The sequence below is a fragment of the Gluconobacter cerevisiae genome (assembly GCF_015244675.1).
Taxonomy (GTDB): domain Bacteria; phylum Pseudomonadota; class Alphaproteobacteria; order Acetobacterales; family Acetobacteraceae; genus Gluconobacter; species Gluconobacter cerevisiae.
Genome location: NZ_JABCQO010000014.1, coordinates 1 through 40,721, shown reverse-complemented (window position 1 = coordinate 40,721; position 40,721 = coordinate 1). Strand labels below are relative to the sequence as shown.

Annotated in this window: 32 protein-coding genes; 23 read left to right on the top strand and 9 right to left on the bottom strand. The window is 57.0% G+C overall.

Annotated features, from left to right (window positions below; genetic code table 11):
• The first annotated feature begins 132 nt into the window (after window positions 1-132).
• The 5 genes from HKD21_RS12925 (at window position 133) to HKD21_RS12905 (ending at window position 8,584) form a co-directional block, all read left to right on the top strand.
• Window positions 133-1,815, top strand: a complete 1,683-nt coding sequence (locus HKD21_RS12925; RefSeq protein WP_194256039.1) for a hypothetical protein — start codon at window positions 133-135, stop codon at window positions 1,813-1,815.
• Window positions 1,816-1,917: 102 nt separating this feature from the next.
• Complete coding sequence (locus HKD21_RS12920; RefSeq protein ID WP_194256038.1) at window positions 1,918-2,856, top strand: glycosyltransferase family 2 protein; 939 nt, start codon at window positions 1,918-1,920, stop codon at window positions 2,854-2,856.
• A 441-nt stretch (window positions 2,857-3,297) separates the two neighbouring features.
• Window positions 3,298-4,788: a xylulokinase gene (gene xylB, locus HKD21_RS12915; protein ID WP_194256037.1), complete on the top strand. Its 1,491-nt coding sequence runs from the start codon at window positions 3,298-3,300 to the stop codon at window positions 4,786-4,788.
• A 559-nt stretch (window positions 4,789-5,347) separates the two neighbouring features.
• The gene (locus HKD21_RS12910; protein WP_407646577.1) at window positions 5,348-7,171 is read left to right on the top strand and encodes a hypothetical protein; all 1,824 of its coding nucleotides are present in this window, start codon (window positions 5,348-5,350) and stop codon (window positions 7,169-7,171) included.
• A 120-nt stretch (window positions 7,172-7,291) separates the two neighbouring features.
• Window positions 7,292-8,584 carry an MFS transporter gene (locus tag HKD21_RS12905; protein ID WP_194256035.1) on the top strand — a complete coding sequence of 431 codons (1,293 nt, stop codon included), beginning with the start codon at window positions 7,292-7,294 and terminating at the stop codon, window positions 8,582-8,584.
• Between the two features lie 59 nt (window positions 8,585-8,643).
• Here the strand turns inward: HKD21_RS12905 and HKD21_RS12900 are convergent, their stop codons facing one another.
• A complete protein-coding gene (locus tag HKD21_RS12900) occupies window positions 8,644-9,255 on the bottom strand; it encodes a YceI family protein (protein ID WP_194256034.1) in 612 nt (203 codons plus the stop codon).
• Between the two features lie 37 nt (window positions 9,256-9,292).
• The gene (locus HKD21_RS12895; RefSeq protein ID WP_407646576.1) at window positions 9,293-10,111 is read right to left on the bottom strand and encodes a DODA-type extradiol aromatic ring-opening family dioxygenase; all 819 of its coding nucleotides are present in this window, start codon (window positions 10,109-10,111) and stop codon (window positions 9,293-9,295) included.
• A 100-nt stretch (window positions 10,112-10,211) separates the two neighbouring features.
• On the opposite strand from HKD21_RS12895, the gene HKD21_RS12890 reads away from it, so the two are divergent.
• Window positions 10,212-11,123, top strand: a complete 912-nt coding sequence (locus tag HKD21_RS12890) for a LysR family transcriptional regulator (protein WP_194256033.1) — start codon at window positions 10,212-10,214, stop codon at window positions 11,121-11,123.
• A gap of 19 nt (window positions 11,124-11,142) precedes the next feature.
• On the opposite strand, the gene HKD21_RS12885 is transcribed toward HKD21_RS12890, so the two are convergent.
• From HKD21_RS12885 to HKD21_RS12875, 3 genes are all read right to left on the bottom strand, one after another.
• The gene (locus HKD21_RS12885; RefSeq protein ID WP_194256032.1) at window positions 11,143-12,831 is read right to left on the bottom strand and encodes a M28 family metallopeptidase; all 1,689 of its coding nucleotides are present in this window, start codon (window positions 12,829-12,831) and stop codon (window positions 11,143-11,145) included.
• A 14-nt stretch (window positions 12,832-12,845) separates the two neighbouring features.
• Entirely contained in the window at window positions 12,846-14,405 is a 1,560-nt protein-coding gene (locus tag HKD21_RS14410) for a hypothetical protein (protein ID WP_228121477.1), read from the bottom strand.
• Between the two features lie 69 nt (window positions 14,406-14,474).
• Entirely contained in the window at window positions 14,475-16,601 is a 2,127-nt protein-coding gene (locus HKD21_RS12875) for a M3 family metallopeptidase (protein WP_194256043.1), read from the bottom strand.
• Between the two features lie 214 nt (window positions 16,602-16,815).
• Between HKD21_RS12875 and HKD21_RS12870 the strand changes: the two genes are divergently transcribed.
• The 4 genes from HKD21_RS12870 to HKD21_RS12855 all read left to right on the top strand — a co-directional run bounded on the left by HKD21_RS12870 (window position 16,816) and on the right by HKD21_RS12855 (window position 19,190).
• Window positions 16,816-17,151 (top strand): hypothetical protein, encoded by a 336-nt coding sequence (locus HKD21_RS12870; RefSeq protein WP_194256031.1) that lies wholly within the window; start codon window positions 16,816-16,818, stop codon window positions 17,149-17,151.
• A 65-nt stretch (window positions 17,152-17,216) separates the two neighbouring features.
• Entirely contained in the window at window positions 17,217-17,720 is a 504-nt protein-coding gene (locus tag HKD21_RS12865) for a hypothetical protein (protein WP_194256030.1), read from the top strand.
• 91 nt (window positions 17,721-17,811) lie between these two features.
• Entirely contained in the window at window positions 17,812-18,561 is a 750-nt protein-coding gene (locus HKD21_RS12860; protein WP_194256029.1) for a C1 family peptidase, read from the top strand.
• The gene (locus HKD21_RS12855) at window positions 18,558-19,190 is read left to right on the top strand and encodes a hypothetical protein (RefSeq protein ID WP_194256028.1); all 633 of its coding nucleotides are present in this window, start codon (window positions 18,558-18,560) and stop codon (window positions 19,188-19,190) included. The genes HKD21_RS12860 and HKD21_RS12855 overlap by 4 nt, the downstream gene beginning before the upstream one ends.
• On the opposite strand, the gene HKD21_RS12850 is transcribed toward HKD21_RS12855, so the two are convergent.
• A complete protein-coding gene (locus HKD21_RS12850; RefSeq protein WP_194256027.1) occupies window positions 19,174-20,358 on the bottom strand; it encodes a serine hydrolase domain-containing protein in 1,185 nt (394 codons plus the stop codon). The two genes, HKD21_RS12855 and HKD21_RS12850, sit on opposite strands and share 17 nt — an antisense overlap.
• Before the next feature lie 230 nt (window positions 20,359-20,588).
• Here HKD21_RS12850 and HKD21_RS12845 point away from each other — a divergent pair, with 230 nt between their 5' ends.
• Window positions 20,589-22,613, top strand: a complete 2,025-nt coding sequence (locus HKD21_RS12845; RefSeq protein ID WP_194256026.1) for a DUF6311 domain-containing protein — start codon at window positions 20,589-20,591, stop codon at window positions 22,611-22,613.
• Between the two features lie 42 nt (window positions 22,614-22,655).
• Here the strand turns inward: HKD21_RS12845 and HKD21_RS12840 are convergent, their stop codons facing one another.
• Complete coding sequence (locus tag HKD21_RS12840) at window positions 22,656-23,582, bottom strand: glycosyltransferase family 2 protein (protein ID WP_194256025.1); 927 nt, start codon at window positions 23,580-23,582, stop codon at window positions 22,656-22,658.
• Window positions 23,583-23,884: 302 nt separating this feature from the next.
• Between HKD21_RS12840 and HKD21_RS12835 the strand changes: the two genes are divergently transcribed.
• From HKD21_RS12835 to HKD21_RS12780, 12 genes are all read left to right on the top strand, one after another.
• Window positions 23,885-25,045, top strand: a complete 1,161-nt coding sequence (locus tag HKD21_RS12835) for an MlaE family ABC transporter permease (protein WP_194256024.1) — start codon at window positions 23,885-23,887, stop codon at window positions 25,043-25,045.
• A gap of 5 nt (window positions 25,046-25,050) precedes the next feature.
• The gene (locus HKD21_RS12830) at window positions 25,051-25,818 is read left to right on the top strand and encodes an ABC transporter ATP-binding protein (RefSeq protein ID WP_194256023.1); all 768 of its coding nucleotides are present in this window, start codon (window positions 25,051-25,053) and stop codon (window positions 25,816-25,818) included.
• Window positions 25,818-26,777, top strand: a complete 960-nt coding sequence (locus HKD21_RS12825) for an MlaD family protein (protein WP_194256022.1) — start codon at window positions 25,818-25,820, stop codon at window positions 26,775-26,777. Before HKD21_RS12830 ends, HKD21_RS12825 begins: the two co-directional genes overlap by 1 nt.
• The gene (locus HKD21_RS12820) at window positions 26,774-27,412 is read left to right on the top strand and encodes a PqiC family protein (RefSeq protein WP_322782934.1); all 639 of its coding nucleotides are present in this window, start codon (window positions 26,774-26,776) and stop codon (window positions 27,410-27,412) included. Before HKD21_RS12825 ends, HKD21_RS12820 begins: the two co-directional genes overlap by 4 nt.
• Window positions 27,413-27,495: 83 nt before the next feature.
• Window positions 27,496-28,977 carry an ABC transporter substrate-binding protein gene (locus HKD21_RS12815; protein WP_228121476.1) on the top strand — a complete coding sequence of 494 codons (1,482 nt, stop codon included), beginning with the start codon at window positions 27,496-27,498 and terminating at the stop codon, window positions 28,975-28,977.
• Window positions 28,974-29,927: an ABC transporter permease gene (locus tag HKD21_RS12810; protein ID WP_228121475.1), complete on the top strand. Its 954-nt coding sequence runs from the start codon at window positions 28,974-28,976 to the stop codon at window positions 29,925-29,927. The genes HKD21_RS12815 and HKD21_RS12810 overlap by 4 nt, the downstream gene beginning before the upstream one ends.
• Window positions 29,924-30,739: an ABC transporter permease gene (locus HKD21_RS12805; protein ID WP_194256021.1), complete on the top strand. Its 816-nt coding sequence runs from the start codon at window positions 29,924-29,926 to the stop codon at window positions 30,737-30,739. Before HKD21_RS12810 ends, HKD21_RS12805 begins: the two co-directional genes overlap by 4 nt.
• Window positions 30,736-31,554, top strand: a complete 819-nt coding sequence (locus HKD21_RS12800) for an ATP-binding cassette domain-containing protein (RefSeq protein WP_194256020.1) — start codon at window positions 30,736-30,738, stop codon at window positions 31,552-31,554. Before HKD21_RS12805 ends, HKD21_RS12800 begins: the two co-directional genes overlap by 4 nt.
• The gene (locus tag HKD21_RS12795) at window positions 31,551-32,282 is read left to right on the top strand and encodes an ATP-binding cassette domain-containing protein (protein WP_194256019.1); all 732 of its coding nucleotides are present in this window, start codon (window positions 31,551-31,553) and stop codon (window positions 32,280-32,282) included. The genes HKD21_RS12800 and HKD21_RS12795 overlap by 4 nt, the downstream gene beginning before the upstream one ends.
• Before the next feature lie 13 nt (window positions 32,283-32,295).
• Complete coding sequence (locus HKD21_RS12790) at window positions 32,296-33,324, top strand: P1 family peptidase (RefSeq protein ID WP_194256018.1); 1,029 nt, start codon at window positions 32,296-32,298, stop codon at window positions 33,322-33,324.
• Between the two features lie 90 nt (window positions 33,325-33,414).
• Window positions 33,415-37,023 (top strand): bifunctional proline dehydrogenase/L-glutamate gamma-semialdehyde dehydrogenase PutA, encoded by a 3,609-nt coding sequence (gene putA / locus HKD21_RS12785; RefSeq protein WP_194256017.1) that lies wholly within the window; start codon window positions 33,415-33,417, stop codon window positions 37,021-37,023.
• Window positions 37,024-37,106: 83 nt separating this feature from the next.
• Window positions 37,107-37,799 (top strand): GntR family transcriptional regulator, encoded by a 693-nt coding sequence (locus HKD21_RS12780; protein ID WP_194256016.1) that lies wholly within the window; start codon window positions 37,107-37,109, stop codon window positions 37,797-37,799.
• 3 nt (window positions 37,800-37,802) lie between these two features.
• On the opposite strand, the gene HKD21_RS12775 is transcribed toward HKD21_RS12780, so the two are convergent.
• Window positions 37,803-39,953, bottom strand: coding sequence for an FUSC family protein (locus tag HKD21_RS12775; RefSeq protein WP_228121474.1), 2,151 nt, complete (start codon window positions 39,951-39,953; stop codon window positions 37,803-37,805).
• 35 nt (window positions 39,954-39,988) lie between these two features.
• Window positions 39,989-40,471, bottom strand: a complete 483-nt coding sequence (locus HKD21_RS12770) for a MarR family winged helix-turn-helix transcriptional regulator (RefSeq protein WP_194256014.1) — start codon at window positions 40,469-40,471, stop codon at window positions 39,989-39,991.
• Window positions 40,472-40,721 lie beyond the last annotated feature (250 nt).

Here is a 40,721-nt window from a genome sequence, read left to right as displayed (position 1 = left end):
TATCCTCAATCGCTTCACAGCGCTCGGAATCCCTCTCACACACGCGGTCGCGTAATGGAAAACTCTATAGCGGCCTCGTCACGCCAATAGACCGAATTGTGCAACAGAGCCCCGCTGAACCTGATCTGCCTGATGGCTTCGGTCTGGATTTTCGGTTCGCTGACACGGTTTGTGTTTCCCGAGATTCCCGGCGCCTCCTTTCTTGGAATGGGTGTCTTCCTGCTCTGCGAGATGGGACCGCCCAGCATCAGACAGGTCTGGAGTACACCGTGGACCAGCACGCTTGCCGTTCCTTTTATGCTTCTCGCGATCCTGTTCTGCCTGAAGTGGATCCGAAATCCTAAACCGTTATTCGCATTCGTGACTGGCCTTTCCACGGCCATCGTGGGAGGGGGGCGTCCAGTTGACGGAGCACTTCTTCTGGCTGTCTGTGGCGGCATCGTACTGCTCCATCTCATCCTCCGGCGCGATCCGCGCAGATCCTTCTTTGTCTGCGTCCTCGCCGTTCTGAGTCTTGGAGGAGGTGTCATTGCGGGTGCAATGCCGACGCTGATCCTCTATTTCTCGGTCTGGGGTCCACATCTGGCGCCCTATATCGTCAGCTCGCAGGCCGTAGGCTTCGATCTTGCTCTTCTGCCGCTGCACTGGGTCGAAATCATGGTTGCCCCGGAACCTGCTCTGCCCTCGGGATATGGCGTCATCCAGAGTCTACCTTTCGTCCTGACTGGACTGACGGGACTGATTTTTGCCGGTGCAATCTATCGGCGTCCGGTCGATCTTCTGGTCTTTCTGGCCGTAAGCAGTTCAACCATCCTCTATCTCGCCTACCGCGACCTTCACGCGCCGGGAATCTGGACGTATCATAATATCCACTATTTTAAATGGAGCCTCGGTTTCCTCGGTCTTTACAGCATCATCCTGTTACGGCTTGCAGTGTATAATCCGCGGCTTCTGTTTGCCATCGTGCCTGTTATGATGTTTTTCGTATGCTGGCGAGCTGTGCCCGTATCTTACGGACCGCGCGGCCATGTAGATAATGGCCATACCGCCGTTCTGGACGTTTCCGCCCTGCATGTGATGGATGCCATCATCCTGCCCGCAACGGGCGCGCCCGACCAGATGTATTTCGGTACACATTCCCTTTGGATCGGCCCCCATCAGGTCCTGCCGATTGCTGATTTCAAGGCATTTCCCATTCCGGGTGGCATGATGATCCAACCCCTGCGGACTTGGCCCATCGGCTCGCTATCCATTACGCCTGTGGACGGTATCGCCTTCACCGCGCCGGCACAGACAGGCCGGATTTTTCTGGAGCCGGGTATTCCCTGCTGGGGCAAGCTAGCCCCCTGGCAGTGCTCGGCTCAAACCATGCTGCCTCCCGTGCCGGTTCCCCCAGGTGAGACAATTACCATGACCTCTCCTCTGGGTCAGCAGGTCAGCACGGCGGGGTGGTTCGGGATAGAACCTGAAGGCCGGTGGATCGAGAACCGCAAGGGCACGTTGCGTTTCCATGTTCCCGTTCGATCCACTCTGACATTCATGCTGGATGCAAATGCGCTATGGAATGCTGGTATGCACCCGATGACATTTTCCGTGGCCGGACGTTACGGCACGCTTTGCGAATGGACATGGAAAGACGGCGAGCGACATCATGTGGACTGCACCGTTCCTGTAAAAAACATCGACAGCAGCGGTAGCATCACCCTTCTTCTGACTGTCAGGACCCCGCATTCCCCGGCGAGCGTTTTCCCAGGCTCTGGGGATACGAGGAAACTCGGACTGTTTGTCCATGATTTCGGATGGAAACCACTTTGATGGATGGCGGCTCCGTTCACAGTGTCGTTTTGCCTTTTGTTAGAATATCTGTAGATACAGACCCAATGATCTTTCATTCTGTGTTGCAAAAAATCTGAAACGATGAATTTTCCCGATACCCTACGCGTTGTGGTCCTCATTCCCTGCTATAATGAAGAAACCGCCATACCTCTGGTCGTCAGGGACTTTCAGGCTGCTCTTTCTGGCACTCCCATCTATGTTTACGACAACAATTCGTCGGACAAGACAGCAGAAGTCGCGCGCGCGGCAGGCGCGATCGTGCGAACAGAGACAATGCAGGGCAAGGGTCACGTCATCCGGCGTATGTTCGCGGATATCGAGGCGGATTTCTATATTCTGGTGGACGGTGATGCCACATACGAGGCTGCCGCAGCACCACGCCTTGTAGAACGCGCCTACCAAGACGGACTTGATATGGTGAACGGTGCCCGGATCACGAATCGGGAGGCCGCCTATCGTCGAGGGCATGTTCTGGGTAACCGGGTTCTCACCGGTCTTGTCACGGCCGTTTTTGGACGACGTCTGTCGGACATGCTTTCAGGTTACCGGGTTTTTTCGCGTCGTTTCGTAAAGTCGTTTCCTGCACTGTCCGCAGGCTTCGAGACCGAAACTGAACTGACCGTCCATGCGCTTGAACTGGCCATGCCGATTGCAGAAATCCCAACGACGTATATCGAGCGTCCGCCAGGATCATTTTCCAAACTGCGCACCTACCATGATGGGTTCCGGATTCTCAAAACCATTGTCAATCTTGTGAAGCAGGAACGTCCTTTCCTGTTCTTCAGCCTACTTTGCCTCGTCTTCTTTCTGTCTGGCGTTGCACTCGGTATTCCAGTAGTTCTGGAATTTCTTCACACCGGTATGGTTCCGCGTCTACCGACAGCCGTTCTCGCTACCGGTTTTGTCATGTTGTCAGCTTTGGCAGCAACCTGCGGTCTGATCCTTGATACAGTTGCGCTCGGAAGGCGTGAAATGAAGCGGATGGCCTATCTGAACTATCCTGCGCCTCCTCGTGCCTAGATCATCTCGACAAAAGACCTGATCCAAAGCCTTACGGTTATGTGAATGAGGAAATCTTGGAAAGATAAGGCCGCCATGTCGTAGCAAGCGATCGACGCATTCTTGCCTTAAAATTCCTCAGCACTGCTTGAGAATACTATGGTATTTGAGTTTGCTAGCGTTGTCGTCAAGAAGTTTCTACCTTTATGATTGGACAAGTCAAAATTCAGCATTGAACAACAAACAAATATTTATTTTAGATAATTCCGAATCAGAATAAAAATACTTTGTTACCCTAGAAATATTTTTCGAAAATATTTAATATCTTGCCTTACAAGTCGTCGACAGCACATCCTTACCGACCGTTCAAAAATGAAAAACCTTTCCCCTCACACAAAAGTGGCGCGCCACGACGTGCAAACGGGTCCAGACTTATTGCCCAATGAAATGGCGGGGCGGTAGATGTATATCGGAATCGATCTAGGTACATCGGGAGTAAAGGTGGTGCTCGTGGACGAGGCACAGCGTGTCTTGGCCTCAGAGACAGCAAAACTGGAGGTCTCGCGCCCGCATGAAGGATGGAGCGAACAAAACCCGGAGGACTGGCTCGCAGCTACGCTCGCCGCCATAGACGCGCTGGCAAAGGCGCATCCGTCCGAAATATCGCAGGTAACGGGCATAGGGCTGTCGGGACAACAACATGGCGCCGTGTTGCTCGACGGCGAGGGCAAGGTGCTTCGGCCTTGCATATTGTGGAATGATACGCGAGCAGAAGCTGAGTGCGCTGTATTCGAGCAGCGCTTCCCCGCGAGCCGCGCGGTGACGGGCAACATCGCCATGCCGGGCTTCACCGCGCCAAAATTGATCTGGGTGGCGGAGCACGAAAAAGACGTTTTCGCAAAGACGCGTCTCGTACTTCTGCCCAAAGCATGGCTACGCTTTGCCATGACGGGAGAGACGATCGAGGACATGTCCGACGCATCGGGCACGTTATGGCTGGATGTCGGACGGCGTTGCTGGTCAGAAGAGGCTCTGTTGGCGACTGGGCTGTCATTGTCTCATATGCCGGAATTACGAGAAGGAAGCGAAGCTGCTGGCGTTCTCAAACCCGCACTGGCACAGCGCTGGGGAATGCGAAAGGCCCCCATTTTTGCGGGCGGCGCTGGAGATAATGCGGGTGGAGCGGTTGGGCTGGGCGCCACCAAGCCGGGTGACGCCTTCCTCTCGCTCGGTACCTCCGGCGTGGTATGGGTGACGACAGATTCGTATCGCGGTGGTGGTCGAGATGCGATTCATGCGTTCTGTCATGCTGTACCTGGGGTATGGCACCAGATGGGCGTGACGCTCTCGGCGGCAGCGTCGCTGGCGTGGTGGTCGCGGGTGACAGGTATGAAAGAGGCAGCGCTTCTGGCCGAGTTGCCTGAAGAGCCAGTGGGTCCTTCCCCCGTCCTGTTCGCCCCCTATCTTTCGGGCGAGCGCACGCCACACAATGACGGAGCGGTACGGGGCGGCTTCGCACTCCTCTCGCAGGACACGACCCGTGCGCAGATGACACAGGCTGTGCTGGAAGGCGTCGCGTTTTCGTTCCGCGATGCATTGGAAGGGTTGAGGGCGTCTGGTTCTGACGTAACGGAGGCATCGGTAATCGGCGGTGGGTCGCGCAGTGCCTTTTGGGTGAAGATCCTCGCCTCAGTGCTGGGAATTTCCTTGCATCGTTTGACGCATGGAGAGACAGGGGGCGCATTCGGCGCAGCGCGATTGGCGCGTCTGGCTGTAACAGGCGAGGATGTAGAAGCAGTATGCTTACCCCCCGAGCGCGCGGATATTGTCGTTCCCGATGTGTCGCTGCGTCAGGCGTATGATACTGCCTATGCGGGATACCGCGCGCTGTATCCTGGTCTTGCAGCAGTGAAAACAGCATCTTCGAAAAAGAAAGAAGGTATCGTCCACTGATTTCGGAGCTGATGGGCTTTAATGGATGGTTCTGCTTGCTGAATCAGTCATGATGAAAACATGCTGTCAGTCTATAAGTGGTGCAGGAAAAGTTTGCTGAACAGGCGTTGCGGTGTGCGCCATATTTCTTTCCCCAAAACGGCGAATCCGGAGCCGATCGTGCCGGCTGAGTCTTGAGCCTGAATTTGCGGTCCCCATTGCAAGCGTGTCGTATCGATATAAGCTTGGATGATATTTTTCCTCTCCTACATCCGAGCCAACGGGAGATTGATATTCATGCCAAGCCCATCGCCTGATTGCCCTCAACCAATTCCTACATAGGTTGCATTCAGGAATAATACGTCTAAAAAACAGTTTGCATCTCTTAAAAATACAAACATATTGATCCAAATCAATATTTAAACTTCTGCGACCGCGTAAGTATTCTCTGCGACTGTGTCAGCCGATAGCTCTTGCGAGACGCGGACGTGAGACATGGTTGAATGTGCAGAAAGGATAAAATGTGTTTCCTTTTGGTGGCCTGAAGATCGTAGGGCAACATCTGCCCAGACGGTGCAGACTGCTATTGAGTGCTGCAATTTTCATCGGGGGATCCACGACGGCATTTGCCCAAAGCACTGACGACCAGGAACTGGCCGCCATCAAAGCCGAAATGCGCATGCTGGAAGGCAGGTTGCAGGCTATAGAGGAGCGTCGACATGCTACGACAACTTCACGAACAGTCCATCCCGGCACCATAAAAACATCTTTTGCGGCCCACAGTATGACAGCAGGGTCTGAAAAAAAACGCATAGCGATGCCTCCATCACCTCATGGAACCGGGGCTATACCGGTCTCAACGACAGGCATTTCTCCGACCAGCGTACCTGCGGCTTTTACTCCCGCCCCTGCCCCCACGCATCAGACACCACCGCCGCTTTTTCAGTGGTTGGGAAATCAGCATAACGAAGCTCACAGAACATCCATTGACCTGACGTCATCCAGCCCACTGGCAATCACACAGACGGAAGTGGATCATCTTCCGCCCGTTTTCCAGATCGGCAATCTGACCGTTCGCCTCGGCGGATTCATTGATTTCTCCAATATCTGGCGAAGCTCCAACCTGACCAGCGGACCGGCAACGGCGTGGAATGCTTTTCCTTATGCCAACAGTCCCAATCACGGATTGAGCGAAGAGCGTTTCTCGGCACAGCTCACGCGTTTCTCCACCCTTCTGGAAGCAAATCCGACCAAAGCCGTTCGCCTTCAAGCCTATGTCGAAGCCGATTTCGGTGGGTCCGGAGGCACGACGAACAGCGTGCAGATCAACGGCTACACCCCTCGGCTACGTCAGGGTTACTTCACCTTCACTGAGAAGGACTGGGGCGTACATGTTCTCATGGGACAGGCATGGAGCCTGACAACCAACTACGCCAAGGGCGTCATTCCCCGCCAGGAGCAGCTTCCTGCGGTTACGGATAACAACCAGATCCCAGGCATCACCTTCACCCGTGTTCCACAGATTCGCATCGCCAAGGACTGGGACAAGAAGTACTGGCTGGCGCTGTCAATTGAGGACCCTCAGGCTACAGTTGGCTTTTCGGATGCTCTAAGTTCAGGCGGCACGCTTCCGGCAAGCTATGGGCGACTTGCAGGACCACGCGTCTTTTACTCCAATGCAGGGGGTGTATTGCTGAATCCCAACACGCAGTACAGTTACAATCCAGCGCCCGACATCGTTCTCAAGACGGCTGTTGATACGTCTTTCGGACATTACGAAGTCTTTGGACTAGCCCGATGGTTCCGAGGGCTGATCCAGCCCGCAGGTGAGAATCACACCCATAAAAGCACCCAGTTCGGTGGCGGTGTGGGTGCTGGCATGACCGTCCCTCTCGGAACGGACAAGCTACAACTGACAGGTAACGTACTGGCAGGTCAGGGCGTGGGGCGTTATGGACCGACCCTCATTCCCGATACGACATTCGACAAAAACGGAAATCCCAGCCCTGTCCCGGAAATCATGGGTTCTCTCGGGCTTGTCGGCCATCCGGCGCGCTCAGTTCTGCTTTACACCTATGGGGGTGTGGAAAGTGCGGGACGTCGCACCTATCTGGGCGCGGACGGAATCCAGCACGGCTATGGCGCAACAGACCTGAACCTCTCCGGCTGCGAATACGAATTCGGAACATGTTCCGCTCAGACGAAAACATTAGCCTCCCTGACAACGGGCGGCTGGTGGCATTTTCTGGACGGTCATTATGGCAGCGTCATGGGAGGACTTCAGTACACTTATATCCGGAAATTTGCCTTCAAGGGTAATGACGGTGCAGGCCATGCCGTCGATCCCACGACTTATGGACATACAGTGTATGTGACATTCCGTTACTACCCGTTCCAGCAATAATATCAGGTGAAATATTCATAACCCCTGAAAAATAACCTCCTTTCCCCAATTAAGCCGTCGCGCCACTCACGATCATGCTGTCCGGTCTGACTGACCGTCCATGACATACTGGAGAATTTCATGTCTGGTACATCACCTCAGGCGGCTTCCCAGCCCCTGAACCCGTCACCGGCGCAACCACAGAAACTTCAGCCGCTCTACGTGCTGTCATGGTTCTTGTGCGCGCTTTTCTATTTCTATCAGTATGCCATCCGCTCTGCTCCCGGGATCATGCAGGATGAACTGACCCAGGCCTGGGGCAACAGTCATCTTGGCCTGATGATCGCATCTTATTACATTGTTTATGCGCTGATGGCGCTTGCCGTGGGCGTGCTGCTGGACCGGTATGGCGCACATGCGATCATGCCGATGTTCATTGCCGTAACAGGTGTCGGGTGCCTGATTTTCGGTCAAGGCAGTCTGGTCGCCGGTATTGGCGGCTATATCATTCAGGGTATTGGCGCGATCTGTGCCTTCGTGGGGGCGTCCTATGTTGCGGCGCGGTATCTTCCGGCCCGGACGCTGGCTCTTTTCGTGGGGCTGACGCAGTGCATGGGCATGGCAGGCGCCGCTTTCGGCTCCAAACCGACCCGCATCCTGATTGATCCGCACGGCTCGTTCCATCTCCCCTGGCAGTCCGTCTGGCTGGGCTTCGGGGTTATCGGTCTTCTGCTGGCCGTCGCCGTCTTTTTCGTCATGCCACGCGATACCGGAGACAGCGATCACCATCACGGCGACATGTCCGTTGGAAACCTGCTGCGTCCTTTCAAAATCATTTTCTCCAACCCACAGAGCTGGATCGCGGGACTTGCGGGCGGTCTGCTGTTCGTACCGACGACGATCGGCGCACTGGGCTGGGGTGCTCTGATGCTCAGCAAGGGCGAGCATACGACGATGGGTTTCGCAGCCACGGACGTCTCGATGGTTCCCATCGGATGGGTTATCGGCTGCCCGCTTCTAGGCTGGATTTCCGACAAGATCGGTCGCCGCAAACCCGTTCTGATCGGGGGCGCAGTGGTCCTGCTGGCAGCGTCGCTCTGTGCGCTTTACGTCCCGGTCGGCGTTCTGCCGCACTATTCCGTGGCGCTGATCATGGGGATCGCATCGGGTGCCGCCATGATCCCGTTCTCTTCGATGAAGGAAGTCAATCCGCCCGAGGTCAAGGGAACAGCCGCAGGCGTCATGAACTTCCTCGTTTTCGGCACGACCGGCATTATGTCTCCGCTCGTCTCCGCCCTGATGGGCAAAACGGCGCCCGAGACGATGGAGCAGTTCCATACGGCTTTCCTGCCGCTGGTCATCGGGATCGGAATTGCCATTGTTCTGGGGTTCTGTCTCAAGGAAACTGGCTGGAAAGTCCGCAAGGCTTCCTGAGTGTTTCGGACAGACGAAACAAAAAAACGGCCCATGGAAATGGGCCGTTTTTTTGTGTGTTACTTTGCAGCCGTCTTTTCAAACGCTCCGGCAATCGTCAGCGTCACGTCATCACCGACATAGGGAACATATTTCTTCACCCCGAAATCGCTCCGATGGATCGTTGCCTGAGCCTGAAAGCCAACCGTATAAGTCTTGTCCATCGGATTGACCCCCGCCCCCACGAAATGGACGTGCAAAATTTCGGGATGCGTCACGCCATGTAGCGTCAGGTTACCAGTGACCAGCGCTTCATCCGCACCTGTCTGGCGAACCTGCGTCGAGACGAACGTTGCCTCCGGATATTTCGCAACATCGAACCACTCGCTGTTCTTGAGTTCATCCGTCAGAACCGTGCTCGTCGTCGAGACACTTGAAACCGGAATGGTCACGTTCAGATGCGAGGCATCGGGATGAGCCGCATCAAGCTGGAGCGTTCCTGTAACGCCGGAGAACTGACCGGAATAATAGGTGAAACCAAAATGCAGAACGGAAAATCCGATCTGCGTATGGCTGCTCTCGACCGAATAGGCGCCCGACGGCACGCTTGCTGGCGTGGCAGCGAAAGCGCTGGAAGACAGAAGTGCTGCGGCGAATACTGCGCCGACGCTCTTGAGAAAATATGTGTTCATGAGTTTGCGATCTTTCATGTGTGAAAAGGTAAAGGCGTCAGCCGAACCGGAAACCCGACAGGGCTTTTCCCATAATGACATCGCTATAATCGCGATGCCCCGTATCAGTTCCCGCGGCTCCAGCGGCAAACATCAACGGCAGGAGATGTTCAGGCTGAGGATGGCAATCTTGTGCAAAAGGTGCATGCTCCCAGTCCACAAGACGACTTCTGCGAAGGTCGGAGGGCGCTTCGACAGTGTTCTGAAGCCAGTTATCAAATGCAACGGACCGACCATCTGAAACAGCATCAGGCCGCATCAGATAACGCATGTTGTGATACGTCATGCCGGTGCCCACCAGCAGAATGTTTTCACTCCGCAAAGGCTCCAGAAGCTGCCCAAGCTGCAGGACATCCGCCGCGTCCATCGTTCTGGGCAGGGAGATTTCCACGACCGGGATACTGGCATCCGGAAAGGCCAGCATGAACGGAATGAACACCCCATGATCCAGCCCTCGGTTGGCATCTGCGGCGCAGTCGACCCCTGCATCCTTCAGAAGACCGAGCACTTTTTCCGAAACATCAGGGGCACCCGGCACAGGATATTCGAGTTGATAGGTATGAGGAGGGAAGCCATAATAGTCGTAGATCAATGACGGATGAAGGGCGGACCCAATACGCATTTCGTCCGTTTCCCAATGTCCGGACATGACAACAATGGCGTCCGGCCGACGAGGAAGCGTTCCACTGACAGAGCGAAGATAAGCGGCCATGCGGTCCCATGTGTTGCCCCACTCCATGAAGAAACATGGGCCGCCACCATGCGGCAGAAAGAGAACAGGCTGTCGGCTCTCCTGATTGTCCGGCGTCATCTTCATGGCCTCCCTCATCCTTCGGCAAAGCAGATGTTGCCATCATGCGCTGGAAAGAATAATTCCCTGTTTTAGAAAATGATCTGACACCAGGAGTGTGAGATAAATGCTCGATCGTTTCACCAGCATGCAGGTGTTTGCAAAAGTTGTGGCTCAGGGAAGCTTTTCCGGAGCGGCGCGCGCACTCGGCCTGTCCCAGACGATGGTCACGAAACATATCGCTGCTCTGGAAAGTCGGCTTGGCATCTCGCTGTTTCACCGCAGCACGCGCAGGCTTTCCCTGACGGAACCCGGACGCCTGCTGCTGATCCACACCCAGAAGATCCTCACGGATCTTGAAGAAATGGAGCAGGAAGTCTCCGCAGAAAATCAGGAGCCCCGGGGCGTTCTACGTCTGAATGCGCCGGTCTCGTTCGCTATCCGGCATGTCGGCCCCATCATGCCGCAATTCAGCCAACGCCACCCCCTCGTTACGGTCGAACTTGGGCTTGATGATCGAAGGATTGATCCGATCACGGAAGGATGGGACCTGACCCTCCGTATCGGGCGAATGCCGCCAAGTGCATTACGCTCACGCCCTCTGGCCCGGGTAGATTTCGTGGTCTGTGCCGCACCATCCTATCTTGAACAGCATGGCACGCCTCACACCATTGCCGAACTTCAACAGCATCAATGTCTGGGCTACACACTGGGCCAAGAGATCGGTGCTGCCCGCTGGAGCTTTGGCCCGAAAGGCGAACGGACTGTCACGGTCAGCGGGCCGATGAGCGCCAATAATGGCGATATCTTGCGAGAGGCCGCCGTTGCGGGACAGGGGATCATTTATCAGCCGCTTTTCATCGTCTCAGAAGAACTGAAATCCGGCAGCCTCGTGCCGCTGTCACTGGACGTGTCCACGATGACAGGGCCGGAACTGCACGCAGTGTATGCCCCGACGCCTCATGTCCCGCTCAAGATCCGGGCGATGATCGACTTTCTGTCAGAACAGTATGGGCCGGTCCCGCCTTGGACACTCTGACGGAACCGGCAAAGACGCGTTAGTGAACGGTCGAAGGCGCAGTTTTCTGGCGGATCGCTGCGAATTCCGAACCGGCACTCCACTGCGGCCAGTCATGCGAGAACGCCACGTCATGCCCGACCTTCCAGACGGCCCAGACGTCCTGCGCAGCGCCCCTGACATCCCAGTCCGGGCTCCAGGCATCACAGGCCTGATGATAGCAAGCCATATAAGCCGTCAGCCATTTCCCGCCCGCTTCCGTCCCGCCTTTCACGAGATCAAACTTCCCGGCCATATCCATCACCGCGAGAACCGGTACACCCGCGCGTGCAAACGGCAGATGATCGGCGCGATAGAACGCCCCGCGCTCAGGCATCGCTTCCGGCTGGGTCGTGCGCCCCTGAAGGGCCGCAGCAGCAGCGAACTGATCCTGCAACGTGTTCTGCCCTGCCCCAATAATGAAGGCGTTATGCGCAGGCCCAGCCATCTGAAGAACATCCATCGTCAGGTTGGCCGCCGTCTTATTCAGCGGGGCTAACGGATGGGCCACATACCAGCCTGAACCCAGAAGACCCCGCTCCTCGCCCGTCCAGGCTACGAAACTGACCGTCCGATCGGGTTTCGGTCCAGCTTTGAAAGCCCGGGCGATTTCAAACAGCGCCGCAATGCCGGAGCCATCGTCAATCGCACCGCGCCGAATGACCGTGTTGCCTTGGGCGTCCGTGCTTTTGCCGTAAGCATCCCAATGCGCGCCGAACATGACCGTCTCGTCCGGATATTTCGCACCCGTGATCTTCGCGAGTACGTTCTGGCTCTTGAGGCGATCAACCGTGACCGGAAGATCGGCGGAGAATGCTGTATGCTCCAGAGTGACCGGTCGGAAATCCTCCGAACGCGCCTTGATGCGGAGCGCTGCAAGATCCAGACCCGCCTGACGGAACAGTGCATCTGCGGCTTTCCCCTCAAGCCAGCCCTGAACGGGCACGGGGCGGCTTTCGCTGGCCGTGTGTTCCACGTCATAGGCTTCACCGCCCGGCGCCACGACAGTGCTCCAGGGGTAGGAAGCCCCTGCCGTATCATGGACGATCAGAGCCGCAACCGCACCACGACGGGCAGCTTCCTCGTATTTATACGTCCAGCGCCCGTAATACGTCATGGTCTTTCCGCCAAAGCGCCCGGCCACGGGCTCGCCGGGAGCGGCATCGAAATCAGGGTCGTTCACAAGGAAGATCGCGACCTTGCCCTTGAGATCCACGCCTTTGAAGTCATCCCAGTGCCGCTCCGGCGCATGGGCACCATAGCCGACAAAGACCATCGGCGCGTTTTTAACCTTAAGCCGATCCTCAGGCAGCAGGGTTGAAAGATAGATATCTTTGAACTGGACCAAGGAGAGCGTCTTGCTGCCCGTATGAGCGGCAATCGATCCCGTCGCCCCCGTTCGGGTTCGGAGCATGGGAACATCCTGCGTCCATCCCCCGTTTTCCCCGGCAGGCTCAAGTCCCAGCGCTTTGTATTGTTCGATCAGCCAGGGAACCGTGATCTTCTCCCCATCTGTTCCCGGAGCACGGCCTTCGAACCGATCCGAAGACAGGACTTTCATCGTCTCCGACATGCGCGACGGACTGATATCGGCAGAAGGGTCTGCATATCCCATGACGGGGGTTAGCAAAGCGGCTGTCAGCACAGTTGCAAGAAAGAGAATGCGGCGGGAAGAGGTTTTCTGCTTCATGACAGACGATACTTTCAATGGATATTTTGAGACCGTAAGGCCGGGTCTCCGGCTTCTAAGGCGTCACGCTCCAACCGGTCGCGGCGGACATAGACACTCTTTTCAACCGGATCGCGCTGATAGTCGCGCGCAAGAATTTTCAGAACGCAGGGCATGTAATCTGCTGCGCTCCATCGCCCCCAGACACGATAATCGTCAAAATATATGACGGGCGGAAGGTCACGTGGAAGATCCACGCATAAATCACGCTCATATCCAAACCAGGGATGGCGGGCATAGTCTGCTTCCCACGGAAGATATTCATGGTATTTCTTCATGGAAAGACGACCGGCATAAATATAAACATCCGGATTATACGGAATAACCAGAATACGTTCCTGCGGCCCGGAATATTTCTGAATGACTTTGACAAATCCGACAGTCGCATTTTCATGAATGGGATGGAATCCAGCCTGCCGCTGCTGCGCACGATTCATTCCATAAGGCGAGGACGTCGCCTGCCGCACGCCCAGAACAAACATGAGGCAGAACAACCCTGCGATCAAAGCTCCTACGACCTCGCGAGACTGCGTCACCCGCATCAACATCAGAACGCAAAGCGTAAGGGCTCCCATGACGAATGCACCATCCTGAAAACCAAAGGCACCACGCACCTGTGTCATGAGGATGCCGCCCAGAAGCAGCAGGACAGCCACCCTGTGCCGGGATGTCACAAGCAGAAAAATACTGCCGCAATAAAAACAGATCGTCGCCAAGGACTGAACGAGAGCCTCATGCTGAAGAGAGGGGATCAGACTCAGCACCAACGGCTTCAGGCCAACATCGATATAAGGTGCGTAATAGAACTGGTTTGCAACGAAATGATAGGCGATCATTCCTCCCAGATCGCCATAGAACAACATCCACACCAGACAGGCCGCAAGCGCTCCTCCAGCCCCAGCTACAAGGTTAGGAATAATGCTTTTCGATCCGCGACGACGAGTAGCCAAAGCAGACAGAGACAACAGAATAGCAGTCGGAGCAAAAGAATAGGCTGTCAGAGGTAAAAGTGCGAGACAGGCACCTGCACATCGCGCCTGCCAGCGTCCGATGTCTTCTCCGAGCAAAAGCGGAAGAGCCACAAGGGCTATCACACCGCCAAGAAGATCTCCGCCAACGGTCCAGTAGCTGTCCATGTTGAAAGCCTGAACGGTCCATTGGGCACCCATCGCAGCAAACCACATGCCAACAGCAAGATACCGTGCAGAGTTTTTCTGAAGTGCAGGAGAGCAGAATACTGCGACAGCGGCTCCTATCGTGCAGAGGATAGGAACAAGACGCATCAGATAAGCGGAGTGGAAGTCAGCAAACAGACCGACACACCATGACAGAATAAAAATCAGGGGACCATGAGCGTCGATATAGTCCCGATACAGGACATCACCTTTCGCTAAGGCCAAACCGCCCAGAATATGTCCGGATTCATCTCCGAAAGAAGGCGTTCCAAAACCATAAAATGCCTTGAGAGCAAAATACAGCACACCCAGAATAGCGAAGAGTGGGCCACAAGACGACAGGACGTTCATTCTGCGCATGGACACCGTCTATTCTACGCCTGGCATGAAAAATTGGGAAGGAAACTGTAGTTCCCTTCCCGACTGCGATTACTTACCCGTTTCTGGAACAAGCCCGCGATGCACAAGCATCGGAGTGATGTCAGGATCTTTGCCGTAGAAAGCTTTGAACATGGGACCGTAATCCATCGTATGTCCCTTGGAGAGGATCATGTCGCGAAAGCGCTGTCCATTTTCGCGCGTCAGACCCCCATGATCCTGAAACCAGGCGAATGCGTCCTGATCCAGCATTTCAGTCCACAGATAGGCGTAATATCCTGCAGAATAACCATTGGACCAAATATGCAGGAAATTGCTGGAACGATAACGCGGCGGAACAACCGCAACGTCCAGTCCCGTGCTATCCAGTGCTTCACTTTCAAACTTGTCCACATCCTGGCGCGGAGCCGAAGCTGGCAGACCGTGCCATTTCATGTCCAGTTCGGCCGCGGCAACGATCTCACCCAAGGCATAGCCCTGATTGAAATGCGCGGCCTTGCGGATTTTCTCGACCAGCGCAGCCGGCATTGGAGCGCCCGTTTTGTAGTGACGGGCGTAATGCGACAGGACTTTCGGATCCAGCGCCCAGTTCTCGTTGAACTGCGAGGGAAACTCCACGAAATCTCGTGCCACGCTGGTGCCTGAAAGCGACGGATAGGTCTGGTCTGCAAACAGACCGTGCAGAGCATGGCCGAATTCGTGAAACATGGTCGTCACATCGTCGGACGTGATGAGCTGCGGCTGCCCCGGAGCAGCCTTGGTGAAGTTGGCGACGTTATAAATGACCGGTTTCGTTCCCAACAGCTTCGACTGCCCAACGAAGTTGGACATCCAGGCACCGCCAGACTTGTTGTCACGCTTGAAGTAATCGAAATACATCAAACCAAGCGGTGATCCATCCTTGTCATGAACTTCGAACACCATGACATCCGGTTGATAGACAGGAATGTCCGTCCGCTGCTGGAATGTAATACCGTAGAGCTGATTGGCAGCGAAGAATACACCATCCGTCAGGACCGTCTTGAGTTCGAAATACGGTTTGATTTCATCTTGGTCGAGGTTGTATTTCGCACGCCGCACCTGACCGGAATAATATTCCCAGTCCCAGGGCTTCAGATCGAACTTGCCACCATCCTTGCGAATGGTCTCCTGAAGAACCGCTGCTTCACGCTTCTGTTCCGCAGCCGTGGCCGGGACAAGTTGCTGCATGAAGTTTTCCGCAGCTTCCGGCGTCTTGGCCATCTGGTCATACAGGGTATAGGCAGCAAAGTTCGGGTAACCGAAAAGCGCGGCTTTCTGCGCGCGAAGTTCTGCAAGCTCGGCGATCGTGGCGCGGGTATCGTTCTCGTCCCCTTTCTCCGCGCGCGTCCAGCTCTGGTCGAACAGGGCCTTTCGCGTATCCCGATTAGTCAAGGAGGACAGATCAGGCTGCTGCGTCGTGTTCTGAAGCGGAATAACCCATTTTCCGCTCAGTTTACGCTCCTGTGCAGCCTTGGCAGCGGAAGCGATCGCATTGGCGTCCATACCCGCCAGCGCTTTTTCGTTATCCACAACCAGCGCACCAGCCTTGGCACTCGCGATCAGCTTCTGTTCATACTGGGTTTCGAGATTGGACAGCCGCGTATTGATCGCACGCAGCTTCGTCTTGTCAGCCGCAGAAAGTTGCGCACCAGCGTGCACGAACTGCTGGTAATAGATGTCGAGAAGCTGAGCCTGTTCGGGGGTAAGCGTCAGCTTTTCCCGACGATCGTAAAGAGATTTCACACGCGCAAAGAGCTTGGCGTTCAGATAAACTTCATCTTCATGAGCTGTCAGGCGCGGGGCTTCTACGCTCTGAACCTTGTCCAACACGTCATTCGTATTGGCCTGATAGACGCCATCGAACGTCATCTGCACACGGTTGAGAGTCTGACCGGCCCGCTCCATCGCCCCAATGGTATTGTCGAAAGTCGGAACCGCGCGATTATTTGCAATCGCATTGATCTCGCGCAGATGCTCAGCCATGCCACGCTCGAACGCCGGGGCGTAGTCGCTGTCCTTGATCTGATCGAAGCGGGGTGCCTGAAAAGGCAGCGTACTCGCTGAAAAAAACGGGTTTGTTGCAGCCGCATGTGCTTCAGCCGAAAGAGAGAAAGCTGAAACCGCAACAACTGCGGCGAGCCTGAAATTGAAAACCATGAAATCGCCTGTGACATTCGTGATGATGCCGAACCGTATGGTGTTCACAGCGGATCGTCAAACACGAGCCCCAGCCTTGGGAAAAGATGCAAAACCAGTCAGTTGGTACTTGACGCCATTTTCTCCTTGGCGCGCGCGAACGCCCCTCCCTAGACCGTGAATGTGTGTTGGCACAGCCGCCTTCGGGGCGGTGTTTTCATCATCGGAGACAACAATGGACTGGACAGCGCTGTTCCAGACAATCCTGCCTTATCTGCCCGCCAGATATGCTGGCGATATCGTTTCAATCGTAACCTTCCTGATCGCTGCCGCTGCCTTGGCTCTTCGCTTCTGGAAACCGCCCTCCAGTACCTCGAAGCTGTTACCTCTTTTTCGTCTCGTAAGCGCCCTGGCACAGGCCAAAGGCTGGAACACCAGTGCATACCAGCCAGGAGCAAAGGCCATCATGGTGCCGGTCGGATCGTCACGTGCGAATGAGGCGGCAAAGCTGGGTCTGGATACGACATCGACACATCCAAAAACTGGCGGAATCCCTAAATCCGCCGAATGATTTTCAAAATTTTTCATTGATTGCAGCCGCCTTTCAGGCGGCTTTTTTTATATGTGGAGCATTTGATGATGCGTAATCGCTTTATTGCCCTGAGCCTTGGCACTGTTCTGCTCGTTTCCATGAGCGCCTGCACCACCACCGCGAATACGGCCTCGTTCAATACCGCTGCCCTGAGCAGCGATGCGGCGGCCATTGCATACGCGGTTCAGGCAATCGAAAGCATTCCCGAACTGGAAAACCACCTTTCCGCCAAAGACAAGGCAGAATTCGACAACCTGATCGCCCAGATCAAAAGCGTTTCGGCACAGGTTGCGGCCAATTCAAACGGTACCATTACGGTCACGACCGGAAAAGACTGGGCCAAGAGCCTCGGAACGGATTTGCAGACTCTGCTAACCATCGCAACGCCAATCGTGAAGGTCTACTCGCCGTCGACAGCGGGTTACATGTCCACAGTTTCTGCCATGATTCCGCTGATAGAAGCTCTTGCTGGCGTGACGGCCGCTCCCTTTGCCGCACCAACGGAAACGCCGGAACTGATCCGCGCCCGGATCTATCAGGGCGTCTGAACCGCAATCCAACTGCCCTGATATGGGAGCGGTTCGTCTGAACTGCTCCTTCCCGATGTTCCTGCCCCTGCTTCTCTGCTGGAGTTTCCCGATGTCCCGATGCCTTGGCAAACGCGCGCCCAAGCATGATCCACGCACCTATCGTCTGGCACCCATGCTGGCCTCACGCCTCCCAGCCGCTCCGGCGCAGAAGGATTGGTCCGCCGGAGTGCCCTACCAGATGTGGGGCAATGACCGGTATGGGTGCTGTGCTTTTGCAGCGCAGGCAGCATTAACGGCAACCTGGACCCAGGCTGCACAGGGGCTGGTCGTGCTCCCCACGAGCATGGTGCTGAACAATTACGCAGCTGTTACCGGTTTTGATCCTCAGACAGGCGCCCGGGACAACGGGACGGTACTGCTGGACGAACTGAATTTCTGGCTGCGCGAAGGCCTTCACCGACCAGGGCAGACACTCGATTACCTAACGGCCTATGGCACGATTGATCCGCAGGACTGCAACAGCATCCGTCGTAGCATCTGCTATCTTGGGGGTGTACTTGCGGGCGTTCAGGTTCCACAGGGATTCATGGATCTTCCCCTTGGCGCGACGTGGGACTGGAACACAATTTCCAATAGAACCCCGGTTGGCGGCCATGCCATTGCGTTGGTGGGCTATGATCCCGAAGGACTTTTCTTCAACACCTGGGGAACACGGACCTTCATGCCGTGGGATACATTCACGAAAATCGCTGACGAAGCCTATGGTCTGCTTTCGCGCCAGAACTGGGTCGGCATCCCCGGAACATCTCCAAATGGAGAAACGTTCGATGCCCTCCTTGCGGAAGTGAAGGGGTTATGAAAAACACCGCCTCCATAGGTCATCTCAGTCTCGCGATTGTGGCTACGGCGCTGCTGAACGGCTGCGCTGCTGGAACGGTTTCTCCCGTAACGATCAGTGAAGCCCTCTCTGGCATCCAGATGGACCTGACGAAAACAGGCGTCGTCAGTACGTCCCATGTTCAGGACTGGACGGCAGAACAGGAAGCCGCCTTCGACACGAATGTTCAAACCCTGCAATGCAACCAGCATGCCTCAGACCCGGTTGTGGCCATGATTTCCGGGCCAGTGGTGCTGTCGCTGTCTGGAAGTTTCGCATCCTCGGGCAGCTTTTCAGTTGGACATTCCGGCACGATGCCAGTTTTTGGCCTTCAGGCGGATGCGAGCCGCACAAAGACTCAGGACCTGACCCTCCCTGTCCAGTTCATCCCACTTTCAGCGCTGCCAGATGCAGAGATGGCACGGGAAGTAAATTACGCTGGAGCTCTTCTTGCTCAGAGCGATGGAGTTCGCGAAACTGAAGGACGACGGATCACAAGCAGCCGTGACGCACTGGCCCGCCATGTGCAGAAGCTGATTGGTCAGTTCTCTGGCACATGCCCCGAAGGCCCGACTCATCCTTTTGTGGGAACCTTTAAACGGGAGCGGTGAGGCCAAGCGCCCTCCCCGCTGCCGTAGCAACATCATGGCGCAGTCTTACGACGCTGTGTCCCCCCGCAGGATGAACCCTGTTTGTCAGGATCAGGACGTAGCTGTCACTGTCCGGATCGATCCATAATGATGTGCCGGTAAAACCGGTATGACCAAAAGAATGCTGGGAAAACACGTCGCCACGCGGGGAGGAATAATGGGTATTGATATCCCAACCCAGCCCCCTCAGATCCGTTTTCCCGGGAGGCTGCTGCGGCGTGGTCATGAGTACGAGTGTTTCCTGCCGCAGCGGAAAACAACTGGGACGTCCTTTCAGCCGGTCCAGAAGCGCCTGCGCGTAAATTGACATATCCTGCGCGTCCGAAAATAGTCCGGCATGCCCGGCCACTCCTCCCATCCTGCGAGCTGTCGGATCATGCACCACGCCACGCAGCATAACACCCTGTTCGTCATACTGCGTAGGAGCAATGAGAGGTCTTAGGCTGGAGGGCGGAAGGTAGCCGGACTCCGTCATCCCCAGAGGCTCAAGGATATTGAGGCGCACATACTGGTCGAGAGGCAATCCACTCAGCTTTTCAATCAGAAGTCCGAGCATGACATAGTTGATGTCGCTATAAACAAATTTTTCGCCGGGCGGATTGATCAGCGGAGACATCATGGCGCGCCGGACGCCCTCGGCCTTGCCAGTCCATGGATTATTCAGCGGCACATCGGGCGGCAGACCGGAATAATGAGTTAGCAGCAGACGGATAGTAATGATATTTTTGCCGTTACAGGCGAAATCCGGAAAATACTGGCTGACCCGATCTTCCAGACCTACTCTGCCCCGCTCAACAAACTGCATCACCGACAGAGCCGTCATGGTGGGTTTGGTCAGAGACGCCATATCGAAATGCGTGTCCCAGCTCAGAGGCTCAGAAACGGGAACAATCGTCCGCTTCCCATACACGAACCGGTGCACAATCTTTCCGTCATGTCCGATGACGACAACGGCGCCCGGCGCTTCCCCTTTTCTGACGGCATCACGAACCAGAACGTCCATTGCATCGAAAGACAATGCTGGCCGCGCACAGGCTCCAACCTGACTGAAACAGACCGCCGCACCACCCAGCAGGACATGACGCCGCTTCAGAGGAACGCATGTTTTTTTGGCGCATCTGTCTGACATATTCCTGCTTTTTACCTCTCTGATCCTGCGCCTGAAGAGTAGCCGGTTTTTTCGGGCACGCAACAGAATGGCCAGTAAGAAACCATCAGTCATGGTTTTGAAAAAGCTTCTCCTGTATGACGCCATTCGGTCCTGAAATAACCTTTCAATGCGAGTACCGTCATTTGTCTGAAAAGCGCCTGACCTTAAAGCCATCCACAAACAGGTTTGCAGTTTACACGCTGTCATTAATGTTTGGTCTTTTTCAGGCGCTGCAATGCTTTCCATTAGCGTTGATAGGCGGAAAGCTCCCAAACAATGTTCAAACAGGACGGGTAGACTTTATTCAGCACATCATTGGGCAGATCTATTTTCTGCGCCAAGGATGGCACTGGCCACTTCTACTGGACCAGAAACTGGATGTTCCTTCCGGCACCAATATTGCCCTGACGGACAGTATTCCTCTGGAAGCGCTCCTTCTGAAAATCGCTCATCCAGTCTTTCCGAACATGCTTCAGGGGATTGTTCTCTATCTCGCCCTATGCTGGACACTACAACCAGTCTGTGCAGTTTTTGCGTTGCGGTCTTTGGGTGAAAAACGATTAATCCCGGCACTGGCAGCCGCTGTTTTCGCTGCCTGTTTTCCAACTTTCATCTTCAGGATTGGGCATGCTGCCCTTTGTGGACAGTGGATTTTACTGCTCGCGATTGGTCTCTATTTCAGAGCTACACGACCCGGTTCAGGTTCTGGACCCGTCTGGCTGCTGGCGCTCCTAAATACTTTGACGCTTCTGGTCCACCCTTATCTAATGGTCATGACTGGTGCTATTCTCGGCGCTGCCCCTCTGACGCTCCTGCTGCGAGACAGAAACTGGAAAACCTGCGCGCCAGCTATGATCGCCACAGCGACGTCTGGAGTGGGCATTGTCGTTATAGGCTCAGTCTTGGGATACTGGGGCGGCGCGAGCGGCGGCGGCTACGGGTTCTACTCCATGAACCTCGCCTCTCCGTTCTGGCCAGTTCACTCCAGTCTTTTTCCTTCCGTTTCCTCCAGTCTCGTAGAAGCAACGGGCGGTCAGTATGAAGGATATCAATATCTTGGCGCTGGCGTATTGCTGGTCCTTGGAATGCTCCTGCTGAGCCGTCGAGGTATTAGGCTTCTCACACAACTTCCGAAACAGCATTCTGGCCTGCTTCTGGCCTGTCTGGCGCTGACGCTCATCGCAGCGTCAAACCGCATCTACTTTTTGCACGTTCCGGTTTTACTGACACACTTCAGGGTTCCAGGCGCAGAACAAATGCGGTCTTCAGGACGAATGTTCTGGCCGGTTGCCTATCTGATAATGCTCGGGGGTATTTACGGTCTTTGCCGTGCATGGCCCCGGGTATGGCCTCTCGTGCTGCTGGCAGGAATAGCACTTCAGTGGCAGGACACTCGCGACATCCGCTCCAGCGTTCATCAAACTGAGCTCGACCTTCTTGCGCCCCCGTCAGCCGAGAGCAGACAGCTTGTTTCGCTGATGCAGCCTTTCGACAGGATCGAAATCCACCCGCGTTTGGAATGCGATGGCGGTGACTCGCCTTATGTCATGCAGTTTTTGTATGTTGCCGCGCTAAAGAATGCGCCGGTTAATACGATGTACACGGCCAGAACGACGTCAGAATCTGCCTGCCTGCCTTCAGCAGAACAGCCTCACCCCTTGGATCGGCAGACTCTTATAATCCTGACCGGCGCCTCGCAGCGCCTTCAGGCCCTGCGCTGGAACAGCCTGCAACACGCGCAATGCGGCGTCAGGGACAAAGCCATGTTCTGCGTCGCAGCCGATGTGCCGCTTCCGGCAGGTCTATCCTCCCCGCCACCGCCCCCTGTCCTACCGATCGATCAGGAGATTGTTACGGCCGGTCGGCAACTTAAACATAACGAAATTCTCGAAAGTGGATGGTCCAACCCCGAAGACTGGGGCGTATGGAGCGAGGCGCCTGAAGCCAGTCTTTATTTTAATCTACCCACCGGCGTCCGCAGGGCAGGTCTCGTAATGCGGATGCACTCCACGCCCGGCACTCCCCAACACGTCCGGGTTCTCCTGAACGGCACGCAGATTGCCGAGTGGGACGTAAAACCCGAGGATGCCGATTACCAAACTGCGTTCTCCCTCCCTTCAGACATACAGGCTACAAGCCTGAAACTACAGATCAGCAATCCGGTTCAGATCGGACAGGACCCGCGCCTTCTCGGAATTGCGCTCCTCAGCCTCAAAGTCACCAAAATGGATTGAAAGCTTTGGAAAACCGGGCATAGTCACGCCCGGTATGCCTGCCTAGTATTTCCGGCGCAGAACATAGATCGGCCGCTGCTTCGTCTCCATGTAGATGCGGCCGATATATTCCCCAAGCATTCCGATACTGATGATCTGAACACTGCTGAAAAAGATGATTGCCACGAACAGTGACGCATATCCTGGCACGGAATTGCCCCAGAATATCGTACGGAACACGATGAAAATTGCGTAAAGAATGGCGAGAAAAGCACCGATTGTGCCCAGATAAGTCCACAGCCGAATGGGAACCGAAGAAAAGCTGGTGAAACCTTCAAGGGCAAAATTCCATAACGAATAACCCGAGAATTTCGTTATTCCTGCAGCTCTGGGCGCACGGACGTAATCGATGGTGACCGTCCGGAAACCAACCCAGGCAAACAGGCCCTTCATAAAGCGCTGACGTTCGGGAAGCCTGCCTAAAGCGTCGACCACACACCGGTCCATCAGACGGAAATCCCCCACATTTTCGGGAATCCGGATATGGGCGAGTCGATTATGCAAAGCGTAAAACCACGATGCAGTTTTGCGTTTGAGTATACTATCGCTGGACCGGTCAATTCGCTTACCTAAAACGACTTCTGCCCCCTCCCGCCAGGCCTGCACCATTTGAGGGATAACTTCGGGCGGGTCCTGAAGGTCGGCATCAATGATGACAACGGCACCCCCCGTCGCCGCATCAAGCCCGGCTGTCAACGCAGCTTCTTTCCCAAAATTTCGCGACAATTCAAGAACCCGGAACCGCCGGTCAGTTTCCGAAAATCTGACCAGTTCCCGCAAGGTGCCGTCACTGCTTCCATCATCTACACAAACAATTTCCCAATCCGTCTCAGGAATACCGTCGATAACAGGAAGGATACTCTTCACAAAGTGACCGATAGCGGCCTCTTCATTGTAAAAAGGAACAATCAGGGAAAGCTTGCTGGCCATACAGGTTTTAACATTCCAAATCGTGAACGTCTGATTCTATCAGAAATGTCCTGACAGCATGCAGGTTTCACTTCATTCAAAACATAGAAATAATCCAAAAAAATACACTTAACGGTTGCGACTTAACGGGAGTATTGATCTTTCCCCTGCAATCGATAAGGTGCTGCTCCAAGATAGCCATATGCCTTATCTTGCCGTTTCGCCCGTCAGCAACCATCGATTTTTTTTCAAATGTTACCTCCAACCAGCCTTTCCGTTCTTTTATAGAATCAGGAAATGTCAGGACCGGAAATGCAGAGTCCATGACAGACAAGACCAATACAGGACCGAGTTCCAATGCACCCGAAAACGCCCCGCAATGGCGTCTTGAAGGTGAACAGAACGCCACTGTGATGGTGCTGAGTGGAATATGGCAAGCCAGAACCGGCACAATTCCGGTCTTTCCAAAAGACGGGCTGCCCAAAACTCCAGAAGGGCATCTGTCTTTCGAAACTTCCGGCATTCAGGCGTGGGACACAGGGCTGATCGCTTTCCTGTGGGATCTCAAACGCGTCGCTCATGACGCCGGCATCAGTCTCGATATGCAGACACTGCCCGGCCCGATGCGCCAGCTTCTGGAGCTTCTGCCGGAAGCCCCCGACGATCCGGTCCACCACAAGTCACCCCGCCCCCCTCTTCTCGAAGCCGTCGGGCGCCGTTCCATCGCCTCAATGACGGAAGTGGGCGTGGTGTCCGAGCTTGCGGCACTGACAGCAAAAGGGGCCGTTCAGACCATTCTCGGTCGAAGCCGGATGCGCCTGAGCGATCTTCTGGCCAACACCAGCGATGCCGGCCCCTATGCCCTGCTGATTGTAGGAATCGTCAATTTTCTGATTGGCGCAATTCTGGCCTTTGTCGGAGCCGTTGAGCTCCAGAAATTCGCGGCCGGAGTTTATGTAGCCAGTCTGGTCGGAATTGCGATGGTGCGTGAAATGGCCGCCGTCATGACCGCCATCATCATGGCCGGGCGCACGGGCGGTGCCTATGCCGCGCGCATTTCCACCATGCAGGGTAACGAAGAAATCGACGCGCTGAATGTCTTTGGCATTCAACCCTCGACCTACCTCATTCTGCCCGCTGTCCTGTCCCTCATCATCACGATGCCGTTCCTCTACCTGTACGGATGTCTCATCGGGATGCTGGGTGGCTTCGTCGTCTCCATTTCCATGCTCGACATCACGGCAGCAGGCTACTTCCATCAGACGGTCACATCCTTTGGAATCGGCCAGTTCATTTTCGGTTTCGTCAAAAGCATCGTTTTCGGTGCCTTCATCGGCCTGACAAGTTGTCGGATCGGCCTCAAGGCCGGACGTTCGGCTGCAGATGTCGGTATTGCCGCCACACGCGCCGTCGTTGTGGGAATTGTGGGCGTCATCGCCATTGATGCAATCTTCGCCGTCATCGCCGATGTTCTGGGGATCTGACCGACATGCCTGACCAGACCGTCCTGTCCCTGCGCGACGTTACACTCTCCTTCGGTCCGAAGATCATTCAGAAGAACATCTCTCTTGATGTCCGCAAAGGCAGCATCTTCGCCGTTATGGGCGGCTCAGGCTGTGGCAAAAGCACGCTCCTCAAAAGCATGATCGGCCTCCTGCGTCCTTCTGTCGGCGAATATCATGTCGGCGACGAGAACTACTGGGCTGGCAGCGACGCTCATCGCACGGATCTGAACCATCGCTTCGGTGTGCTGTTCCAGAGCGGCGCGTTATGGAGTTCCATGACCATCGGCGAGAACATCGCGCTGCCTCTGCAGATGTTCACGAACCTTAAGCCCCCCGTCATCCGTCGCCTTGTGGAACTCAAACTGGGTTTCGTCGGCATGTTGCAGGCGATTGATCTTTATCCGTCAGAAATCAGTGGCGGCATGCGCAAGCGTGCCGGTCTGGCGCGCGCTCTGGCCCTCGATCCGGACATCCTGTTTTTCGACGAACCTTCCGCCGGTCTCGATCCGATCACATCAGCCCGCCTCGACGACCTGATCCTGAATCTGCGGGACGGCCTTGGTGCTACGATCGTCATCGTCAGCCATGAGCTGTCGAGCCTGTTCCATATCGCCGATGACGGCATCTTTCTGGATGCCAAAACCAAAATTCCCATCGCCCACGGCTCCCCCAGAGATCTGCGCGACAACTGTACGGACCCACAGGTGCATGCCTTCATGCACCGCGAACGCGACGAAGAAGGAAATAAGTGATGAACAGGCAGGCTCTTGTCGGTGCTTTCGTCCTTGGAGGGACAGGCCTGCTCGTTGCAGCATTTGTCCTATTCGGCAATTTCCATCCTTTCGCCCGAACGACGAAAGCTGTTCTGGTGTTTCACGGCGCGTCGTCGGGTCTGGCTGTGGGGTCTCCCGTTACATTCCGTGGCGTTCAGGTGGGCGCAGTGGACCGCGTGGTCATTGAATACAACCCGGCCACAAAAGACGCCTACATCCCGGTCTACGTCACGATGCGACCAGACGACATCATCCTGACCAACAGCACCCGCCATCTTCCCAACCTGCAAGAGCTTATCAAGCAGGGGTTGCGTGGCGAGATGAATCTCAAGAGCTTCGTGACGGGCACATCCGAAATCGATCTGGATTTCTCCCCCTCAACACCTGCGGTTTTTCATCCCGACATCGCCCGCATCACGGAAATCCCGACCAAACAGTCCACCATAGCTGCCATGACACAGAGCCTTCAGGACCTGCCCCTGAAACAGATCGGCGATAACGCCGACGCCACTCTAGCCTCTGTCCGTCAACTTTCAGACAAACTCGACAAGGATCTGCCAGCCCTGATCCAGAGCATCCGCGAAACCTCGGATCACAGCCGCGACATGGTCGATGCGACCCGCAAGGCGATAACGGAGTTCGAACCTGCCATAACGCGCACGCTTCTTAGCGTGGACCGTCTGGCCAATGAAGGAACGACGCAACTCGATGCGCGCGGACGTGAACTGCGAACGGTTCTCCAAAGCAGCAATGAGGCGGTTCAGCAGGCCACGAAAAGCCTCGCCAATCTGGAAAATATGACCTCTCCGCGCTCGGCAGACCGGACCAATCTCGAAGCCAGCCTTCGTGATATCGCCGCGGCGGCCTCGGCCCTGCGTGGGTTCGCCACAGACGTCGAACATAACCCGCAGCTCCTTCTCACAGGACGCCGGCAGTGAGCCGCACCACCCGTCTTTCCCCGATTTCTCCGGAGACCACCCCCGTGACACGGCTCATGATACGATCTGCGGCTCCTTCCGCCCTTCTGACGCTGGCCCTGCTGTCGGGCTGTGCTGCGCCGCCGGTGCAGTTCTATACGCTTGGCGCACCGGCCATTGCCCAGACCAGCAACACGGCCCTTCCTGCCACAGCCCCGGTCCTGAACGTCGCGCGTGTTGCCCTGCCGGATTATCTGGACAATCAGGACATCATGACCCGCCATGGAGATCAGCTTGACCGCAGCCCTAACGGACGCTGGGGAAGCCGCCTGTCGCAGGGCGTGACGGATCTTCTGGCCGCCCGTCTGGGTCAGGACTGGCCCCATTATATCGTGACCACACAGCCACTGGCCGAAACCCCAGCGCTCCGGCTTGCTGTCAATATCAACCGACTGGATCTCGACAGCAACGGTCAGGGCGCTTTGCAGGCCGACTGGGCTCTGGTCCCCTCGGATACCCATCGCCCTATCCTGCGCAGCCGGGGCTCTTTCACGGCACAGGGCTCCATGGCGACGGATGCAGGAAAAGTCGCCCTGACGCGAGACCTCGTGGAACAGCTTGCCTCCCGGATCGAGAGCACGATCCCACATCCCTGAAAGCCCCCTCTTTCACTCAGACCGCGAACGCCCTATTTTCCGTGTCCCTGCGCCCTGAGGCTGCAAGTTCGCGGAGCGCCTGATTGAAAACCCTGCTGACCATTCTGCCATTTCTGGTGATGAGCCTTACTGGGTTTACCCGGGCGGCTGATACACCGGATACCCTCTCGATCGGTCTGGCCATCGAGCCACCCGGTCTTGACCCCACACGCGGCTCGAGTGAAGCCATCGGAATGGTGACCTACAACAACATCTATGAAGGGTTGGTACGTCTGGACGAACAGGGCGTCATCAAACCGCTTCTCGCACAGGACTGGAACATTTCGCCAGACGGCCTGATCTACGATTTCGCACTCCATGAAAATGTGCATTTTCACGACGGAACGCCCCTGACCTGCGAGACTGTGAAATTTTCCCTTCTTCGCGCAGGAGCGTCAAGCAGCACCAATCCGGACAGGAACACTTTCAGCCAGATTGCCGATATTTCCTGCCCTGACAGCCTGCACGTTCACATCCGTCTTCAGCGCCCCTATGGCAGTTTCCTGTACCAGTTGGCATGGAACGACGCCGCCATCCTTTCGCCAGCCTCCGTAGCGCAGAACATCAGTCACCCTGTCGGCACGGGGCCTTTCGTTTTTGGCGAATGGCAACGCGGCGATCACCTGACGCTGACCCGCAATCCGGAATACTGGGGCGCCAGACCTGCCCTGCGCTCCGTAACCTTTCGCTTCATGCCCGACCCACTTTCGGCCAGCAACGCGCTTCTGGCCGGAGAGCTGGATGCGTATCCGTCTTTCCCGTCGCGAGAAATCCTGAGCCGTTTTGCCAACAATCCGCAGCTTGAGGTCGTCCGGGGAAGCTTTCCCTTCAAGGCCATTCTCGCCCTCAACAATACCCGCCGCCCGTTCAACGATCTACGCGTCAGACAGGCCATTGCACAGGCCATTGACCGGAAGGCGCTGATTCAGGCTGTAGCGGAGGGCGACGCAAAGCTCCTGCAATCACACATGGCGCCGGATGATCCCGATTACGTCGCCCTGCCCGACCGTTATCCCTACGACCCCGACCATGCCCGCGCGCTTCTGAAAGAGGCAGGGATTGCGCCCGGCTTGCATCTGACGCTGGCATTTCCACCCATCGGCTACGCCCGCGACAGCAGCGAACTCATCGCCGCCTATCTGGAACAGATCGGACTGAACGTCACGCTCCAGCCTGTGGAATGGCCCGCATGGCTCAGCCAGATTTACGGACAGGGCGCCTTCGACATGACCGTCATCGCCCATACGGAGCCACATGACATCGCGATCTATGACCGCACCCCAGTCTATTTCCACTACCACAGTCCTGTCTTTCATGACCTTCTGGGGCGCTACGAAGCCACGGCCGATCCTGCTTTGCGCCATGCGCTTTCCGCGCAGATGCAGACACAACTTTCACAGGACGAACCAAACGTCTTTCTGTTCTCGATCCCCCGAGAAACCGTCCTGAATCGCCATCTTAAAGGCCTGTGGACCAATCAGCCCATCGCAGGCTGCCCACTGGGCAGCGTGTTCTGGCAGCCATGATGAGAAGGAACGTCCTGTTTCTGCTCTTTCAGCGGCTCCTGCTGCTAATCGTTGCAAGTCTTGTCATTTTCGCAACCATGAACCTGCTGCCCGGCGACCCCGCCTCCGTCATGCTCGGACTTGACGCAAGTCCCGAAAGCCTTGCCGCCCTGCATCATCAGCTCGGGCTGGATACCGCCCTGCCCGCACGATATGCGCACTGGATCAGCGATTTGATGCGCGGAAATCTGGGCCGCAGCTACGTTTACGATGTCCCCGTGAGCAGCCTGATTGGCGAACGCCTGCAAAGCACTCTGCCCCTGATCCTGCTGGCCATGGTACTCTCCCTTGGCGCAGGCATTCCTCTCGGCATGATCGCTGCCGCAAAGCAGGGAAAAATGCCCGATATGGGTCTTATGGCGATGCTTCAGCTTTTGAAGTCCATTCCCGATTTCTGGCTGGCGATGATGATGACGTTCCTGTTCTCCCTGACCCTGCACTGGCTGCCAGCCAGCGGGTTTCCGGGTTGGAGTCATGGATTTTTCACCGGCCTGAGAGCGCTCATTCTTCCGGCTGTCGCACTCGCCGTCCCGCAAGCCGCCATCACCGCACGTTTCATGCGCTCCTCCCTGATCGAAACCCTGTCGCAGGATTTCGTTCGCACGGCTCGCGCGCAGGGCTACAGCCGTTCTGGCGTCCTGTGGCGCATTGCGCTGCCCAACGCCCTGATTCCGGTTCTGACACTGGCCGGAATTCAGCTTCCGGTTCTCATAACAGGGAGCATCATCGTCGAAAGCGTGTTCAGCCTGCCCGGCTGCGGAAAACTTCTGCTGGAAGCCGTTAACCAGCGTGACCTGCCCGTCGTGCAAAACCTCGTCATGCTGATCGTCACAGCCGTCATGACTCTCGGTTTTCTGCTGGCAGCGCTGGTGCGTTTTCTGGACCCGCGCCTTGGGGAAGAACGTCCATGAACATGCGCGCCAACCCGACACTCTGGACAGGAAGCGCGTTGCTCGGCATCGTTCTGCTCCCGGCATTCGTCACAGCCCTGATCACCGGCGCCCATGCACCGGCCATCAACGTCATGCACCGCTACGCCCCCCTCTCCCTGTCACACCCGCTTGGAACAGATCCCTTCGGCCGCGATCTTCTGACCTTCGTGCTTTCCGGAGCCTTCAACAGCGTCCTGATCGCGGCAATGGCCGTCTGCTTCTCTACGGTTATAGGAACCGTGCTGGGACTGATCGCGGCGGGAAGACCACCCAGACTCATTATGGGTCTGACCGATCTGGGACTGGCGTTTCCGCCCGTTCTGATCGCCGCTCTTCTGGTCACGGCGCTCGGAGCTTCGGCCACGGGCGAAATCCTCGCCGTCGCCCTGTTCGGCCTTCCCGCCCAGATCCGCATCACCCGACAGGCAGCGCGCTCTGTTCTGATCCAGGATTATATCGCGGCTTCCCGTCTTGCGGGACGCAGCCCCGTTTTCATCATGCGACGACATGTTCTTCCCAACATCCTGCCACTTCTGACGGTCCAGGCGACATCTTCGCTCGCACTCGCTATTCTTTCAGACGCAGGACTATCTTATCTGGGGCTGGGCGCGCCTCCACCGCGTCCAGATCTGGGCCGGGCGCTGGCCGCCTACCAGATCCATATTTTCGATCATCCCTTTCTGGTCGTCGTACCGGGCCTGACGATCATGTTGCTTGTGCTGGGGTTCAACATGGCTGGTGATGGATTGCGCGATGCTCTGGATGCCCCGCTAGAAGAACGCGCACCATGAACCCGCTTCTTCAGGTCAGGAATCTGAGCGTTCACAGCCCGCTCCAACCCATCCTTCACGCCCTCTCTTTTACGCTTGAGCCAGGAAAGATCCTTGCCATCATCGGCGAGTCAGGTTCCGGGAAATCCACACTGGCTCTGAGCCTCATGGGGTTATTGCCATCTGGATTCCAGCCTCAAGGGGAAGTTCGTCTGAACGATAAAAATCTTCTGACGCTCACCGAGCCTCAATGGTGCCAGATCCGTGGGAAAACGTTCGGCATGGTCTTTCAGGAACCCATGTCGGCGCTCAACCCCACACGAAGAATTGGCGCACAGATTGAAGATACACTCCGGCTTCATACAGCGCTCACCCGCCATGAAATCCGTACACAGACCCATACTCTCATGGAACAGGTCGGCCTCCTGCAGTCCGGTGTGAGCGAACACTCCTATCCGCATCAGCTTTCAGGAGGGCAGAGACAACGCGCGCTTCTCGCCATGGCGCTGGCCTGCAGGCCCGATCTTCTGATTGCGGATGAATTCACCACAGCCCTCGATGCCCGTACCCGGGCAGACGTGATGGCACTCGTGCATCAACACACCGCAATGCATCGCATGGCCGTCCTGATGATTTCCCACGATCTCGGGCTGGTGCGCCATCATGCTGACAACGTTCTCGTCCTGAAAGATGGGATCTGCGTGGAACAGGGCCCGACTGCCTCCATATTCGACGCACCAGCTCATCCCTATACGCAGGCCCTGCTCGCCATGTCTCTGCATAGCGCAGCCCATACTCCCCTGACCCGCCTGCCCGTTTATACGGTACCGGCATGACCCCGATCCTTCAGGCCCGGAACGTCACGTTCGCTCACTCCGGACGACAAATTCTGCATACTGTCAGCCTCGACGTCCTGCCGAGCCAAACGCTCGGCGTCATCGGCGCTTCCGGCAGCGGAAAATCAACGCTCTGCCGTCTCCTCAGCGGCCTCATACCTCCCGATGAAGGGAAGATCCTGTATCAGGGACAGGATCTCGCGACAGCTTCCCGCGCCATACGGAAAAAGATCCGTCCCGCTATCCAGATGATCTTTCAGGACCCTTATGGTGCCCTCGACCCGCGCCAGACGGTCCGTGAAATCGTGGGGGAGGCTCTTAACCCCGCACCCGACCGGGAAGCGCGCATTCTGGCAGCCCTTGCCGAAGTCGGACTCTCCGCCGAAAGCGCAGCCCGCTATCCCAAAGCCTTCTCGGGCGGCCAGAGACAGCGCATTGCCATTGCCCGCACCCTGATCACACGTCCTTCCGTCATCATCGCCGATGAAGCCGTCTCGGCACTGGACGTCTCGACACAGGCTATCGTTCTGAATCTTCTGCTGGATCTGCAACAAAAACACGGACTGGCCTATGTTTTCGTCAGCCACGATCTGGCGGTCATCCGGCACATGTCGCACCATATTGCCGTTCTGGAACAGGGACGGATCGTGGAATCCGGATTAGCCTCCATCGTCCTGAATGCCCCGACCCGGCCCGAGACGCGGGCATTGCTTGAAAATTCCTTCTGACCGACGAGGCCGCATGACCAGCCTGAACCTGCTCACCGACATCCCCGGAATCCGCGTGGGCCATAGTGAAGATCTGAGCCTGCGCACGGGGGTCACGGTCATCCTGTTCGACAGGCCGGTCACTGCCTCTGGCAGCTTTCCTGGCGGCGCTCCAGCCCTGCGGGAAACTGCGTTGCTGGAACCCGAAAATCTGATCGAGCATATCCATGCGGTCGTTCTGTCAGGCGGGTCCACTTACGGTCTGGATGCCACAACGGGAGTTCAGGCGTGGCTGCGGGAACAGTTCGGAAGCGCGCCCCTTCCACCGGGCACGATCCGCGTCCCCATTGTCGTGCAGGCCAGTCTCTATGACCTGCCTGCTGGCGGACAGCCTTCATGGGGTCGTTACTCCCCCTATGCCGAGATGGGATATCAGGCTGCCGAAAACGCCCGTGATGGCCGTTTCGAACTGGGTACGGCGGGCGCAGGAACAGGCGCCACGACGTCCACCCTCCGCGGCGGGCTGGGTTCGGCCAGCACCATAATCCCCGCAGGACACCGCGTCGCTGCACTGGTCGCCGTCAATGCCGTCGGAACGGCCACGATTGGCGATGGCCCCCATTTCTGGAGCGCGCCTTTCGAACAGGGACACGAATTCGGCGGCCTAGGCATGCCCACGCATCTCACGTCCGAAGACCTGCGCCTGCGCTCCAAATGGGCCTCCGTCACCGGCACCACGATCGGCCTTATCGCGACGGACGCAACCCTCACCAAAACACAGGCCAAACGCCTTGCCATTCTCGCACAGGATGGCGTGGCGAGAGGCGTTTTCCCGGCCCATCTGCCTTTGGACGGAGACGCCATGATCGGGATCTCAACACGGGCAAAGCCAGCGCCCGGTCCGCAGGAATGGACGGAAATCCTGCATGCTGCCACGCAGGTCACGGCGCGCGCCATCGCGCGTGGCGTGTACGAAGCAGGCACTCTCCCCGGCGCCACATCCCTGCCCACATGGCACGAGCGGTTCGGAGAAAAAGAAAGACAGGTTTCAGATACGATATAAAAATGATCCGGATCCCCGTTTCATATATTTTCTTCATGATCGTATATGATTATAGGACTCAGACCGAGTATTCTGCCTAAGGCTGAGTTCATGTCTTCTGTTGTGCCGTTCTATCCCGTCCGCTCTCCCCTCCGTCAGGCCATTGCAGCAGGCATGCGCAGACCCGAAGCGGACTGTATTCTTCCCCTGATCGAGCAGGCCACGCTGACCGAGACGGAACAGCAGAACACGTTCGACGTCGCCCGCCACCTGACCCGTACTTTACGCACCCAGCGCCGTCCGGGCGGGGTTGAAGCCCTCGTGCAGGAATTTTCCCTGTCGTCAGACGAAGGCGTGTCCCTGATGTGTCTGGCGGAAGCGCTCCTGCGCATCCCCGATGCCGCCACACGCGATGCCCTGATCCGTGACAGGATCGGAACGGGAGACTGGCTGTCTCACATGGGCGGCAAAAAGACCATTTTCGTGAACGCGGCGTCATGGGGGCTGATGCTGACTGGCAAGCTGACCAACGACACCGAGGAGGGCCTTGCCGCCACGCTGTTCCGCCTCGTCGGACGGGGCGGTCAGCCTCTGGTCCGCCGTGCGCTCGACATCGTCATGCGGATGATGGGCGAACAGTTCGTCATCGGCGAAACCATCGAGGACGCGCGCAAGGTCAGCACAGAACCTGAAGAGCGCGGCTTCAAATACTCTTACGACATGCTCGGCGAAGCCGCGATGACGGAAGCCGACGCCCTGCGCTACCGTCACGATTACGAACGCGCCATCGACGTCATCGGCAAGACCGCACGCGGCGCAAATGTTTATGAAAAAGCTGGCATCTCCATCAAGCTCTCCGCCCTTCATCCGCGCTATGCCTTCGCCCAGCGTGAACGGGTCCTTGAAGAACTGGGCCAGACCCTCAAAGATCTCGTCATTCAGGCCCGCCGCTATGACATCGGCATCAATATCGACGCCGAAGAAAGCGAACGTCTGGACCTCTCGCTCGACCTGATCGAAAACCTGTGCCACTGCCCGGAATTGGACGGCTGGAACGGCATTGGGATCGTGGTGCAGGCCTATGGACGGCGTGCCCCAAAGGTTCTGGATTATTTGATCGACCTCGCGCGCCGCAGCGGACATCGCCTCATGATCCGGTTGGTGAAGGGGGCGTACTGGGATAGCGAAATCAAGAAGGCACAGGTTGAAGGCCAGACGGATTTCCCGGTCTATACGCGCAAATGCTACACCGATGTCAGCTATATCGCCTGCGCCAAAAAACTTCTTGCCGCCCGCGACGTCGTCTTCCCGCAGTTTGCCACCCACAACGCCCGTACGCTGGCCACGATCTATACGCTGGCGGGTCTGAACTTTCAGATCGGCGATTATGAGTTTCAGTGCCTGCATGGCATGGGTGAGACGCTCTATAATGAAGTCGTCGGACCGCAGAAGCTCAACCGCCCGTGCCGCGTTTATGCCCCGGTCGGCTTGCATGAAACGCTGCTGGCCTATCTGGTGCGCCGTCTGCTGGAAAACGGCGCAAATTCCTCGTTCGTCAACCAGATCGGCGATGAAAACCTGCCGATCGAAAGCCTGATCGAAGACCCGGTCGCACTGGCCAAAGCCGTCCAGCCACCGGGTGCCTCCCATCCGGCCATTGCTCTGCCCAAAGACCTGTTCGAGCCTGAGCGCACCAATTCGCGTGGGCTGGACCTAACCGACGAACACACTATCGATGCTCTGGCCGAAGCCGTCTGTACGTCTGCCGAGCAGGCTTTACAGGATACATCCTGTTCGGGCGAAGCACAGGATATCCGAAACCCCGCCCGCCATTCCGACCGGATCGGCACGGTCCGTTTCGGAAACGACGCCGATGTTCGCAAGGCCATCGACTTTGCAGAAAGCGAGATCTCGGCATGGGCTGCTCTTTCCGCCGACGAACGAAGCGTAAAGCTCGACCGTGCGGCTGATCTTCTGGAACAGCACCAGAAAGACCTGATGGCCCTTCTGGTTCGTGAAGCTGGCAAATCCTACGCCAATGCGCTTTCCGAAGTCCGCGAGGCCGTGGATTTTCTGCGTTATTATGCCGCACAGGCTCTGGACATCGCACGGACTGGCAACAGTGCGCCGCTCGGTGTCGTCGCTTGTATCAGCCCGTGGAACTTCCCGCTTGCCATCTTCCTCGGACAGGTCGCGGCAGCCCTCGCGGCTGGCAACACGGTTGTCGCCAAACCGGCCGAGGAAACCCCCTTCATCGCCCTGCGGGCCGTTGCCCTTCTGCGGGAAGCGGGAGTTCCGGAAAACGCACTCCGCCTCGTTCCCGGCGCGGGCGAGACTGGTGCGGCCCTCGTGTCCGACGCCCGGATTTCCGGCGTGATGTTCACCGGCTCCACCGCCGTTGCGGATCTGATCGCCAAAACCCTGGCCGGCCGTACAGGAGTGGACGGGCAGCCCGTTCCGTTCATCGCCGAAACGGGCGGACAGAACGCCATGATCGTGGACAGCTCCGCCCTAACCGAACAGGTCGTGGCGGATGTGCTGGTCTCGGCGTTCGACAGCGCTGGCCAGCGCTGCTCCGCCCTGCGCGTTCTGTGCGTGCAGGAGGACTGTGCCGATCGCGTCCTGACAATGCTGCGCGGTGCGGTCGAAGAACTGCGGGTAGGTAACCCGGCGGAACTGCACACCGATATCGGCCCCGTCATCTGCGCCGAAGCCCGCTCGGGCATTCAGACCTATATTGATGAAGCCCGCACGCAGGGCCGCGCCGTCTGGTCCCTTCCGCTGCCGGAAGGTGCAGAAAATGGCACCTTCATCGCCCCGACGGTCATCGAAATCGACAGTCTGGCAGACCTGAAGGGGGAGGTTTTCGGGCCGGTGCTCCACGTCCTGCGCTTTGAGTCCAGCGGCTTCGAAGCCCTGCTCAACGCCATCAACCAGTCCGGCTATGGTCTGACATTCGGTCTCCACACCCGGATCGAAAGCCGTATGGCGCATGTCACGTCCCGCATCGAGGCCGGAAATCTGTATGTCAATCGCAACATGGTCGGCGCTGTTGTCGGTAGTCAGCCTTTTGGCGGCGAAAAGCTTTCGGGAACAGGGCCGAAAGCCGGTGGTCCGCTAATCCTGCGCTGCCTGATGAACACCACCCCGCCCCATACCGGTTGGGAAAAACAGGAGCTTCCTGAACCTGCCCGGCTGTTCCTGTCCTGGCTGATGCAGAGCAGTTTTCCGCTTTATCAGAAAATCGTGGAAGGCATGCAGCATGGCCTGTGCGGCACCACGCGCGAACTTCCCGGCCCGGTTGGCGAGACCAATCTCTACCAGCTTCTGCCGCGCGGCGCCGTCCTGTGCGTTGCCAGTGACCGGGAAACCATGCTTCGCGCCGTAGGGCTCGCCCTGAGCGGCGGAAATACAGCCTTCGTTCAAGGGCCGAACGTGGCCTCGGACTGGGTCTCCGACCTGCCGCATGTCCTCGCTTTGCATATCCGTCGCACACAGGGCGGGCGCGTTGCAGGATGCCGGACGATCCTTGCATCTTTCGAAGAACGGCAAATGGCCGAACAGGCCCGCACGGCCCTATCGCGCTCGGGCATGGTCGTACAGCTTTATATGCTGGATGCAAAAAGCCCGATCCGGCCCGAATGGGTGCTTCAGGAAAAGGTCGTCAGCACAAACACGACGGCTGCAGGTGGCAATGCCAGCCTGATGACCATCGGATAATGTCACCCCGATAATATCCCCCGGCATGATCGTTTGTTGCGATCATGCTATGAGGACCGCCCCACTGACGGATAACCGACCTCATGAGCGATACCGCACCGATTTTCACGCCTGTTGATACGAAAAGCGGCTCGGCCTCGCTCGAAATCGCGGACGCCCTGCGTCGCGCCATCACGGACGGCATACTGACGGACACCCAGCCTCTGCGTCAGTCCGAACTGGCCCGCAATTTTGGCGTCTCCACCATTCCGGTCCGTGAGGCGCTCAAGCAGCTTGAAGCAGAGGGGCTGATCGCCTTTCTGCCCCATCGCGGCGCCGTGGTGACGGGGATGAACGAAGCCGACATTCTGGAATATTCAGACATCCGCGCTTCGCTGGAAAGCATGGCGGCAGGATTGGCCATGACGACCCTTACCCGCGTGGATCTGGCCCATATCGAGGACGCCTATGAGGCATTCGTCAACGGAACAGGCGGCAGCCACGGCATGGCCCAGTCCGGTCGGCTGAACTGGGAGTTTCATGGCGCCATTTATGCTGCTGCCCGTCGCCCGCGACTATACGGCATGATCCACGACCTTCACTCGCGCCTCGACCGCTATATCCGCGCCCATCTGGAACTGCCGGGACGAAAAACCGCAACGGACGCCGAACATTTCCAGATCCTTCAGGCCTGCCGCAAGCGCGACGGCGACGAACTTGGACGACTGACAAAGCAGCATATTCTGGAAGCTGCCCGCCTGTCTCTGGATGTCCTTCGCGACCGAACGGCCTTCTGATCGTCACCCTGCCGGATGAGCCGTTACCAGCTTCACAGTCCCGCGTTCGTCAAACCAGCAATTCAGCGGACCATCCGCATGGAAAAACCCCGGAATGCTGTCGATGATATGCGCGATCTGCTCCAGACAGGCCACAAGACGGACGCAAAACATATCCTCCATGCCAGCTCCAGTCTCGGAGCCAATTAGTCGGGCAGCCTCTCTCAGAGATGCAGCCGTACCAGCCGGGTTTCGACGCAGCATTCTGAAAGACGCAAGAGCCGTGTTCAGGGCTTCCGTCTGGGCAGTCGTCAACCCCGCCTTCTCCGCAGCCCGCCTCAAGCGGATCAGCAGACGCCCGAGGGATAAAGCGGCAAACGCCCCATCGAAATAACCCTGCCGGTCAATCGGGGACGTGACCAGAGACAGGCGCATCAGCAGACTCGAGACCTTCTGGATCTGCGCCCCTTCCCATACCATCCAGGACGGGACTTCCGCATTCGGCTGACTTGAAAGGCTTTGCAAACTGCGCCCCAGAGACAGCACAAGCCGGGACGCATACAGCCTCTGATCAGCAGGCATGATCACCCGAAACACCAGAACAAGCAGCACGCAGCCCATCAGAATAGCCAGCCACGTATTGATGAGCGTGATGTCATCCACAACCATGGTGTTCGTCACCATCAACTGCATGGACAGAAAGACCGTATAGCCAAACGCGCCAATCCCGTAGCGCGGATGAAACTGGAGCCACACACCCGGCAACATGCATGCACAGATCGACAACCAGAGCATCGGATAACCATCCACGCGAGGCAGCGCCACGATATGGCACAGCCAGCAGGCCGGGATTGAAAGCGCCGTCCCGATCGCCATCGGCAGACTGGCCCGGGCAGCCGATGGCACGGTCGAGAGCAGGCTCGACGCCGCTACCACATACATGATCATCATTGGCCCGGTCGGAAAATAGGTGATGTACCAGATCATGCAGGCCAGAAAGGCAATGAGCATTCCGCGCAATCCATTATAAATCGCGGACATCCATTCCACATGCAGCCTGACCCGCACCCGGACATGCGCGCCACGCGGGCTCGACAGATCCAGCACGATTTCCCGAAGCTGAAACAGGATATCGCGGGTATTGTCGACCGATGCCTGTGCTTCTGGCGATATCGCAGAACGCTCCAGACTCTCCAAGCGCTCCAGAGCGTCTTCCAGACATGCGAGCACGCTCTGCGGTTGCTCGATCCACCCTGCGCTTTCCGTCAAAGCAAGGATCCGGGTCAGTGTATCGCGGATTTCACGATGCACGTCTGCCGAAAGCGGGTTCGCGATCCCAAGGTTACGCCAATATGGATGATAGGACGCGACAAGCCCCGTCATGCGACTGACCGCCAGCCTGTAGCCCCTCACCCCTGCATGAATATCCGGATTATCGGTCGCCGCGTATTCAATGGCCGGCCCCAGACGCGCAAGCTGCCCCAGAAGGCGCTGCCTGCCGTCATACAGGGTCTGCGGCAGCGTCCGGAATGCCCCATCGGCAACGGCTGGTTCCGCATTCTGAACGTCCTGTATAACGGCAGGACGAACCAGTCCTTCATGAAAAACCAGAGCATGGCGAAGGGTCTCGCGGAACGCCCCCGACAATGCGTCCATCGTCCCCTGACGCCGTCGGGGCGACGTCACCATGAAGACAGCCGCCGTCACCACAATTCCGAGCGCCACGTCCGACACCCGCATCATCGCGGACAGGAAAATATTCTCGGGATGGGCGAAAGCTGGCACGGCCACGATAACGATCGTATATCCGGCCAGAACCGCCGCATACGCCCTGAAATACCGCAAACATGTCGCCGTCATGCAGGCCAGCCCGACAAAGACCGAAAGCGCCATGAAATACAGAACCGCAGACTGCACGAACATCGCCATGACAGCGGTGCTCAGTGCTGCCCCGATCACCGTTCCGGTCATGCGCCACACACTTTTGGACACCAGCGCGCCCACGGTCGGGTTGGCCACAATCAGAACGGTCGTGACCGTACTCATTGGCGATTCAAGCTGGATCATGAACGCCAGAAAGAGCGCAATCCCGATGGACAGGAAAACACGCGCCGTGAAAGCTGCCGTCGCAAGAAAATTCCGCCAGCGGAGGCTGCTGCGGTCAAAAGAAAACATCTGACGGAAAAAGTTTTTCATATGGGATCGCAGTTTCAGCAGGACGATACATCGGACAGGGAAAATCTGCTCTCCATCATGCCAAGCTGATCCCGCAGCATGTCCGCCGCATCATCGGGCAGCCCTTTGGTCAGTCGGGCCTCAAGTTCGGCCGCAATCTGCTGGAACCTGCCACACCGTGCCATCCCTGCTTTCGTCAGCGTCAGCAGGTTGGAGCGCCGGTCATGGGGATCGGGCTCCCGCGAAATCAGCCCCTCCCGTCCCAACTGATCCAGAACCCTTACGAGCGCAGAGCTGTCCACCCCCATGACTGACGCCAGATCGCTCTGCTTCAGCCCGTTTCCCATCACCATCAGATAGGCCATGGGCCGCATGGTCGCGAGTGTCATGCCTTCTGGCCGCAGAAGACGGTCAAGCTGCGCGCGCCAGAGGCTCGACAGACGCATGACGTGAAAGGTCAGCTCCATGTCATGAAAACTGCTCTCCCGAAGAAGGGACGCACCATACTGGACAGCCATTTCCAATGACACCTCAACTGTTGACATATCAATAGATTATATGACAACATAAAAATTGAAAACAGATCCTGTTGACATTTTCGTCAGGAGGTTCAGTTTTTGATCCATATCATCCGCCGACTGTCCTTCGCATAATGAAGGAGTCGTTGTGTCTGATTGAGGAGCGTTGTGGGCGAGTTGTCTTACAGTGTGGCGTTTGGCAGTCTGGTGGTTGACGCTGGAGCTGGTTTCTGATGCTGGCTGAAGTTAA

Coding starts and splice junctions, on each gene's coding strand:
- HKD21_RS12925 (WP_194256039.1), top strand. CDS start 133: ATGGCTTCGGTCTGGATTTTCGGTTCGCTGACACGGTTTGTGTTTCCC.
- HKD21_RS12920 (WP_194256038.1), top strand. CDS start 1,918: ATGAATTTTCCCGATACCCTACGCGTTGTGGTCCTCATTCCCTGCTAT.
- xylB (WP_194256037.1), top strand. CDS start 3,298: ATGTATATCGGAATCGATCTAGGTACATCGGGAGTAAAGGTGGTGCTC.
- HKD21_RS12905 (WP_194256035.1), top strand. CDS start 7,292: ATGTCTGGTACATCACCTCAGGCGGCTTCCCAGCCCCTGAACCCGTCA.
- HKD21_RS12900 (WP_194256034.1), bottom strand. CDS start 9,255: ATGAACACATATTTTCTCAAGAGCGTCGGCGCAGTATTCGCCGCAGCA.
- HKD21_RS12895 (WP_407646576.1), bottom strand. CDS start 10,111: ATGAAGATGACGCCGGACAATCAGGAGAGCCGACAGCCTGTTCTCTTT.
- HKD21_RS12890 (WP_194256033.1), top strand. CDS start 10,212: ATGCTCGATCGTTTCACCAGCATGCAGGTGTTTGCAAAAGTTGTGGCT.
- HKD21_RS12885 (WP_194256032.1), bottom strand. CDS start 12,831: ATGAAGCAGAAAACCTCTTCCCGCCGCATTCTCTTTCTTGCAACTGTG.
- HKD21_RS14410 (WP_228121477.1), bottom strand. CDS start 14,405: ATGCGCAGAATGAACGTCCTGTCGTCTTGTGGCCCACTCTTCGCTATT.
- HKD21_RS12875 (WP_194256043.1), bottom strand. CDS start 16,601: ATGGTTTTCAATTTCAGGCTCGCCGCAGTTGTTGCGGTTTCAGCTTTC.
- HKD21_RS12870 (WP_194256031.1), top strand. CDS start 16,816: ATGGACTGGACAGCGCTGTTCCAGACAATCCTGCCTTATCTGCCCGCC.
- HKD21_RS12865 (WP_194256030.1), top strand. CDS start 17,217: ATGATGCGTAATCGCTTTATTGCCCTGAGCCTTGGCACTGTTCTGCTC.
- HKD21_RS12860 (WP_194256029.1), top strand. CDS start 17,812: ATGTCCCGATGCCTTGGCAAACGCGCGCCCAAGCATGATCCACGCACC.
- HKD21_RS12855 (WP_194256028.1), top strand. CDS start 18,558: ATGAAAAACACCGCCTCCATAGGTCATCTCAGTCTCGCGATTGTGGCT.
- HKD21_RS12850 (WP_194256027.1), bottom strand. CDS start 20,358: ATGTCAGACAGATGCGCCAAAAAAACATGCGTTCCTCTGAAGCGGCGT.
- HKD21_RS12845 (WP_194256026.1), top strand. CDS start 20,589: ATGTTTGGTCTTTTTCAGGCGCTGCAATGCTTTCCATTAGCGTTGATA.
- HKD21_RS12840 (WP_194256025.1), bottom strand. CDS start 23,582: ATGGCCAGCAAGCTTTCCCTGATTGTTCCTTTTTACAATGAAGAGGCC.
- HKD21_RS12835 (WP_194256024.1), top strand. CDS start 23,885: ATGACAGACAAGACCAATACAGGACCGAGTTCCAATGCACCCGAAAAC.
- HKD21_RS12830 (WP_194256023.1), top strand. CDS start 25,051: ATGCCTGACCAGACCGTCCTGTCCCTGCGCGACGTTACACTCTCCTTC.
- HKD21_RS12825 (WP_194256022.1), top strand. CDS start 25,818: ATGAACAGGCAGGCTCTTGTCGGTGCTTTCGTCCTTGGAGGGACAGGC.
- HKD21_RS12810 (WP_228121475.1), top strand. CDS start 28,974: ATGATGAGAAGGAACGTCCTGTTTCTGCTCTTTCAGCGGCTCCTGCTG.
- HKD21_RS12805 (WP_194256021.1), top strand. CDS start 29,924: ATGAACATGCGCGCCAACCCGACACTCTGGACAGGAAGCGCGTTGCTC.
- HKD21_RS12800 (WP_194256020.1), top strand. CDS start 30,736: ATGAACCCGCTTCTTCAGGTCAGGAATCTGAGCGTTCACAGCCCGCTC.
- HKD21_RS12795 (WP_194256019.1), top strand. CDS start 31,551: ATGACCCCGATCCTTCAGGCCCGGAACGTCACGTTCGCTCACTCCGGA.
- HKD21_RS12790 (WP_194256018.1), top strand. CDS start 32,296: ATGACCAGCCTGAACCTGCTCACCGACATCCCCGGAATCCGCGTGGGC.
- putA (WP_194256017.1), top strand. CDS start 33,415: ATGTCTTCTGTTGTGCCGTTCTATCCCGTCCGCTCTCCCCTCCGTCAG.
- HKD21_RS12780 (WP_194256016.1), top strand. CDS start 37,107: ATGAGCGATACCGCACCGATTTTCACGCCTGTTGATACGAAAAGCGGC.
- HKD21_RS12775 (WP_228121474.1), bottom strand. CDS start 39,953: ATGTTTTCTTTTGACCGCAGCAGCCTCCGCTGGCGGAATTTTCTTGCG.
- HKD21_RS12770 (WP_194256014.1), bottom strand. CDS start 40,471: ATGGCTGTCCAGTATGGTGCGTCCCTTCTTCGGGAGAGCAGTTTTCAT.